At 59.7% G+C, this 57671-nt stretch carries 53 protein-coding genes and 1 tRNA gene (2 of these 54 only partly in view); 19 read left to right on the plus strand and 35 right to left on the minus strand.

Features of this window, described 5'->3' with window-relative positions; all coding sequences use genetic code 11:
* Positions 1–27, minus strand: the 5' end (the start) of a protein-coding gene (locus FMN63_RS05620) for a propionyl-CoA synthetase (protein WP_148582965.1). 1881 nt of this gene lie to the left of the window's left edge; 27 of the gene's 1908 nt are visible here — the first part of the coding sequence; it begins with the start codon at positions 25–27; the stop codon falls past the left edge of the window.
* Positions 28–211: 184 nt separating this feature from the next.
* Here FMN63_RS05620 and FMN63_RS05625 point away from each other — a divergent pair, with 184 nt between their 5' ends.
* Both FMN63_RS05625 and FMN63_RS05630 read left to right on the plus strand, forming a co-directional pair.
* Positions 212–976 carry a sulfite exporter TauE/SafE family protein gene (locus FMN63_RS05625; RefSeq protein WP_148582966.1) on the plus strand — a complete coding sequence of 255 codons (765 nt, stop codon included), beginning with the start codon at positions 212–214 and terminating at the stop codon, positions 974–976.
* Between the two features lie 195 nt (positions 977–1171).
* Positions 1172–2812 (plus strand): acyl-CoA synthetase, encoded by a 1641-nt coding sequence (locus tag FMN63_RS05630; protein ID WP_502706265.1) that lies wholly within the window; start codon positions 1172–1174, stop codon positions 2810–2812.
* A 59-nt stretch (positions 2813–2871) separates the two neighbouring features.
* Here FMN63_RS05630 and FMN63_RS05635 read toward each other — a convergent pair whose 3' ends face one another.
* On the minus strand, positions 2872–3051 hold the full coding sequence (locus tag FMN63_RS05635; RefSeq protein ID WP_148582968.1) for a YdcH family protein: 180 nt from the start codon (positions 3049–3051) through the stop codon (positions 2872–2874).
* Positions 3052–3407: 356 nt separating this feature from the next.
* On the opposite strand from FMN63_RS05635, the gene FMN63_RS05640 reads away from it, so the two are divergent.
* The 3 genes from FMN63_RS05640 to FMN63_RS05650 all read left to right on the plus strand — a co-directional run bounded on the left by FMN63_RS05640 (position 3408) and on the right by FMN63_RS05650 (position 5371).
* Positions 3408–3614 carry a YdcH family protein gene (locus FMN63_RS05640; protein WP_023003497.1) on the plus strand — a complete coding sequence of 69 codons (207 nt, stop codon included), beginning with the start codon at positions 3408–3410 and terminating at the stop codon, positions 3612–3614.
* Between the two features lie 149 nt (positions 3615–3763).
* Positions 3764–4252, plus strand: a complete 489-nt coding sequence (gene purE / locus FMN63_RS05645) for a 5-(carboxyamino)imidazole ribonucleotide mutase (RefSeq protein ID WP_055661187.1) — start codon at positions 3764–3766, stop codon at positions 4250–4252.
* Between the two features lie 27 nt (positions 4253–4279).
* Complete coding sequence (locus FMN63_RS05650; RefSeq protein WP_148582969.1) at positions 4280–5371, plus strand: 5-(carboxyamino)imidazole ribonucleotide synthase; 1092 nt, start codon at positions 4280–4282, stop codon at positions 5369–5371.
* Between the two features lie 89 nt (positions 5372–5460).
* Here the strand turns inward: FMN63_RS05650 and FMN63_RS05655 are convergent, their stop codons facing one another.
* On the minus strand, positions 5461–6858 hold the full coding sequence (locus FMN63_RS05655; RefSeq protein ID WP_162854995.1) for an MATE family efflux transporter: 1398 nt from the start codon (positions 6856–6858) through the stop codon (positions 5461–5463).
* A gap of 403 nt (positions 6859–7261) precedes the next feature.
* On the opposite strand from FMN63_RS05655, the gene rpsU reads away from it, so the two are divergent.
* Together rpsU and FMN63_RS05665 are read left to right on the plus strand one after the other, a co-directional pair.
* Positions 7262–7489, plus strand: coding sequence for a 30S ribosomal protein S21 (rpsU, locus tag FMN63_RS05660; protein WP_008188883.1), 228 nt, complete (start codon positions 7262–7264; stop codon positions 7487–7489).
* Between the two features lie 167 nt (positions 7490–7656).
* The gene (locus FMN63_RS05665) at positions 7657–8511 is read left to right on the plus strand and encodes a tetratricopeptide repeat protein (RefSeq protein WP_162854996.1); all 855 of its coding nucleotides are present in this window, start codon (positions 7657–7659) and stop codon (positions 8509–8511) included.
* 209 nt (positions 8512–8720) lie between these two features.
* Here FMN63_RS05665 and FMN63_RS05670 read toward each other — a convergent pair whose 3' ends face one another.
* The 5 genes from FMN63_RS05670 to FMN63_RS05690 all read right to left on the minus strand — a co-directional run bounded on the left by FMN63_RS05670 (position 8721) and on the right by FMN63_RS05690 (position 14355).
* On the minus strand, positions 8721–9392 hold the full coding sequence (locus tag FMN63_RS05670) for a pseudouridine synthase (protein ID WP_148582970.1): 672 nt from the start codon (positions 9390–9392) through the stop codon (positions 8721–8723).
* A 102-nt stretch (positions 9393–9494) separates the two neighbouring features.
* A complete protein-coding gene (locus tag FMN63_RS05675) occupies positions 9495–9776 on the minus strand; it encodes an aa3-type cytochrome c oxidase subunit IV (protein ID WP_148582971.1) in 282 nt (93 codons plus the stop codon).
* Positions 9777–9931: 155 nt separating this feature from the next.
* Positions 9932–11311, minus strand: coding sequence for an ABC1 kinase family protein (locus FMN63_RS05680; RefSeq protein ID WP_148582972.1), 1380 nt, complete (start codon positions 11309–11311; stop codon positions 9932–9934).
* 303 nt (positions 11312–11614) lie between these two features.
* Positions 11615–12517, minus strand: a complete 903-nt coding sequence (locus FMN63_RS05685; RefSeq protein WP_148582973.1) for a heme-dependent oxidative N-demethylase family protein — start codon at positions 12515–12517, stop codon at positions 11615–11617.
* Positions 12518–12528: 11 nt separating this feature from the next.
* Complete coding sequence (locus tag FMN63_RS05690) at positions 12529–14355, minus strand: M3 family oligoendopeptidase (RefSeq protein ID WP_148582974.1); 1827 nt, start codon at positions 14353–14355, stop codon at positions 12529–12531.
* A 191-nt stretch (positions 14356–14546) separates the two neighbouring features.
* Between FMN63_RS05690 and FMN63_RS05695 the strand changes: the two genes are divergently transcribed.
* Both FMN63_RS05695 and mepK read left to right on the plus strand, forming a co-directional pair.
* Complete coding sequence (locus tag FMN63_RS05695) at positions 14547–16121, plus strand: sigma-54-dependent transcriptional regulator (RefSeq protein WP_148582975.1); 1575 nt, start codon at positions 14547–14549, stop codon at positions 16119–16121.
* Positions 16122–16440: 319 nt separating this feature from the next.
* Positions 16441–18198: a peptidoglycan L,D-endopeptidase MepK gene (mepK, locus tag FMN63_RS05700; RefSeq protein WP_209000971.1), complete on the plus strand. Its 1758-nt coding sequence runs from the start codon at positions 16441–16443 to the stop codon at positions 18196–18198.
* An 82-nt stretch (positions 18199–18280) separates the two neighbouring features.
* Here the strand turns inward: mepK and FMN63_RS05705 are convergent, their stop codons facing one another.
* The 3 genes from FMN63_RS05705 to FMN63_RS05715 all read right to left on the minus strand — a co-directional run bounded on the left by FMN63_RS05705 (position 18281) and on the right by FMN63_RS05715 (position 19847).
* Entirely contained in the window at positions 18281–18550 is a 270-nt protein-coding gene (locus tag FMN63_RS05705) for a DUF2312 domain-containing protein (protein WP_148582977.1), read from the minus strand.
* 153 nt (positions 18551–18703) lie between these two features.
* Complete coding sequence (locus FMN63_RS05710; RefSeq protein ID WP_148582978.1) at positions 18704–19000, minus strand: DUF1244 domain-containing protein; 297 nt, start codon at positions 18998–19000, stop codon at positions 18704–18706.
* A gap of 37 nt (positions 19001–19037) precedes the next feature.
* Positions 19038–19847 carry an N-formylglutamate amidohydrolase gene (locus FMN63_RS05715; protein WP_148582979.1) on the minus strand — a complete coding sequence of 270 codons (810 nt, stop codon included), beginning with the start codon at positions 19845–19847 and terminating at the stop codon, positions 19038–19040.
* Between the two features lie 461 nt (positions 19848–20308).
* Between FMN63_RS05715 and FMN63_RS05720 the strand changes: the two genes are divergently transcribed.
* Positions 20309–20746: a DUF1036 domain-containing protein gene (locus tag FMN63_RS05720; RefSeq protein ID WP_006932202.1), complete on the plus strand. Its 438-nt coding sequence runs from the start codon at positions 20309–20311 to the stop codon at positions 20744–20746.
* Positions 20743–22179: a pyruvate kinase gene (pyk, locus tag FMN63_RS05725; protein ID WP_148582980.1), complete on the plus strand. Its 1437-nt coding sequence runs from the start codon at positions 20743–20745 to the stop codon at positions 22177–22179. The genes FMN63_RS05720 and pyk overlap by 4 nt, the downstream gene beginning before the upstream one ends.
* A gap of 56 nt (positions 22180–22235) precedes the next feature.
* Here pyk and FMN63_RS05730 read toward each other — a convergent pair whose 3' ends face one another.
* The 5 genes from FMN63_RS05730 to cpdR all read right to left on the minus strand — a co-directional run bounded on the left by FMN63_RS05730 (position 22236) and on the right by cpdR (position 25033).
* Positions 22236–23249 carry an alpha/beta fold hydrolase gene (locus tag FMN63_RS05730; RefSeq protein WP_209000954.1) on the minus strand — a complete coding sequence of 338 codons (1014 nt, stop codon included), beginning with the start codon at positions 23247–23249 and terminating at the stop codon, positions 22236–22238.
* 100 nt (positions 23250–23349) lie between these two features.
* The gene (locus tag FMN63_RS05735) at positions 23350–24012 is read right to left on the minus strand and encodes a tetratricopeptide repeat protein (RefSeq protein WP_148582982.1); all 663 of its coding nucleotides are present in this window, start codon (positions 24010–24012) and stop codon (positions 23350–23352) included.
* 162 nt (positions 24013–24174) lie between these two features.
* Positions 24175–24300, minus strand: a complete 126-nt coding sequence (ykgO, locus tag FMN63_RS05740; RefSeq protein WP_006932207.1) for a type B 50S ribosomal protein L36 — start codon at positions 24298–24300, stop codon at positions 24175–24177.
* Between the two features lie 149 nt (positions 24301–24449).
* Positions 24450–24524: transfer RNA gene (locus FMN63_RS05745), tRNA-Val, on the minus strand.
* Positions 24525–24673: 149 nt separating this feature from the next.
* A complete protein-coding gene (cpdR, locus tag FMN63_RS05750) occupies positions 24674–25033 on the minus strand; it encodes a cell cycle two-component system response regulator CpdR (protein ID WP_148582983.1) in 360 nt (119 codons plus the stop codon).
* 446 nt (positions 25034–25479) lie between these two features.
* Between cpdR and FMN63_RS05755 the strand changes: the two genes are divergently transcribed.
* Both FMN63_RS05755 and hisN read left to right on the plus strand, forming a co-directional pair.
* Positions 25480–26325, plus strand: coding sequence for an N-formylglutamate amidohydrolase (locus tag FMN63_RS05755; protein ID WP_286192550.1), 846 nt, complete (start codon positions 25480–25482; stop codon positions 26323–26325).
* Positions 26326–26593: 268 nt separating this feature from the next.
* A complete protein-coding gene (gene hisN, locus FMN63_RS05760) occupies positions 26594–27400 on the plus strand; it encodes a histidinol-phosphatase (protein WP_148582985.1) in 807 nt (268 codons plus the stop codon).
* A gap of 31 nt (positions 27401–27431) precedes the next feature.
* Here hisN and FMN63_RS05765 read toward each other — a convergent pair whose 3' ends face one another.
* Positions 27432–28505 carry an alpha/beta fold hydrolase gene (locus FMN63_RS05765; RefSeq protein WP_148582986.1) on the minus strand — a complete coding sequence of 358 codons (1074 nt, stop codon included), beginning with the start codon at positions 28503–28505 and terminating at the stop codon, positions 27432–27434.
* A 215-nt stretch (positions 28506–28720) separates the two neighbouring features.
* Positions 28721–29236 (minus strand): hypothetical protein, encoded by a 516-nt coding sequence (locus FMN63_RS05770; protein ID WP_148582987.1) that lies wholly within the window; start codon positions 29234–29236, stop codon positions 28721–28723.
* Between the two features lie 181 nt (positions 29237–29417).
* On the opposite strand from FMN63_RS05770, the gene FMN63_RS05775 reads away from it, so the two are divergent.
* The gene (locus FMN63_RS05775; protein ID WP_148582988.1) at positions 29418–29864 is read left to right on the plus strand and encodes an Hsp20 family protein; all 447 of its coding nucleotides are present in this window, start codon (positions 29418–29420) and stop codon (positions 29862–29864) included.
* Positions 29865–29966: 102 nt separating this feature from the next.
* Here the strand turns inward: FMN63_RS05775 and FMN63_RS05780 are convergent, their stop codons facing one another.
* From FMN63_RS05780 to FMN63_RS05800, 5 genes are all read right to left on the minus strand, one after another.
* Positions 29967–31025 (minus strand): threonine aldolase family protein, encoded by a 1059-nt coding sequence (locus FMN63_RS05780; RefSeq protein WP_148582989.1) that lies wholly within the window; start codon positions 31023–31025, stop codon positions 29967–29969.
* Positions 31026–31068: 43 nt separating this feature from the next.
* Positions 31069–31653, minus strand: coding sequence for a DoxX family protein (locus FMN63_RS05785; RefSeq protein WP_148582990.1), 585 nt, complete (start codon positions 31651–31653; stop codon positions 31069–31071).
* A gap of 43 nt (positions 31654–31696) precedes the next feature.
* Positions 31697–32482, minus strand: a complete 786-nt coding sequence (locus tag FMN63_RS05790) for an HvfC/BufC N-terminal domain-containing protein (RefSeq protein WP_148582991.1) — start codon at positions 32480–32482, stop codon at positions 31697–31699.
* Between the two features lies 1 nt (position 32483).
* The gene (gene bufB, locus FMN63_RS05795) at positions 32484–33380 is read right to left on the minus strand and encodes an MNIO family bufferin maturase (protein ID WP_148582992.1); all 897 of its coding nucleotides are present in this window, start codon (positions 33378–33380) and stop codon (positions 32484–32486) included.
* Between the two features lie 191 nt (positions 33381–33571).
* Positions 33572–33871, minus strand: a complete 300-nt coding sequence (locus tag FMN63_RS05800; RefSeq protein WP_148582993.1) for a BufA1 family periplasmic bufferin-type metallophore — start codon at positions 33869–33871, stop codon at positions 33572–33574.
* Positions 33872–34485: 614 nt separating this feature from the next.
* On the opposite strand from FMN63_RS05800, the gene gltB reads away from it, so the two are divergent.
* Together gltB and FMN63_RS05810 are read left to right on the plus strand one after the other, a co-directional pair.
* Positions 34486–39216 carry a glutamate synthase large subunit gene (gene gltB, locus FMN63_RS05805; protein WP_148582994.1) on the plus strand — a complete coding sequence of 1577 codons (4731 nt, stop codon included), beginning with the start codon at positions 34486–34488 and terminating at the stop codon, positions 39214–39216.
* A gap of 91 nt (positions 39217–39307) precedes the next feature.
* A complete protein-coding gene (locus FMN63_RS05810) occupies positions 39308–40738 on the plus strand; it encodes a glutamate synthase subunit beta (protein ID WP_148582995.1) in 1431 nt (476 codons plus the stop codon).
* Positions 40739–40816: 78 nt separating this feature from the next.
* Here FMN63_RS05810 and FMN63_RS05815 read toward each other — a convergent pair whose 3' ends face one another.
* From FMN63_RS05815 to FMN63_RS05825, 3 genes are all read right to left on the minus strand, one after another.
* Positions 40817–42094: an SGNH/GDSL hydrolase family protein gene (locus FMN63_RS05815; RefSeq protein ID WP_148582996.1), complete on the minus strand. Its 1278-nt coding sequence runs from the start codon at positions 42092–42094 to the stop codon at positions 40817–40819.
* A 34-nt stretch (positions 42095–42128) separates the two neighbouring features.
* Positions 42129–43400 (minus strand): lytic murein transglycosylase, encoded by a 1272-nt coding sequence (locus FMN63_RS05820; protein ID WP_209000955.1) that lies wholly within the window; start codon positions 43398–43400, stop codon positions 42129–42131.
* A gap of 76 nt (positions 43401–43476) precedes the next feature.
* Positions 43477–44940 (minus strand): outer membrane beta-barrel protein, encoded by a 1464-nt coding sequence (locus FMN63_RS05825; RefSeq protein ID WP_148582998.1) that lies wholly within the window; start codon positions 44938–44940, stop codon positions 43477–43479.
* A gap of 205 nt (positions 44941–45145) precedes the next feature.
* Here FMN63_RS05825 and FMN63_RS05830 point away from each other — a divergent pair, with 205 nt between their 5' ends.
* From FMN63_RS05830 to FMN63_RS05840, 3 genes are all read left to right on the plus strand, one after another.
* Positions 45146–46159 carry a KpsF/GutQ family sugar-phosphate isomerase gene (locus FMN63_RS05830; protein WP_148582999.1) on the plus strand — a complete coding sequence of 338 codons (1014 nt, stop codon included), beginning with the start codon at positions 45146–45148 and terminating at the stop codon, positions 46157–46159.
* 157 nt (positions 46160–46316) lie between these two features.
* Positions 46317–47084, plus strand: coding sequence for a motility protein A (locus FMN63_RS05835; RefSeq protein WP_148583000.1), 768 nt, complete (start codon positions 46317–46319; stop codon positions 47082–47084).
* Positions 47085–47211: 127 nt separating this feature from the next.
* The gene (locus FMN63_RS05840) at positions 47212–48069 is read left to right on the plus strand and encodes an OmpA/MotB family protein (protein WP_148583001.1); all 858 of its coding nucleotides are present in this window, start codon (positions 47212–47214) and stop codon (positions 48067–48069) included.
* A 49-nt stretch (positions 48070–48118) separates the two neighbouring features.
* Here FMN63_RS05840 and FMN63_RS05845 read toward each other — a convergent pair whose 3' ends face one another.
* The 9 genes from FMN63_RS05845 to FMN63_RS05885 form a co-directional block, all read right to left on the minus strand.
* Entirely contained in the window at positions 48119–48574 is a 456-nt protein-coding gene (locus tag FMN63_RS05845) for an NfeD family protein (protein ID WP_148583002.1), read from the minus strand.
* Entirely contained in the window at positions 48571–49554 is a 984-nt protein-coding gene (locus FMN63_RS05850; protein ID WP_286192551.1) for an SPFH domain-containing protein, read from the minus strand. Before FMN63_RS05850 ends, FMN63_RS05845 begins: the two co-directional genes overlap by 4 nt.
* A 229-nt stretch (positions 49555–49783) precedes the next feature.
* Positions 49784–50863, minus strand: a complete 1080-nt coding sequence (gene hemH, locus FMN63_RS05855) for a ferrochelatase (RefSeq protein ID WP_148583004.1) — start codon at positions 50861–50863, stop codon at positions 49784–49786.
* 329 nt (positions 50864–51192) lie between these two features.
* On the minus strand, positions 51193–52431 hold the full coding sequence (locus FMN63_RS05860; RefSeq protein ID WP_148583005.1) for a phenylacetate--CoA ligase family protein: 1239 nt from the start codon (positions 52429–52431) through the stop codon (positions 51193–51195).
* A 40-nt stretch (positions 52432–52471) separates the two neighbouring features.
* A complete protein-coding gene (locus FMN63_RS05865) occupies positions 52472–53326 on the minus strand; it encodes an ABC transporter ATP-binding protein (RefSeq protein ID WP_148583006.1) in 855 nt (284 codons plus the stop codon).
* Positions 53327–53387: 61 nt separating this feature from the next.
* Positions 53388–54719 (minus strand): ABC transporter substrate-binding protein, encoded by a 1332-nt coding sequence (locus tag FMN63_RS05870; protein ID WP_148583007.1) that lies wholly within the window; start codon positions 54717–54719, stop codon positions 53388–53390.
* Between the two features lie 103 nt (positions 54720–54822).
* Entirely contained in the window at positions 54823–55899 is a 1077-nt protein-coding gene (locus FMN63_RS05875; protein WP_148583008.1) for a branched-chain amino acid ABC transporter permease, read from the minus strand.
* Between the two features lie 13 nt (positions 55900–55912).
* The gene (locus FMN63_RS05880; RefSeq protein ID WP_148583009.1) at positions 55913–56866 is read right to left on the minus strand and encodes a branched-chain amino acid ABC transporter permease; all 954 of its coding nucleotides are present in this window, start codon (positions 56864–56866) and stop codon (positions 55913–55915) included.
* A 12-nt stretch (positions 56867–56878) separates the two neighbouring features.
* Positions 56879–57671, minus strand: partial view of an ABC transporter ATP-binding protein gene (locus FMN63_RS05885; RefSeq protein ID WP_148583010.1) — the 3' portion only. The gene runs 35 nt beyond the window's last position; 793 of the gene's 828 nt are visible here — the last part of the coding sequence; its start codon lies beyond the right edge, outside the window — the gene reads right to left on this strand; the stop codon is at positions 56879–56881.

The raw sequence follows: 57671 nt of genomic DNA on the forward strand, positions 1-57671 counted from the left end.
GTAGATCTCTTGATACCGGCTTGCCATGACAATGTCCTCCCAAACACAGGCCGGAAACACAGCTCCAGCTTTTGTGGTCTAGAGTGCTGTATGGGAACCTGAAATTGCAAGCCTCCGCTTATAGGCAATTCGACTGTCGGGACTTTACGTAGGCACTCTGGCATGATTGTCTGCCGGTCCTGTCTCTTCTATTCCTCGCGTTTCTCGGCACATGATTCCCATTTCAGATCCCTGGTTCTATGCGGCCGCCATTCCATCGGTCTTTCTGGTCGGTCTGTCCAAGGGCGGGTTCGGCGGGACTTTCGCCATGCTTGGCGTGCCGATCATGGCGCTGGTCATTTCCCCGCTTCAGGCGGCCGGCATCATGTTGCCGATCCTGATCGTCATGGACGTTGTCGCGCTCATCGCCTATCGCGGCCGGGCGGACTGGAAAAGCCTGACCATCCTGCTGCCCGCCGCCGCGATTGGTATCGGCATCGGCTGGGCCACCGCAGCTTATGTGAACGACGCCTTCGTCATCTTCCTGATCGGCATCATGTCGCTGGCCTTCGTCGCCGACTATCTTTTCAAGCAGCGCAAGGCCACCACTGCCAGTGGCCACAACCTGCCCAAAGGCACGTTCTGGGGTGCGATAGCCGGGTTCACCAGCTTCATCAGCCACACTGGCGGCCCACCCTTTCAGATGTATATGCTGCCTCTGCGTTTGGCGCCGCTGATGTTCGCCGGAACGGCGGTCATCTTTTTCGCCGCCGTAAACGCCATCAAGCTGGTGCCCTATTTCCTGCTGGGACAATTCGACGCCACCAACCTGTCGACCTCCGTCATGCTGTTTCCCGTGGCCCTGGTGGCAACCCTTGTCGGGGTTTGGCTGGTGCGCGTCGTCAAGGCGGAAATGTTCTACGCCGTCATCTATATCTTCATGGGCCTGATCGGTGCCAAGCTGACCTATGACGGACTGATGGGCCTGCTTGCCTGAGCAAGCGGACACAGCGGATCGTCAAAGGGGATAGCCCTGCCAATGATCGATTGCGCGGCAAACCGTTTCCGGTTTTGATACGGCGAAAATCAACTGGCTGCCGAGCCTTGCATACGCGGCGAAGGAGCGGTTGATCGGTCTCAGGACGTTTTCAGCATCCCGCGCCCCATGTGCCGGCAGGATGCTTCAGGGAGGATGGTCATGGATGCCAGCGTCAACCCCTTCACCCAGGGTCTCGACAAGAACACCGCCAATTACGCACCGCTCAGCCCGTTGAGCTTTCTGGCACGGGCGGCAGATGTCTTTCCCGATACGATTGCAATCGTCCACGGCCGTCAGCGGACCGACTACCAGACGTTTTATCGGCGTGCGCGTCAGCTTGGCTCTGCCTTGACACGGCTTGGCATCGGCAAGAACGATACGGTCAGCGTCATGCTGTCCAACGTGCCACCCATGTTGGAAGCCCACTACGGGGTACCGATGGCGGGCGCCGTGCTGCATTCCATGAACACGCGTCTGGACGCGGCAATCATCGCCTTCCAGCTCGATCATGCCGATTGCAAGGTGCTGATCACCGACCGCGAATATGCGCCGGTCGTCAAGGAAGCCCTGTCGATCGCAACGGTGACCCCGACCGTGATCGACTTTTCCGACACGCAGTTCCCGCAGGACGGCGAACGGCTCGGCAACCTCGACTACGAGGAATTTCTGCAATCAGGCGATCCGGAGTTCGACTGGTCGCTGCCCGATGACGAATGGGATGCGATCGCGCTCAACTACACCTCCGGCACAACGGGCAATCCCAAGGGCGTGGTCTATCACCACCGCGGCGCTTATCTGCTGGCCCAAGCAAATGTCATCACGGCCTCGATGGCCAAGCACCCGGTCTATCTGTGGACATTGCCGATGTTCCACTGCAACGGCTGGTGCTTTCCCTGGTCGCTGTCGCTTGTTGCCGGCACGCATGTGTGCTTGCGCTGGGTCCGGCCGCAAACCATGTGGGAACTGATCGCCGAGGAAGGCGTCACCCATCTGTGCGGCGCGCCGATCATCATGTCGACGCTCCTCAACGCGGCCCCTGAGCACAAGCGCGACCTGGACCGCGAAGTGGAATTCTTCACGGCAGCCGCCCCGCCGCCGGAAAGCGTGCTGGCCGCCATGAAAACCGCCGGCTTCAACGTCACCCATCTTTACGGCCTCACCGAAGTCTACGGCCCGGCGGTCGTCAATGACTGGAAGCGAGAGTGGAACGATCTGCCGTTGGACGAACAGGCGCAGAAAAAGGCGCGTCAGGGTGTGCGCTATGTCGCGCTGGAGGGTCTGACGGTGCTCGATCCGGAAACGCTGGCACCTGTGCCCGCCGATGGCGAAACACTTGGCGAGGTCATGTTCCGTGGCAATGTCGTCATGAAGGGGTACCTGAAAAACCCGGAAGCCACCGAAAAGGCCTTCGAGGGCGGCTGGTTCCATTCAGGAGACCTCGGCGTGCTGCATCCAGACGGCTATGTCCAGTTGAAGGACCGCTCCAAGGACATCATCATCTCCGGCGGTGAAAACATCTCGTCCATTGAAGTGGAAGAAGTGCTCTACAAGCACGGCGACGTGCAGGCAGTCGCAGTGGTCGCCAAACCGGATGAAAAATGGGGCGAGACCCCTTGCGCCTTCGTCGAGCTCAAGGACGGCGCAACCGTGAGCGAAGCCGATCTGATTGCCTTCTGCAGACAGCATCTTGCCGGTTTCAAGGCACCGAGAACCCTCGTCTTCTGTGAACTGCCCAAGACCTCGACGGGAAAGATCCAGAAATTCGCGCTGCGGGATCAGGCAAAAGCACTTTAAGGGGACGAAAACAAAAACGCCGCGCGGTGCGCGGCGTTTACATTCAGGACGACGCCCCTCTAATGGAGCGTTTCATTTTCCCGTATTCGCGTAATCTCATCCTTGATCTTGAGCTTTTGACGTTTCATGTCAGCCAATTGCAGAGAGTCTGTACTCGGACGTATCTGAGCGTCTTCAATCTTGCGTTCCATTTCCGCGTGACGGCGCTCAAGTTCTGCGAGATGCGACTGCATTGACATGGATGTCCTCCTGTCTGTTGGCTCAACATTTTCATCGTGCCACAGGAATTCCGGCGTTGTCGATTGCTGATTACGCATACCTTGAGCGTTTCGCCGTCAAATAATGCATTCTCGCAGGTATCCTTACGAAACCCTAAAGATGCCCCACCGATTAAGTCCCCGAAAACTCACGAAAATTGCCCTTGAAAGATTTGCCAATTCACAAGTTTTCAACATACGAAATCGTGACCGTCCCGCCCTGTTCGCTTTGCGAATGCACCCGATTTTTGAAAACCGGCTCCTGGCGGAGCAAAGATGATAGCTTGCCCGTGATCGGCAAAATGGATTAGGACTTATCTCCTGTTTAGGGGACATAGATGGCGCAGATGGATAGTGATGCGTTGCGTTTGCAACTGGCGCAGCTTCGCCAGGAACACAGAGATCTTGACGCGGCCGTAGAGGCACTTGCCTCAACTTCGAACCAAGATGCCTTGCAACTGCAGCGGCTGAAAAAGAAGAAACTGATGATCAAGGACCGGATCACAGCGCTGGAGGACCAGCTCTTTCCCGACATCATCGCCTGACCCTTTTCCGCCACGGGAGCTCCCACATAGGCGGCACGTTCCCTGAAAGTGAATTTCCGGCCCGGTCGTAGCGGATTCGCGCTTGCGATGCGCGGCTTGCTGCCTATACTCCGCGGCTCTTCTGAGCCTGCCGGAAACTGGAGCACTTTATGGCAAAAGCGGATGTCGCCATCATCATGGGCAGTCAATCGGACTGGCCGACTATGAAACACGCCGCCGACACGCTGGACCAACTGGGCGTCAGCTACGAGGCACGCATCGTCTCCGCGCACCGCACACCGGACAGGATGTACGACTTCGCCAAGAGCGCGAAGGCCGAAGGCTTCAAGATCATCATCGCAGGCGCAGGTGGCGCCGCCCATCTTCCGGGTATGACCGCCGCGCTCACACCGCTTCCCGTCTTTGGCGTGCCGGTTGAAAGCAAGGCGCTTTCTGGCGAGGACAGCCTGTTGTCCATCGTGCAGATGCCCGCTGGCATTCCGGTGGGCACGCTGGCCATCGGCAAGGCCGGTGCGACCAACGCTGCGCTTCTGGCTGCTGCCGTTCTGGCGCTGCACGATCCTGCAATCGATGCCGCGCTCACCGCGTTCCGCGCCGAACGCACTGCCGCCGTCGCCGAAACACCATCCAACGACTGACTTAGCCCTTCTGGCAGGATCCACATCATGAGCGCCAAAACCCGTTTGAGCCCCGGCGACACCATCGGCATTCTTGGTGGAGGCCAGCTCGGCCGGATGCTGGCGCAATCAGCTGCCAGCCTCGGTCTGAAGACACATATTTTCTGTCCGGACCCGAACAGTCCCGCCTTCGACGTCAGTGCCGCCTATACGGTTGCCGCCTATGAGGACATCGCCGCGCTAGACCTCTTCGCTTCCTCCGTCGCCGCGGTGACCTATGAATTCGAGAATGTGCCGGGGGCGACCGCGGCCCATCTGGATGCCAGGGTTCCGGTGCGCCCAGGCGTTCGCGCGCTGGAAGTATCCCAGGACCGACTGTTCGAAAAAGAATTTCTGTCCGGCACCGGTGTCGCCATTGCCGACTTTGCCGACATCGCCTCGCAGCAGGATCTAGACGAGGCCGTTGCCCGCTTCGGCGGCAAGGGCGTTCTGAAGACCCGCCGCTTCGGCTATGACGGCAAGGGCCAGCAGATGATCCGCAAGCCCGAGGATGCCGAAGGCGCCTTTGAAAAACTCGGCTCGGTGCCGATGGTGCTGGAAGCGCTGATCCCGTTCGAATGTGAAGTCTCGGTGATCGTCGCCCGCGACCTGGACGGAACCATTGCCTGTTATGACGTAGCGCGGAACCACCACGAGAATCACATCCTGAAAACCTCGACCGTTCCGGCAGGCGTTTCCGGGCAAACGATGGATGCCGCCCGCGAAATGGCCGGGCAGATCGTCGCCGGCCTAGAGTATGTCGGTGTCATGGGCGTTGAAATGTTTCTGGTCCGCGAGGGCGCTGGCGAAAGGCTGCTGGTCAACGAGATCGCACCGCGTGTGCACAACTCCGGCCACTGGACACAGGACGCCTGCCTGACGTCGCAATTCGACCAGCACATCCGCGCCGTGGCCGGCTGGCCTCTGGGCTCCGCCGAGCGGCATTCGGATGCGGTCATGGAAAACCTCATCGGCTTCGACGCCGATACCTGGCAGGATGTCCTGATCGAGCCTGCTGCCCGTCTGCATGTTTATGGCAAGGCCGAAACCCGGGAAGGCCGCAAGATGGGCCACGTCAACCGGATTTCCGGAAAGTCCTGACCTGGATCAGCCGATAGATGTTTGAAAAGCCCCGGCCTTGAGCCGGGGCTTTTTGTTGTGGCGCCGCGCCGCCGCCTAAGCGGCACGCCTCAGCCCGGCACGAGGCCCAGCTTCTCCCGCCGGGCAAAGCGCAGGTTCGCCAGCACCGCAACGGACGCAAGACCGCCAGCCAACCCGCACCAGACGCCCACTCCGCCCCACTCGGCTACAAACCCCAGTCCAAGCGACAGGCTGATGCCGACGACCCAATAACCGAACAGGGCATAGAACAGCGGGATTGTCGTGTCCCCCAGGCCGCGCAGATTGTTGACGCCGATAATCTGGCCACCGTCTGCAAGCTGGAACAGCGCCGCCACCATCAGGAACGAAACCCCATAGGTCATGACTTCCCTGGCTTCCGGATCGCTCAGGTCGAGATACGCGCCCACAAGCTGCTCCGGGATCGTCCAGAACAGGATGGCGAAGAAGCCCATGAACAGCATGGTCACGGCCAGCGCCGTCCAGCCGGCGCGGCCAACCCCCTTGTGATCGTCCCGGCCGGAGGCAAGGCTGACGCGGGTCATGGCGGCCACGGACAGCCCGACAGGCACCATGAACGTGATGGACGCGATCTGCAGCGCAATGCCGTGTCCGGCAAGCGGCAATGTGCCCAGCCAGCCGATCATCACCGATGAGGCGGTGAAAAGAGATCCTTCGGCAATGATGGTCAGCGCAATCGGTGTGCCCAGCCGGACGATCTGGAAAAAGACCGGCCAGTCCGACCGCCATATCCGGCCAAGTATGTTGTAGCGCCGCAGTTTGGGATGCAGCATGGCGTAAGCCAGCAGGAACAGGAATGTCGTGGCCGAGCTCAAGACGGACGCAATCCCCGCTCCCACCAGCTCCAGACGCGGAAAGCCCCACTCGCCGAAGATCAGCACATAATCCAGAAAAGCGTTTGCAACAGCGCCTGCAATGGTCGCCCAGAGCACGACCTGCGTGCGTTCCATAACCGTCAGAAAGCCGCGGACGGCCATGATCAGCAACGCCGGCAGCATCGTCCATTGCAGGAAGGCCATATAGATACCGGCAAGCCTGGCAAGCTCCGGCTCCTGCCCGAGCAGCAGAAGTATCGGCTCGATAAACAGAAGAACGCCCCAGACAGGGATGCAGAACAGGACCGAAATCCAGAACCCCATGCGTACGGCACGGCGCAGGTCACGCGGTTTGCGCTGACCACGGGCACGGGCGGCAAGCGGGATCACAGCCTGCAGCAAGCCCATGCCGAAGAACCAGACCAGCATGTAGAAATTGAACGCCAGCACGGAGGCAGCAAGTTCCTGCGCGCCAAGCCGTCCGATCATCAGCACGTCGGTGGTGTTGATGGCCATCTGGGCCAACTGGGCGCCTGCCAACGGCAAACCCAATGTAAGAGTCGGCTGAATGTCGCTCCGCCAAAGGGACTGGCTCTTGTCCGAATCGGGAGCCCTTGACGCGTGCTGCGCCATAGTTTCCTCCAACTATGAGGGCAAGGTCATGCCTTCTTGTACGAGGCTCGATTGACCAGGGTGAGACATCCACCTCTAGTCGTGATACACTACCGTGTCCACACCTGTTCTGAGGGGTGCGGACACTCTCCGGCCTAGCCGCCGGAATCCGATTTTGGCGGGTTTCTTTGCGAAAGCCTGTGGACACGTAGGGTTTGCTCTGGTATTAACCCCGCCAAAGTGAGCGACGCGTCAGCGGCGATAAGGTCTCTGTACACAAGTGGATGCTTGATTGATCGGTACGCCGATGGGCATACGCATGTGTTGTTGAAACCACCGTAAGGTTCGTTGGCGAAGCCTCGCTTCCATCATTGTTCTTCTTGCTGCGGATCCTCTGCAGCGCATCGAAAACGGGAAAAAACGCGTGCAGGTTCTGGTTCGCGACAATAATGTCGATCAAGCGCTTAAGGCGCTCAAGAAAAAGATGCAGCGCGAAGGCATCTTCCGTGAAATGAAACTTCGCGGTCATTTTGAAAAACCGTCTGAAAAGAAGGCGCGTGAAAAGGCTGAAGCAATTCGCCGTGCACGCAAGCTGGCTCGCAAGCGGGCACAGCGTGAAGGCCTGCTTCCGGGCAAGTCCGCTCGCCGCTAAGTTCGGCTTGAGCGTTTCTGGCGGGTTTGGCCGCCAATCTTCTCAAAATTGCCCTAAGGCCGACCGACGTTCCGGTCGGCTTTTGGCGTTTGCGGAGAATGCATCAGGCTCCTCCCAAAGAGTTCCGTGCAGCCATACTCACGCCCTATTGGAGGCAGATGAACGGCATGTCTAATCGTATGACCCTTAGAGATCGTCTGTGCCGCATGCGCAAATTCCTGCCTCATGCAACGTTGATCGGACTGGCCTCCATGCTGGCGGCCTGTAACACGTCGGGTGTCTACAACGACGTGCCGACCAATGCCTCCGCCGGCTCTTCGACCAACATCGCCTCACTGTCAGCGGTGATCGATGCCAATCCGAACGATGCCAGTGCCTACAGCACCCGCGGCATCGCCTACGGCCAGGCCGGCAAACTGGACAGGGCCGTCGAGGATTTCAACAAGGCATTGCAACTGAACCCGCAGTCCTATCAGACCTATGCAAACCGCGGTCTCGTCTATCGCCGCATGGGCCAGGACCAGCAGGCGATTGCCGATTACACCAGCGCCATCAACATCAAGCCGGACTATGACGTGGCTTATGTCGGACGTGGCAACATCTATCGTCAGCAGGGCAACTACAACGCCGCCCTCGCCGACTTCAATTCCGTCATCACCCGTGACAGCAGCGATGCCCGCGCATTCTACAATCGCGGCCTGATCTACCAGGCCCAGAACCAGAATCAGCGCGCGATCGAGGACTTTGCGACCGCCATCGGCCTCAACCCGAAGGCCAGCGCGCCCTATATCGCCCGCGGTATCTCCTACATCGCTGTGAACGACCCGAAAGCCGCCTTCTCGGACCTGTCGATGGCCGTCAATCTCGACCGGGATTCCGCCATTGCCTGGGCAAACCGGGGCCTCGCCCAGGAAATGCTCGACCAGCCGAAAGACGCCCGCCGGAGCTTCACCCGCGCGATCACGCTGGACAATTCCAACAAGATCGCCCGTGAAGGTCTTCGCCGCGTCGGCAACGGCTGATCCGGGCCAGGTACGCCCGAGACTTACACCCGGCTGACGCTCGCAGCTTGATGCGAGCGCATGGTGCGGCAGCACGCACTTCAACGTAAGCGCTTGTTCGTTTCGGTGCTTTCGAGCCGATTCGTTGCTAATCCTCCGTTCCCGACGAAGAAAAGCCAGCTTCGGCCAATGATTTCCAGTCCCCTTCCGGGACCCTTGGCGAGAAACGCTTAGAACGGCACGTCGGAACGGAAACAGACCCGGTCACCATTCGCCGGATGATGCAGTTCCAGAGTTTCTGCATGAAGGGCGAGCCTCGCGGAAGCAGCCAGCGCTGCGCCTTCGGCATAGAACCTGTCCCCGGCAATCGGATGGCCTAGAGCCAGCATGTGGACACGCAACTGATGCGAACGTCCGGTATGCGGGAACAGACGGACCCGTGTCGTCGTCTCATTCCGTTCCAGCACCTGCCACCGCGTCAGCGCGGGCTTGCCGAGTTCCAGACTGACCATCTGCTTGGGCCGGTTCGGCCAGTCACAGATCAGCGGTAAATCGATCTCGCCCTCATTCTCGATCGGGCTTCCCCAGATATCGGCAATGTAGGTTTTGAGCGTCTTGCGCCGTTCGAACTGAAGCCCCAGATGCCGATGCGCCGCCGGGTTTCTCGCCAGAACCATGACACCTGAGGTATCCATGTCGAGCCTGTGCACGATCCGCGCATCCGCGTAGCGTTCCTGCGCGCGGCTTTCGATGCAGTCACTATGCTCGGCCGCCTTGCCGGGCACGCTCAAAAGACCGCTCGGCTTGTCGAGTACGAGAAGATCGTCATCTGCGTGCAGCACCGTCAGAAACGGCTCCAGCGGTGGGGCATAGACAAAGGAGGCTGGCGCGGCTTGGTTCATCGCACTTGAGGTCCAATGACAAAAGGCGCGGATCTGACCGCGCCTTTCCAAAAACAGTTGTGTTCGACAGTGCTTTGCGAACCATTCAGGTCCGGCAATAGCTCAGACGGTCAGGATCGCCAGAATGCCGCTCAGAACGAACACGCCTGCAGGCGGGATCCAGCCGGAGGAGCCCAGCGCCATGCCGACAGCGGTGGCAACAAGGGTTGCAATCAGCATCAACCAGCCGAACACAGCAGCAGCGGTGCCGCCGAACGCGAACATGATGAGGCAGACAACAATGGTCAGGACTGCGATCGTGCCGATCTTGGAGAAGTTGATGAACCCCTCGTAAGTCTGCTCGTGAGCGTCATAGTCCATTGCAGGCGCAGTATCGTCAGACATGAAGTCCCCCAGGAAAATTCTATAGTCGGCAGTCTACATACAATAAAGCTTCCCGGTTCGGCAATGATGGGAAGTGCACAATTCGTCACACAGGTCGCGACTTTTTGACAAGCTTGCTACCGGTGCCCCTGCCGGCAGGACAAACGGGCGGACAATCATGCGGCGTGCGAGGCCCCCGCAAGGCCCGCAGCAGTCAGCACATCGTCCTGCCGCTTGCGCACGGTTGCCGCATCAAAGCCGTCGATCTGTTCGTTGAAGAGCTGGAAGAAATTGAGTTCCGCCCGCAGATGGAGGAAGACACCCCCAAGTCCGATCGCGGCCCTGTCCATGAAGACGAATTCCTGCGGCACCGTGAGCGGGCCCAGTTGCTTCAAGGCGGAATGCACACGGAACGCCTCCTTGCGTCCGTATTCGGCCGCCGAAACGCCATCAGCAATTGACCGGACACGGTCACTGAGCAGCGGCCCATAGATAAACCTCGCCCAGATATTCAGAACCTCGATGACTTCCTTCTTCAGATCCTTGAACCCCCAGCGCTCATAGGCCGCCACAACCCTGTCGTTGTCCTCTTCCAAGAGGCCCCGATAGAGTTCGACAACACCCTCGACGAAGGCTTCGGGGAAAATCCTGATACAGCCGTAATCGAGCAGATTGATTCCCGCCGGAACGCCCTCCTGCTCGAAAACGGTGTAATTGCCCAGGTGTGGATCACCGTGAATAACGCCGAAATGGCTGAACGGGTGCCACCAGGCGTGGAACATGGTTCTGGCAAGCAGATTGCGCTCTTCCTGGCTATGGTCCTTGTAGTCGAGCAGGGGTTTCCCGGTGAGCCACCCCATGGTCAGCAGCCGTTTTGTCGACAGATCCTTGACCACTTCAGGCACGCGGATGCGGTCGAAATCTCCCAGAATTCCCTGGTAGACAGCGATATTCGCCGCTTCCCTGGCATAGTCGAGTTCCTCACGGACCCGGGCGCTGATTTCCTTGGTGATTTCCCGTGTATCGATGGCCGGGCTCATGCGCCGGTGCAGTGAAAACAGCATCTGCAACTGGCTGAGGTCTGCCTCGACCGCCGAGGCCATGTCCGGATACTGCAGCTTGCAGGCCAGAACCCTACCGTCGTGACCGGTGGCCCGGTGCACCTGTCCAAGGGAAGCCGCCGCCGACGGTTCCTTGCCAAATTCGGCAAACCGGTCCTGCCAGTTCGCGCCAAGTTCGGCACGCATCCGGCGTTTGACGAAGGCCCAGCCCATCGGCGGCGCGCTTGCCTGCAACTTGGCAAGCTCGGTGGTGTATTCCGGCGGCAAGGCATCGGGAATTGTCGACAGAAGCTGCGCCACTTTCATCAACGGCCCCTTCAGCCCTCCAAGGGCCGCCGCAAGTTCAGACGCATTCTTGGCATTGTCGAGTTCCATGCCGAACAACCGGGCACCGGCCACCTTGGCGGCAATCCCGCCCATGTTTGTGCCCACTTTGGCATAGCGCCCCATCCGGGCGCTGAGGCGATTGCTTTCGCGGTCTTTGCTTTCGGCCATGCGGTGGCGAACTCCTTTGTGACATCGGGCGCTCCATGAAACGCCCGACGCGCCAAATCGTTGGGAGGCAGTCTCCAGAAACTAAATATGACCTACCGCAGCAATATCCAGTTCCGCCAGCCGCTATTCCGACGCAGGCCGTTCTCCAGCCCCCAACGCCGGGTTATCTTCGGAGATAGCCGCTCTGTTCGATAACCGCCAGCAAACCGGAAGAGGAGCCGGCTTCCTCCGAAGGCAGCGAACGTCAGGTGAGAGCCAGTCTGCGGCCGAATGCCTCGGCAATTGCGGGGACCAGAATAACCGCTAGCTCTGGCTGATTTTTTCAAGCGCCCGGGTCAGATCGTCCCGCGTTGCCACAAGCCCCTTGTAGGCAAGCTGGTCCGCATCAAGGGCAAGAAGCTGTGTCCGCAAACCATCTGCCAGATCCGCGCGTCCTTCCTGCGCTTCCAGTGCCGCCAGAGGGTCATGATGGATCTTGATCGTGAACAGGATATCGCCGGAGCCCGGCAAGCGTCGCAGGGTCTGCCGTTCGACCCGGAGGAAAAGCTGTCCCAGCGCACCGTCATCAATCTTGACGCGGATCTGTTTGGGCAACGGGTGGTGAAGATCGCCGTCCGGATAGATCGACCAGTTGAAGCGCTCCAGAAACTGTCCGGCTTTCAGATTGTCGAATATCCGGGCCACCATCGTACCCATGCGGCTTCCGTTGAAGCCGGGGACATTGTCGTGAATACCCGTCATGGACTGCCCGAATTTCTCCGCCAGAGACCAGGACGAGGGAAAACACAGCGCGGCGGCCGCGAGCCTGTAGCCATCCGGACCGGGCCGCATCAAAACGAGATCTTCCTGCACGAGACGCGCCGCGGTCATCAGCGGATGTGAGCCGGCAAGCAGTACCCGCTCGCCGGTGGCAACAATCTCGACCGCGTCGCCCGCCACCCTGTGGGTCTCTTGATGAAACCTTGCAAGGTTCTCCGTAACGAGGTCCAACACCTCCTGCTGCGCGGAAGCAGTATCGTCCTCTGCCCGAAACACCGTTTCAAGGTGGTCCGAAAACAACCGGTTCTTCTCGGCCAGGTGTTTCGCCAGAAAGGGATCGGGCTCAAGCCAGGCCTCCTCACCAATCGGCTTCAGGCCGACGGTGAAGGGCTGGCTGGTGCCGTCATAGGGCGTGTGATGGAAGGGGGGCGACGGTTGCCGTGTCATTGAATACCGCGTCAGGCCTCTTCCAGCGCTTCCAGTTCGTCGATGATCCGCTCGATCACCGAAAGACCTTTCTTCCAGAAATCCGGATCGACCGCACTCAGTCCGAAAGGTGCCAGCAGTTCGGAATGATGCTTGGTACCGCCGGCCTTCAGAAGGTCGAAATACTTCTCCTGGAAGCCGGTCTCCGCTTCCTCGTAAACCGCATAGAGCGAGTTCACCAGGCAATCGCCGAACGCATAGGCATAAACGTAGAACGGCGAATGGATGAAGTGCGGAATGTAGGTCCAGAAGGTTTCATAGCCTTCGCTCAACTTGATCGCGGGACCAAGGCTTTCGCCCTGCACGGACAGCCACAGTTCGCCGATCTTTTCCGACGTCAGCTCACCGTTGCGACGCTCCGTATGGACCTTGCGCTCGAATGTGTAGAAGGCGATCTGGCGCACCACGGTGTTGATCATGTCCTCCGCCTTGGAGGCCAGCATCAGCTTGCGGGTTTGCGGATTGTCCGCCTTGGCAAGCAGTGACTTGAAGGTCAGCATCTCGCCGAAGACGCTTGCCGTTTCGGCCAGGGTCAGCGGCGTCGGCGCCATCAGCGGCCCGTTGGGCGCTGCCAGCACCTGGTGAACGCCGTGGCCAAGCTCATGCGCCAACGTCATCACGTCGCGGATCTTGCCCTGGTAGTTGACCAGCACATAGGGGTGCGCGCTCGGCACGGTTGGATGGGCAAAGGCTCCGGGCGCCTTGCCGGACCGGGCCGGCGCATCGATCCAGCGCCGGTCGAAGAACCGGCCCGCGATTTCCGCCATGTCAGGAGAAAACGCGCTGTATGCGGACAGCACCGTGTCTTTCGCTTCGTCCCAGGGGATCACGCGCGTGTCGGCGTTGGGCAGGGGCGCGTTGCGGTCCCAGGTGTTGAGCTGGTCCATCCCCAGCCACTTTGCCTTCAGCTTGTAGTAGCGGTGCGACAGACGCGGATAGGCATCACGCACGGCGGCCACAAGCGCGTCGACCACCTCCCGCTCGACCCGGTTGGACAGGTGGCGGCTGTCGGCAATGTCGGTGAAGTTCCGCCAGCGGTCGGAGATTTCCTTGTCCTTGGCCAGCGTGTTGGTGATCAGCGTGAAGGTGCGCAGGTTTTCCTTGAAGGTTTTCGTCAAGGCTTCCGACGCCTTCCGCCGGGTGTCAGACGAAGGATCCACCAGCAGATTGAGCGTCGGTTCGATGGAAAGCTCCTGGCCATCGACATCGAAGGTCAGCGAGGCCATCGTCTCGTCGAAAAGCCTGTTCCAGGCCCCTGCTCCGGTGACGGACTTCTCGTGGAACAGCTGCTCCACCCTGTCTTCAAGTTGATAGGGCTTGCCCTTGCGCAGATCCTCGATCCAGGGCCGGTAATGCGCGAACTGGCCGTCCTCAAGCGCGGTCTCCATCACCGCGTCGTCGATCTTGTTCATTTCCAGCGTGAAGAACAGAAGATGCGAACTGGCCGTCGTGATCTGCTCCTGAACGTCGCCGTAGAATTTCTGCGACGCCGGTTTGATGGTGTTTTCCGAATAGACGAGACCGGCGAAGGAAATCAGCCGGCCCATTAGGTCTTCCAGATCCTCATAGGCGCGGATCGCCGTCACCAGCGCGGAAACGTTGGTCTGCGCCATTTCGGCCAGCCTGCCCTTGTAGGACGTCTCGAAGGTCTTTGACCGATCCAGGACCTCCTTCAGATCGGCAGCAACCTCCGGCGCGTCGACAGCAGGGTAAAGATCCGTGAGGTCCCATTCGGGAAGAGACCCGAGATTTGCGGAAGCGGCAGCCTGCGGGGCAAAGACGGGATGTGGAAGGGGCAAATTATCTTCTCCGGTGCGCCACCGGACGAACGAGGTCCGGCAATCATGTGTTGCTAGAATTAGTAGGCCGGGAAAAGGCCCGCCCGCAATCTGGGTATGTAAACTTTTTTGCCCGTCCTTGGACGATTTGTTTACCCAATTGCGACCAGAATGGTTCGAAACGAGACAATTTGGGACGAGCGAAACCGCCAATGCAAGCACTCAGCGGCAAAATTCTCATTGTTGACGACGACCCCATCCAGCGCAGGCTGCTGCAGGAAGCCGTGAAGAAATTCGGCTACCGGTCGAAGACCGCCGAGAACGGCGCTGAAGCGGTGCGCATCATGTCGAGCGCAGAAGCAAGCGAGATCGATCTGATCATCCTCGACATGGTGATGCCCGAGCTCGATGGCCTGGGCGTTCTGGAGCGGCTGCGGTCCGACAAGAACGCAACGCCGGTGATCGTCCAGACTGCGCACGGCGGCATCGATACCGTTGTCAACGTCATGAACGCGGGCGCACAGGATTTCGTGGTCAAACCGGTGGCACCGGAGCGGCTGAATGTTTCGATCCGCAACCTGCTGAAAACATCCGCGCTGGAAGGCGAGATCACCCGGATCCGCAAGCAGGCGTCCGGCACACTGACCTTTGCCGACATCATCACCCACTCTCCGGCAATGGAGCGGGTGATCAATCTGGGCAAACGGGCCGCGGCATCAAACATCCCGATCCTGATCGAGGGGGAAAGCGGCGTCGGCAAGGAAATGATCGCCAGCGCCATCCAGGGCTCCAGCGACCGCAAATCCAAACCACTGGTCACCGTCAATTGCGGCGCCATCCCTGACAATCTGGTCGAATCGATTCTGTTCGGACACGAAAAAGGTGCCTTTACCGGCGCGGTCGACAAACACGTCGGCAAATTTCAGGAAGCCCATGGCGGTACCCTGTTCCTGGATGAAGTCGGCGAGCTGCCACAGGATGTTCAGGTCAAGCTGCTGCGTGCGTTGCAGGAAAGCGAGATCGACCCGATAGGTGCCCGCCGTCCGGTGAAGGTGGACTTCCGGCTGATTTCGGCGACAAACCGGCGACTGATCGATCAGGTGAAGGAAGGCGTCTTCCGCGAGGACCTTTACTACCGTCTGAACGTGTTTCCGATCTGGATCCCCCCGCTGCGCGACCGCCGCGAGGATATTCCCGCGCTGACCCGCCATTTCCTGGCCCGGTTTGCGGCCGAGGAAGGCAAGCCCCAGGTGGCGGGCGTCACCGCCGATACGCTCGCCATGCTGCAGGACTATCACTGGCCGGGGAACATCAGGCAGCTTGAAAATGCGGTTTTCCGGGCAGTTGTCCTGTGCGACGGCCCGCAACTGACAATCAACGATTTTCCGCAGGTCGCGGCCGCTACGGAGCAGACCGCTGCGCCGGGCGCAACACACCAGCCGCAGACACCAGTGGCCCACCCGGACCGGATGCCGGGCGGTGATCTTGCCGCAGCTCCAGTTCGCCCAAGCGAACCCACGGCAACGCCGCATCCTGCACCTTCAGCCCACGCACCTCAGTCAGGTTTCGAACAATCGGCACCGTTCGGCTTCATGCGCAATCTCGACCAGGATGGCCATGTGCGCAAGCTGACCGACATCGAGGAGGAACTGATTCGAGCAGCGATCAATCATTACTCCGGCCGCATGACGGAAGTTGCCAAACGGCTTGGAATCGGCAGATCCACACTCTATCGCAAGCTCAAGGAATACGGACTCGACGAAAGCGGTACCGACGCGGCAGCCTGAATTGAGGCAAATCATAGCGCCAACCATCGATTTCGACGATATTTTGACGCATTCTCCGGGTAACCACCACTACCTGAGCGTTTTTACACTATGCGCTTGCGCCGTTGCAGTTAGGCAACGATTATCAGCAAAGCGAAATTAGGGTAAAAACTTCTTAACCTGCGGCGGCTAGGATGTAAGTCCTGCTGGGGAGCACGGGATGGGTGAAAGCCCACTGAAAACGGCGAGATAGAGATTGCGTACACGGTTAGTTGATTTCGACGCCGTCGGTTGGCTGAAGCGTGCCGCGAAAGCGGCCGGCGCGTTTGCTGTTGTGTCTATGTGTCTGGTCACCTTTGCCCAGGCCGAGACGCGTACCCTGAAGCTGTACAACGCGCACACCAAAGAGCGTGTCTCCATTACCTTCAAGAAAAACGGTCGGTATCTGCCCGACGGTCTGCGCGAAGCCAACCGCTTCCTGCGCGACTGGCGCCGCAACGAGATGACCAAGATCGATCCGGAACTTCTGGATCTCGTCTGGGAAGTGTACCAGAAGGTGGGCGCCCGCCAGCCGATCCACGTGGTTTCCAGCTACCGGTCCCCCGCGACCAACAACATGCTGCGCAAGCGGTCCTCGGGCGTTGCCAAGAACAGCCAGCACACGCTCGGCAAGGCCATGGACTTCTTCATTCCCGGCGTAAAGCTTGCGACCTTGCGCGCCACCGGGCTGCGCAAGCAAGTGGGCGGCGTGGGTTACTATCCAAGATCCGGCTCGCCGTTCGTTCACATGGACACCGGCAGCGTCCGTCACTGGCCGCGCATGACCCGCTCCCAGCTGGCCCGCGTGTTTCCCGATGGCAAGACGCTTCACATTCCTTCAGACGGCAAACCGCTGAGCGGCTACAAGCTTGCGCTCGCCGAAAGCAAATCCGGCCGCTCGCGCAGTTCCAAACCGACGATTGTTGCCTCCAACACACGCTCGAGCTCTTCCAAGGGCCTGAGCACCCGTAATCAGAACCTGACGAGTCCAGGCAAGCCTATCCCGGTGACCGCGAAGAATGACAACGATTCTTCCGGTGGCGGCAACCTGTTCGCCAGCCTGTTTGGCGGCGGCAATAACCGCGACGATAACGCAGCGAAGCGCCCGGGAGCGGTCGGCAACACACGATCCGCGCCGGTTACGGCCGCGGCTCCTGCCGTCGTGATCGAAAATCCGCCGGTTCCCGGCCGGAAAATCCTTGGCACCGAACCGGAAGCTCCAGCAGCAGCTCCGGCAGCGGCACCGATTGTCGTGGCCAGCAGCGCACCGATCGTCAAACCGCCTGCGGATATTCCCTCCGTTGCCGCAAGCAAGACGCCTCCGCCTGCACCCAACACACTTGATGCACAGCGGTTCGCCATCGAGACCGGCCAGCCAACGGCGGCCAGCCCGGCTACTGGCTCCGTTCCCGAGAAAACGATTGATTCGCGGTTCCAGGTTGCCACGCGCCTACCGGTGCATAAACCGAGCAAGGGCCTCAGCGATGCAGCCAGGGTCGCTGCAGCAAATCTTGGCCTGAGCGGCGATGTCCCGGTTCCGGGCTCTGCGCCGACCGACGATCCGGTCGCTGCAATCGCAGCAGCCACGGGCACTTCCGTGCCCTCACCGGTTCCTGCACCTCGCTCGGAAACCACACTCGCCTACGCATCCGCCTCGGCGACACCGCCCGCCTTGAGCCGCTCGCTGCGGCCGTCGGTCAACGAGCCGGCACGGGCACAGGCCAAACGGCCAGCCCCCAGCGCAACCGCCAAGGCTGCCCCGGCCCGTCAGCCGTCCGTCTCTGGCCGGATCCCCCGCGACCAGATTGTCGACCCGCTGGCCGGATTCGCGAGCTTGCCTGACAAGTCCGCCCCGACGCTCTTGTCGGGCGCAGGCACCACACGGCACCGCGCATTCGCATGGCTCAGCCACCCGAACCAGCGCCAGTTGAAGAACGTGATGATGCCCGGCAACCGCTTCGTTTCCGCCAGCTTTGAAAGCAATGCCTACAATGGCCTGCGGACAGACCGTTTCGACGGTCCGGCCGTCGTCATCCTTCCGGTCCGCTTCGCCCGCTAAGCGGTCAGACGGAAAATCCAGATAAAAAAAGAGCGGCATTTCTGCCGCTCTTTTCATGTCAGGGTGCGGTTCTTTCCGCTGATCAGCCTTCAGCGCCACCGGCACTGCCGGCCATGCCGAGTGCGTGCAGGTAGAGATCGAGAACCGCCTCTTCTTCTTCACGCTCATGAGGCTGCTTCTTGCGCAGGGAAACCACCTTCCGCAGGATCTTGACGTCGAAGCCGTTGCCCTTGGCTTCCGCGTAGACGTCCTTGATGTCATCGGAGATGACTTTCTTTTCTTCTTCCAGACGCTCGATACGCTCTACGAATGCACGCAGCTGGTCGCCTGCCACTCCACCGGGATCGGACATGTTTTCTGTTTCTCCTTCTCGTTCTTCCGTGTCGCGCTATGCGCGGTCTTAATGGCTGCGGCTGATCTTCAGCCGCCGTCAATCACCTGGCCGTGCGTTGCCAGACTGCGCACCGGCCGTCAAGCAGCCATGCGCGTTCTGGCCAGTGCAGGCTCAATGTTGGGGTTTGTTCTTTTCGAAAGCCGCCTGCTGATCCGCTGTCGCCTCGGACTGGTATTTGGCTTTCCAGTCGTCATAAGGCATGCCGTAGACGATTTCCCGGGCCTCGGCTTTTTCCAGTGAAACACCCTTTTCCTTCGCAGCGTCCTGATACCAGTTGGACAGGCAGTTGCGGCAGAAGCCGGCCAGATTCATCATGTCGATGTTCTGCACGTCAGTTCGACCGCGCAGATGGTCAACAAGGCGCCTGAAAACGGCAGCTTCCAGTTCGAGTTTCGTTTGATCGTCCATCTCGAAGGTCTCCCTCAACCGGACCGGTGAACCGGCCTTAAGCGGCGTCGCTGCGCGACTTGAAATGATGGATGCGCCGGCAGTCGGACATGCCGGCAATTTTTCTGATGACCGGCTCGAGGCGGTCCGCCCATTCAAGCGCTCCGGCGTCGTCTGCAATCAGGTCCTGCCGCAGTTCCAGAAGCGCATGTGCCAGTCCACGGCGCGTTGCGTGCCGGTACATTGTGTCGTTTTTGAGAGCCCCGTCGTAAGGTTCATTGTCGCCCACAATGATATCGTCCTGCGCCCTCAAACCCTCCAGCAAGGGCTGAACGGCCCGCGGGTCGCTGTCCCACAGCACAGTGACATGCCAGGGCCGCGGCACACCGCGCCAGACCGGTGTGAAGCTGTGAATGGAAAAGATCACCGGCGGATCGCTCCCCTCGACCATGGCGTCCAGCGTCTGGTCTATGAGATCGTGATAGGGTTTGTGGAACCGCTCTATCCTGTTCGCCCGTTCGTTCATGTCGACCTTGGCATTGCCCGGCACCACGGCGCCATCCGACAGACGCATGATCAGCGTCGGGTCGTCATCGCCCCGGTTGGGATCGATCAGCAGGCGCGAAAAGGTGGTCAGGCAAGCCGGCGCATTCAGCCGCTTCGCCAATTCGAGCGTCACCGCGCGCGCACCAATATCGTAACCGATATGCCGTTCGAACTGATCTGCCGGAACACCGAGATCGCCATAGGGCTCCGGAACGGTGTTGCGGGCATGATCGCACAGGAGCAGCACGCCGGAAGTTAAATCGCCTTTTACATATTCGGTCGGCTGAAAGGCCCGGCCGGTTTCGGCAGCTGGTTCTATCATGTCTCGCTTCACGGAAACTTCTGTGGCTCGCTATCGTGCAGGCGGTCAGGTTTACGGCAAAGCAGCGGCGGAACCAAGCCCGAAAACACCGCTTTCAGACAGCGTTTGAGCAGACCATCCACACCTTCCGTACGCCTGTGCTCTATCTATCGCCCGTTGATTTTGCCAACGTGTTAACAACGCGGTATACGCTTTATGGGCATCTAACATCGATATGAGGCGGTGCGGTCATGTTCCCGCCCCATTTCTGACGGCATAGGGGGTGAGACTGTTCAATCGGATAAAAAATCCGGACGGTTCGGGAAACAAGTCTGGGCGAAAGACTCCGTATCCCGTTAACGACGTTGACAAGGCCCCCTTGTCGACGCAAAAAGCGAATGTCTGTAAAGCAGCAAAGCGAATGACTGCATATGTTTAAGGTTGGGGAACGGAACCAGGGCGGGTCTCGGGCATGTGTCAGCGTGCCTGTGAAATTTGCCTTTGCTGCTTTCCTTGCCGTGCTGTTTTTCTCCGCATCCAGTGACGAAGCCAGAGCCGATCTGCGCCTTTGCAACAAGACCGACAGTCAGGTTGGTGTAGCCATCGGCTACAAGGACAAGACCGACTGGGTTACCGAAGGCTGGTGGAACCTTGCGTCCAACTCCTGCGAGACCCTGGTACCCGGGGCGCTGGTGTCACGATACTATTACATCTACGCAGTTGATTATGACCAATTCGGCGAATGGGGTGGCCGGGCGTTCATGTGCACCCGGGAAAAGGAATTCACCATTCGCGGTATTGAGGACTGTGTGGCTCGCGGATTCGAGCGGACGGGCTTTTTTGAAATCGACACGGGCGAACAGAGCAGCTGGACGGTCCAGCTGACCGAACCCGTGCAACAGGGGACAGGTGGGCGATGAGGCGTAACCGGCGAGTCAAAATTCTTGCAACTCTCGGACCCTCTTCCTCAGAACAAGACATCATCGAAAAATTGTATCGCTCCGGTGCGGACGTCTTCCGCATCAATATGAGCCATACCGATCATGATCGTCTGAAGATGCTTGTCGAACGCATCCGTTCTGTTGAGGAGAAGGTTGGACGGCCAATCGGCATTCTGGCCGATCTACAGGGGCCCAAGCTGCGCGTGGGAACTTTTGCCGAGGGTCCAGTAATGCTGGAAAACGGCGCAACGTTCACACTGGACGCCGACAAGTCCGGCGGTAGCGTGGACCGGGTGCATCTGCCGCATCCCGAAATTCTTCAGGCACTCGAGCCGGGCCACCGCCTGCTGCTCGACGACGGCAAGATCCAGCTCAAGGTTCTGGAAGCCGACCGCACCAGAGCGGTGACGGAAGTCATCGTCGGCGGCAAGCTGTCCGACCGCAAGGGCGTCAGCGTTCCCGATTCGGAAATCGCGACCAGCGCCATGACCGAGAAGGACCACAAGGACCTGATCGCGGCTCTCGACCAGAATGTCGACTGGGTCGCCCTGTCCTTCGTGCAGCGTCCGGATGACATCGCCGAAGTGCGCAAGATCACCCGTGGCCGCGCCGGCGTTCTGGCCAAGATCGAAAAGCCGCAGGCTATCGGCCGGCTGGACGAGATCATCGAGCTGTCCGACGCCATCATGGTTGCCCGTGGCGACCTGGGCGTGGAACTGCCGCTGGAACAGGTTCCCGGCCTGCAAAAGCGCATCACCCGTGCCTGCCGCCGCGCCGGCAAGCCGGTTGTGATCGCCACGCAGATGCTGGAATCCATGATCACCGCACCGGTACCGACCCGCGCCGAGGTGTCCGACGTCGCCACTGCCGTGTTTGAAGGTGCCGATGCGGTCATGCTGTCGGCCGAATCTGCCGCCGGTGATTTCCCCATCGAGGCGGTGTCCACCATGGACAAGATCGCCCAGCAGGTGGAACAGGACCCCAACTACCGCAACATCATCTATGCACAGCGGACCGAACCGGAAGCCACTGGCGCCGACGCAATTTCGGCAGCTGCCCGGCAGATTGCCGAAACGCTGAACCTGGCTGCTGTCGTCTGCTACACGACCTCCGGCGCAACAGGCCTGCGTGCCTCGCGTGAGCGTCCGTCCAGCCCGGTCATCGTTCTGTCGCCGGTGCTTGCGACGGCACGCCGCCTGTCGCTTGGCTGGGGCCTGCACTGCGTGGTCAGTGAAGATGCCTCCACTGAAGAAGACATGATCGACCGCGCTTGCCGAATCTCCTTCTCCGAGGAGTTCGCAAAACCGGGCCAGCGCATCATCGTGACCGCGGGCGTACCGTTCGGAACGCCGGGTTCCACGAACATGCTGCGGATTGCCTTTGTCGGAAACGACGGCCAGGGCGGCATTTGACGATCTAATCGGTTAAACGATCCGAATACGAAAAGGCGGCCTCCAGGCCGCCTTTTTCATGCCGTGGGAACTGGTTCTGGCTCGGCCCCTGTTCCAACTGCCTTCGCCTTGCCGCCCGACGCCACGACGCGAGCCACCAGCCTGTCGATACCGGAGACGATCTCATCCGTATGCGTATGCTGCGGCATGTGCCCCGCTGCGCCCAGCATCAGCAACTCCGCATCCGGCACATCCTGTAACAGGCCCTCACAATGGATCGACGGCCAGACCACCGCGTCTTTTGTTCCGGTGATGATCAGCGTCGGTTGGTCAAGGTGCCCGTAATGCGCCGACTGCTGCCGGACAGCCTGCCTCAGGCTGCATATGTCCGCCGCGTTCGAGCGAAAGCTTTCAGGCCGGAAGAGCAGCGGCACACGGACCGCATCGGCATAGCCTTCAACCGGTGGATCGGGATGAAAAACATGCCTCAGCATCTGCTGCACCAGCCGCTCGCCAACCGGGATCGTCAGTGTTCTGGAAAACAGCCAGCCGATGACGGGCAGTGCCGCAACCGTGTAGTACCAGTTGACCCCGCCCGGCCACACGTGGCTGACGGGTGCCAGGAAGACAAGCCCTTTCACCCTCTCCGGCACGGCGAGGCCCACCGCTGCCGTGACGGCTCCTCCAAGCGAATGCCCCACCACAATGGCGGACTCGATGCCAAGCTTTTCAAGTAGGCCGGTGATCAGCCTTGCCTGGCTCTCCGGGGTGTTCTGCCCTGTTCTTGAGCGCTGTGAGAACCCAAGTCCGGGGCGATCGATGAAGAGCAGCGGGTAACGCCCCCCAAAAGCGCCCTCAAACGCAAGTTTCATGTCATAGGCATTGCCGCTGGCGCCATGCAGGAACACCAGCACAGGCTGCTCGCTGGCCGCTTCAGATGCGGGAACGAAGTGATAGTGCATCTGCGCACCATCCACCTCGGCAAGATGACCGTCGGGTTCATAGGTACGCGAAATCTGCCCTGCCCTGAAAAGAGAATAGGCGAAAAACAATCCGGCGGCGGCGAGAAGAACAATCAGGAACGTGATCATACTGCGGACATAGCACCGCCCACACGACAATCAAGTCTGGCAACATTCAAGTCTGGCAGCAATCAGCTCCGCCGGCACCGGAGAAAACGCTGAGCCGCCCTCAGGTGGCTTCGCCCTCGGCTTCTTCTTCCAGATCCTTCACGGCCTTGGAGGCATTTTCCAGGCTCGGATTGATTTCAAGCGCCCGCTTGAACGTCGTCAGCGCCTCGCTTTCAAACCCCAGACGCCGCTGAATAATTGCAAGGCCCGACAAGGCTCCCCAATGACGTGGCTCCAGCGCCAGTGTGCGCTCGATATCCACCAGAGACTTGCCGAAATCCTCTTGCATGTAATGGACTGTCGCACGCCTGTTCCAGCCTTCCGCATAGGCCGGCTTCAGGATGACGACCGTGTCCAGCAGGTCAAGCGCCAAGGCATGATCATCAGCCTGGATGGCCTTGCCGGCCCGGGACATCAGCACGTCTACCGTATCGCTACCCGATTCCATCCAGAGCATCTGGATTTCCCGGCCGATACGCGAGGCTTCCTTTGGATTGTCCGATTTGGCGAGGTTGGCAAAAAGCTCATCCAGACGAGACTTCTCGTCGTCCGGATCTGTCTCCTCGACCACCACCTGCCCACCTTCTTCCGGAAGATCGTCAGGAAGCGCGTTGAAGTCTTCGGCGGACGGAGGCTCTACCTCCGGACCGAGATCGGGAACAGGCTGTGCGCCAGCGAGACCGGCACCAGCAAGAAACAGAAAGCCAAACACAAAAATCCGCATCCGACGATTATGGGTCGTTGGATGCGGCGGTCAATCCTGGAATTTGACACATCTTCGTGCACCAGCGTGGCAATGGCCCGATTCACTCCTCGAACAACAAGACAAGGCCTTGCTCAGGAAGAGGTTTCCGGGTCTTTCGCCACGCTATGCGCAGCAACAAGATCAGCCCTGGCGTGCTTTGAAACGCGGGTTTTTCTTGTTGATGATGTAGACACGGCCTTTACGGCGAACCATGCGGTTGTCGCGGTGGCGGGTCATGAGCGCTTTGAGCGAATTTTTGATCTTCATGTCACTGTCCCCACAAGGGTCCTGCTTCTATAAACCAAATGAGCGCCAAAGGCGCTCACGTTTAACTGGATTGGCCTTGAAGCAGCGGCAGAACTTGCGCCTGTCTTCAGATCAACCCGCGCCTCTCGAAACCTTGATCAGCGCAATAATGGTGGGCGTGACAGGGATTGAACCTGTGACCCCTTCGATGTCAACGAAGTGCTCTCCCGCTGAGCTACACGCCCGAATTTCTCGGTAGTCCGGCGCCCCAGCGCCGTGGTGGAGTGCGATATAACGGGGATCGGCAAACTGTGCAACCCCCCTTTTTCACCGAACCGTCAAAATTTCCCCAGCCCGGTTGTCAGCCCCAGTTTTCCGCAGCGTCACCACCTTGTCAGGCGGCCAGCATGCGTTCCACTTCCTGCACCAGGTCCTTCAGATGGAACGGCTTTGAAAGGACTTTCGCGTCCTTGGGCGCATCCGATTCCGGATTGAGCGCAACAGCTGCAAAACCCGTTATGAACATCACCTTGAGATCCGGATCGAGTTCCGTCGCCCGGCGGGCCAACTCGATCCCGTCCATTTCAGGCATCACGATATCGGTCAGAAGCAATGAAAACGGTTCTTCGCGCAGGCGCTCGTAGGCGCTTTTGCCGTTGTCGAACGAAACGACGTCGTGACCGGCATTTTCCAGCGCCTTCGCCAGAAAGCGGCGCATATCATTATCATCTTCGGCAAGCAGGATACGCGGCATCGTAATTGACCAGGTCCTTTGTTCGTGTGGGCTCTCTGTTCCCTTTCTGCCGGTTATAGCTCGAATTCCACAGAATGATAGGGTGAATTGGCTCACACACCCATGGTGTGGATAGCCAGTTGTTGAGAACAACCCTTCCATGGGGCCTCCCATACGGGAAGCCCTCTTAACGCAGGGGAAATCATCCAGCCACCTCCCCTTGCAACGCGCTGAGCCTCTGCCAGGCCCGCGCAAACCGACTGTCAGCGCCCTCTTTCGCAGCGGCATTGCCCACAAGTGCGCAGGCTTTTGATCCTCTCGAGGTGGACGGCGCGACGATTCCTTGGCACCATAGGAAATGGCCTGCACCGGGCGGCAACCAGGACACAGCATTGACGGACGACAAGCAGCCTTCCTCCCCAGCCTCTTTCGAGGCGGATTTTAACGGCTTTCCCGCATTCGAAGTTCTGTGCCCGGCAGACCAGAGGGTGCCGTTCGTTTTCAATTCGCCTCATTCCGGACGGCAATATTCCAAAGGTTTTCTTGCTTCCTCCCGTCTGAACGAAACCGCGATCCGGCGGTCGGAAGACGCTTTTGTCGACGATCTGTTCACCCATGTCGTACCGCTGGGTGCACCGCTTCTGCGTGCGCACTTTCCCAGAGCCTATCTCGATGTGAATCGCGAACCCTACGAACTCGATCCGAAAATGTTCGAGGGACGCCTGCCGACTTATGCAAACAGCCGCTCGATACGCGTGGCAGGCGGTCTTGGCACGGTGGCCCGCATCGTCAGCGAGAACCACGAGATCTATCGGCACAAGCTGCCGGTTGCCGAGGCACTCAGCCGCGTGGAGGAAATCTACAAGCCGTATCACACGACATTGCGCCGGCTTTTGGCCCAGACCCACGTGACCTTCGGCTTTGCTGTTCTGATCGATTGCCACTCCATGCCGTCCAGCGTGAAATGCCAGACGACCGACACGCGCCCGGACTTCATCCTTGGTGACCGCTACGGCACAAGCTGCACCAGTGAACTCACGGACTTCGCCTGCTCGGTTCTGAAGGAAATGGGCTATAGCGTTTCCCGCAACAAGCCTTACGCAGGCGGCTTCATCACCGAGCACTACGGCCGCCCCACAAGCGGCCTTCACGCCCTACAGATCGAAATCAATCGCGGGCTCTATATGGACGAGGAAACGCACCAGCCAACTCCTGGCTTTGGTGACCTCTTTCATAATCTGCGCCAGTTTGCCCGCGAGTTGACATCCATGCCGGACGCAGCCCTGCCGGCAGATTCCATCGCAGCGGAATAAAACCATCAGGACAAAAAAAAGGCCGCTCTCGAAAGAGGCGGCCCGAGTCTAGGGAGGAAACGCCCAAGGAGGGCGGTACGACACAACGTATCGCACCGCAATAAAATCGCATTGCACCGCACAAAGGTCAAGCCCGACACCCCCTTTGAACTGATCAAAGTATGAGCAGTGGTTCATGTTTTGCAGATTCATTTTTTTGCAGAACCGGTTATACAAGCGGCAATTCACTTTGATTTCGGTTTTGTGCGGTTTCCGCAACCAGGAGGTAATGATGTCGGCAGGGCCTGTTTCCAGTTCAAATATGTTCGCCCCGTTCCTGGACAGGCTGGCGGAAGCCGCCAGTGGTGCGATCATGCCGCATTTCCGTCAGGGTTTCGAGGTCGACAACAAGTGGGAAACGGGGTTTGACCCTGTCACCATCGCCGACAAGAACGGTGAAACCGCAATGCGTGCGCTGATCAACGAAACCTATCCAGACCACGGAATCCTTGGCGAAGAACACGGTCCGGAGAATCTCGAAGCGGAAAATGTGTGGGTGCTCGACCCGATTGACGGCACACGCGCCTTCATCACCGGCCTGCCAACCTGGGGAACACTGATCGGCCTGAGAACCGGCGGCATTCCGAGCCTTGGCATGATGGTTCAGCCCTATATCGGCGAGCGTTTTGGCGGTGATGGCAAGACGGCCTGGTACGATGGCTCCTTGGGGAACAGGCAACTTCGGACACGTCCCTGCGCCCGTCTGGAAGATGCCACTATTTTCACCACCACTCCGGCACTTTTTACTGAAAATGAGCGCCCGGCCTTCGACCGGATCGAAACCGCCGTGCAGTTATCCCGCTATGGCACCGACTGCTATGCCTATTGCATGGTGGCTGCCGGCCATGGTGACGCGGTGATCGAATCCGGCCTGCAAGCCTATGATATCGTTGCACTTGTTCCGATCATTGAAGGGGCTGGTGGCGTTGTCACCACATGGACCGGCGGGTCACCCGCCGATGGTGGCCAGATCGTCGCCTCAGGCGACCCGCGCCTCCACGAAATCCTGCTGCGGGATTTGGCAAAAGCGGGCTGACGGCGCTCATGGCCCAATCAAGGGACCTGGATCAGCTTCTGGCGCGTTCCAGCGCCTGTTCAGCCTCCAGACCCGGAATGAAGGCGTCGAACGCTGCCCAGAACTGATCACGGAAGGCATCGCGCTCCATCATCAGTTCGTGTTCGGCCCCCGCGATTTCCACATAGGCCGTCGCCTTCGCCCGTGCGACAAAGTCCTCGATCATGGGCGTGGAGACGATCCGGTCTTTCCCCGCCGCCAGCATCAGGCAGGGCAATTTGATGTTCGGCCCGGCCTCCCGCCGGCGGAGCGCCAGCATGGTCCGGCCGGTCGTGGCCAGCCAACCGAGCGTTGGCGAGCCGACGCCCAGTTCCGGTGCCTTTTCCAGAACCTTGTTGAAGCGTTCGAACCGTACCCTGTCTGTCGTTTGCCGGTTGACCTCATAGGCCACCGAAATCTCGGCATTGCCCCCGGGAACAAACAGCCTGCCGAAACCGAACAATGACAACAGGCGGGCGGCGGGAATGGCAACCTTTTCGATCAGCGAGGACGTCTTGGGGGATGTTGCCTTCAGGCCCGGTCGTCCGAACAGGCCAAGGGTAAGTATGCGCAGGGCCTTCCGGTAGCCGGAGACCAGACCAGGCGACCATGTTCCGGCCGGCAGGCCCAGAAGCGGCGCGGTCAGCACCGCCCGGTCCAGCATGGTCCGCAAGCGGTCGGTGTCGGACAGAACCACAAGCCCACCGGTGGAATGAGCCAGCGCGAAATGTGGTCCGGGGTAGGTCGCCAGCGACACTTCCTTGAGCACCGTGCGCAGATCCAGCTTGTACTTGTTGAAGTTCGAGACATGACCGCGCCTGGGATTGCGGGTCAGCCGTTGAGAACCGCCCTGCCCACGCCAATCGAAGGCGATGACGGCAAAGCCTCGTTTGCGAAGATCTTCGATCACCTCGAAGTATTTTTCGATAAACTCTGCCCGCCCCTGAAGCAGGGTCACCGTGCCCTTGCGACGGGCGCCCGCGGCCGGCCAGTGCGCATACCGGATCTTCTTGCCATCCGGCGTCGTAACGAACCCGGATCGCGCCCCGTCTGGCACCGGATTGTCGGGATGATCGATCAGGGTCATGCGCTGCGAATCACTCGGCTTCGTTGAGAGCTTGTTTCTCAAACAGATAAAGGTTTTTCGTCAAGAACACATCACCCCTGCCGGCACTGCTGGCCCGGATATGCGCGCACTTGCGCCCCTATGTGATACCCGCATCCCGCATGCCCCTCAACAGGGTTCAGGCCGGCTCCCTGGGAAGCCGGCCCTGAAAATCTCAGATCGCGAGGAACCGCGTATCAGTACCAACGGCGCTGCCACTGATGACCACGATGACCGATCGGATGGCTGCGAACGATATTGGCGTTCCGGCTATCAACGACCATCCGGACCCGCATGCCGCGCCAGCCCTTTGCCTTGACGATATACATCGGGCCACGACGGTCGAGGATGCGGATGTGATGAAAACCACGGTGACGCAGGCTACGGCGGATTTCACGCGGCCCCATTTCGAAGTGACGGCCACCATGACGGCCATTCCAGTTGCCACCGCGCCCGTTACCACGGCGATGATCGACCTTGACCACCAGTTCGGCTTTCGCCGGGTCGATCTGGGTCTTGCCGGCCAGCGGCGCCGCGGATGCGGTGCTGATGAAACCGGCGGACACCAGCAGAATGGCACCGGCGATCGGGGCGGACAATTTCGAAATATTGGCAAACATCTTCAAATCTCCTGTCTGTTCCGCCAGCGCCGTGCTGACGTTGGACTGAAGATGCACCGGACCACTTGAACGCAACCGGAAGGCATCGTTCATCTGGCGTTCATGTTTCGGCGACGCCCTTCTCGCCTGCCCTCTTGAAATGAAAATCCGAATTACCAAATCTCGGTAAGCAAGCGCCAACACGGGTTTGCACCGCAGCCTGTCCCGCCAATTCGGGGGACGAAGGACTGCTCAACATCAGTGAAGTATCAGTTGCTCAAGAGAGGACAGACACATGCGTCACTTGGACTTTTCTCCGCTTTACCGCTCCACCGTCGGTTTTGACCGGCTTTTCTCGATGCTTGATGCCGCCGGCAACGAAGCACCGAGCTATCCGCCCTATAACATCGAGCGCACAGGCGAAAATGCCTACCGCATCACGATGGCCGTGGCTGGTTTTTCCGGCGACGAACTGAGCGTCGAAGCCAAGGAACACACGCTCACCATCAAGGGTGAAAAAGCTGAAGAAGATGCCAACCGGGAAATTCTCTACCGCGGCATCGCCTCGCGCACCTTTGAGCGCCGCTTCCAGATTGCCGAACATGTTCGCGTGGAAGGGGCAAGCCTCGAAAACGGCTTGCTGCACGTTGACCTTGTCCGGGAAATTCCGGAAGCCATGAAGCCGCGCAAGATTGAAATCACCAGCGGTGAAACCAAGCAAATCGAAACCACGGCGCACTAATCGCCTGGTTCAACTTGCTGAAATCGCATCTTTGGGGCGCCTGGGAAACCAGGCGCCTTTTTTGGTGCTTGTGCGGAGAAGATCGCGAGTTGGGAACGGGTCTCAAACAGTCCCGGCAAGCACCTTCAGAAACGCGTCGACGTCTTCATCCGTCGTTGCGAAACTGGTGACCATACGCACGCAGACCTCGTCTGCAGCTGGCGCATGACCTTCGGCAAGACCTTTGGCGGGCCATTCGTAAAGCATGGCACCCGCCGCCTGCAGCGCCTCCATCTGGCTGCGCTTGAGGATTGGAAACAGCTCGTTGGCCTCCACCGCCCAGGCCGTCCGCCCGCCGGCGTCCCGGATGCCCTCGGCAAGACGCGTGGCCATTCCGTTGGCGTGGCTTGCGTTCGCCAGCCAGGTATCATCCTGGAAATAGCCTTCGAACTGGGCAGCCACAAACCGGCTCTTGGAAAACAGGTGGCCGCCGCGCTTGCGGAAATACTCGAACTGTTTCGCTGCTTCCAGGTCGAAAAACACCACCGCTTCGGCGCACCAGCAGCCGTTTTTGGTAGCTCCGAACGACAGCACGTCCACCCCGGCCTTCCAGGTCATGTCGGCAGCCGAACAGCCAAGTGTCACAAGCGCATTGGCAAACCGTGCGCCGTCCATGTGAAGCGGCACGGAGCGCGACCGGCAGACGTCCTTGATCGCCCTGATTTCATCCAGCGTGTAAACGGTTCCGCATTCGGTCGCCTGGCTGATGGAAACGGAGGCGACCTGACCGTGATGAACCACGCCGTCGGGAACCTGCGCCATCTTTTCACGAAGCGCTTCGGCGGAGAAGCGGCCATCTGTCCCCTCGACGCCCAGCAGCTTGTTGCCACCGGTCATGAACTCGGGGCAGTTGCACTCGTCAACCTGGATGTGTGCACTGGAATGGCAGAAGATCGCCCCACCTGGTTTCGCGCAGGCGGCCAGAGCCAGCGAATTCGCCGCCGAACCGGTCGCCACGAAAAAGACGGCAACGTCCCGTTCGAAGATCTCGCTAAAGGTGGCGGAGACGGCGTCGGTCAAAGGGTCGGTGCCATAGGCAGGCGAGAACCCTTCGTTATGGCGGGTCAACGCCGACATCACCGCCGGAGCTGCACCCGCCCAATTGTCGCTAGCAAAATTCATGTGCCGGTTTAATCACTTGGCAGAACAACCGGCAACTGATTTTTCAGTAGTACATCTCGCGTTTGCGGTAGGACCGGCCAAGCAGCCAATCCAGCGAAACGACACCCGGGCCCTTGAGCAACGGCACCAGCAGCAGGAAGATCCAGAGCAACCGGTCATCGGCGATGATCGCATAAGGCTGACCGTCAAACAGAGCCCCGATGGTCTTGGCATCGGCCCCATGACCGTAGACATCGACATAGGTCATCACGCAGATGAAAACGATCATGCCGAGGCTGGCAAAACGAGTGAAGAGACCGACAACCACCATCACCGGCAGAATGAATTCGCCCCAGGTGCCCAGAAGAACCATGAGACCATAGGGAAAGAACGCAATCTGGCTGGTGTCGTAACTGACCTGCTCCATCATCTTCGGCAGCATCTGCGCATAAGCACCCGCTGTCGGCGTGAAGATGTTCATGATGCTGCCGCCGATTTTCGTCATCGCCGAGTTCAGGAAGAACTGCAGCAGGATCGCGGCAAAAATGAACCGGGCGGCAAGCCCGATGAACCAGCCATCCGTCAGCCGTTCCAGAGCTCCGAACACCATCGTGTAGAGCCTGACAAAAAATCCAATCAGCACACCCATTTAATCCCCCTTGATCAAGCAGCATCCCTATGCCGCGTGTTTGTTACTCGTCCAGCAGCAGACCGGAAAAGGCACCGGCGGCAAGACAGTCCGACAGGCAATCGGACAAGGAAAACGATTCGTCCTCTTCCTGTGCCCGGCCCGCCGCATCTGCAAGCGTATGCCCTTGCAGGAGGTCCAACGTAAACCCGGCACCGCCCGCACGCAGCAGAAAGACATTCACATCCATGTCTGGCCGGGTGATCAACACCGACTGCGGCTCTGAAAGATCGGCGGCCCCGACCTCATCAGGCTCAAACCTGTTGGCCCGTGCGATTGTCCACACCGGCCAGCGGGAAGTCACCACATGGACCGCAGGATGCGGCGTAAAACGAACATCCCCCAGCCGCTGCGGATCAATGTCCCCAAGCCTCGCCGGATCGAGAGCCGCCTCATCCGCCGCATGATAGGCTTGCAGCCAGGCCCATTCCAGCCGGGCAACGTCGCCAAGATAGGGATAGGACTGAAGCGGCGGGAAGGCGCTCAGAAAATCTGCGAATTCGGCACCATACCAGATCAGGACCGGCGATGCCGGCGGATGGGCCGTCACGAAGGCCCTTGCAAGCGCCTTGAAATAGTCGTCACCCAGCAACGTCTTCACGGCGGGAAACGTTTCACCCAGCGCTTCGCTCAGGCTGACGATCACATTGTTGCGGTAGACATTGAACCGCTTGGGTGCCGTCTGCCCGTCCGGTCCGGTCAGTCCGTCGGGCGTGGCCGATTGCGGATCGAACAGCGCGCGTCCGAAAGAAGCGGCATCAACCTGCGGAGGGGACAGAGGGCTTCGCATTTCAGACCGCATGCTTTCGTCTGGCCCCTGCGGGCTGCGCCAGTATCCGGTCTGCGGCCTGTGCCTCGGCAAGCAGAACCGGCCAGGCAGGAACATTGTTGTCCCATTCGATCAAGGTCGGCAGCGGGCCGTTTGCGCCAATAACGTCTTCATAGAGCTGCCAGACCGCCGTATCGACCTCACGATCATGAGCGTCGATCAGAAGCGGCCGGCCGGCATCGTCCTGGTCCGGGGCATGCCCCCCAAGGTGTATCTCGCCCACGGCGGCCATCGGAAAGGCCGCCAGATAGTCCGAGGCAGATCTTTCATGGTTCGTGCAGGACACATGAACGTTGTTGATGTCGAGCAGCAAACCGCAGCCGGTCCGACGCACGATCTCGCTCAGGAAATCCAGTTCGCTCATCGTGCTCTGCGCGAAGGCGACATAGGTCGACGGATTTTCCAGAAGCATCCGGCGCCCAACGGTTTCCTGCACTTCGTCGATATGGTCGCACACCCGGTTCAGCGTGGCCTCGTCATAGGGCACCGGCAAGAGATCGTTGAAATAGGTGGTGTCGTGGGACGACCAGGCCAGATGTTCTGAAAACAGTCCCGGCTCGTATCGCCGGTTCAGATTCGACAAGCGCTGCAGGTGCTCCTTGTCGAGTGGCTGTTCACCGCCAATCGAGAGACCAACACCATGAAGGGACAAGGGATACCGCGAGCGGATGGCTTCCAGTTGCCGGTGCGGCGGTCCGCCTGCACCCATGTAGTTTTCGGCATGAACTTCAAAAAAACCGATATCGGCACCTGTTTCCAGGATATCCGCCACATGGTCCGCCTTCAGGCCGGCCCCGGCGCGTGCCGGAACAACGGCTCCGCTACGCAGTGCCGGTTCTGATCGGGTGTCGGAAACCATGGTACTCTCCAGATGGAAAACAGAGTGTCAGGCAGGCGCACTGGCTGAGGATAACTTCAGACCGCTTCGGCTGAAGCACCATGGCTGATGGAATTGAACTAAATGTGTGCCCTATCCACCCTGTGGGCAAATGCGGGCTTTCCAATCGCCTGCCTGAACAAGTTGCCGCGGATGCGGCCGATCAAGCCTTATCAGGCTTCGGGAAGGTCGCGCTTGAGTTCCGTAAGGGAGCCGTGACGGCCACCGGGAACATCCATCGTCGTGCACGTGCCTTTCGGGACCAGTGTCCAGGCGTTACCCTGATAGTCGATCGTCGAAGTGCCTGCGCAGGTCGTGCCAGGGCCGGCCTTGCAGTCGTTTTGCCCCTTCAGGGACACGCCATAGCATTTTTCCTTGGCCTGGGCATTGGCAGGCACAGTTGACGACAGACCCGCAACGGCGGTCGCAACCGCACCGGCAACAAAAGCTGCAGACATGGCCTTATGCTTCATCTTGATCTCCTCGGTTCCGTTTCAAATTCTTCACGTTCCGGCGTTCTTGCCGGACCGACAGTCACCAAGTGTAGATGACCCTATTGAGGGTAAATAGGAAATCAAACGCATGTGACTGTTTTGCGAGCATAACCGCACAAAGTTTAACAAACGCAAGATTCTTACTTATTTTCCATTGGTTTTGAGCTTTCCGGATGATTGGCACTTTTTGCGCGAAACAATTATAATGCGGCGACGCAGAAACACTCTTGCTCACGACGGCGAAATCTGTCATGTTCGCGCCGCTTGGAATAGGACAGGTATGCTGTCCCAATTATCACCATGCTCAAAACGGCCCGGATAGGGCGCACGACAAAGCGGCATGGACGATGACAGGCTGACCACTCGGCGGATCCAGGGAGGATCCGTAAGGAAGCGAGACGGAATGTTTCGGCAGCGGGGAACCGCTGCGTCAATGCGGCGGTTTGCTTTGATAAACTGCTGAGGTTAATACAACAACAGAGCCGGGGCGGGAAAGCCAGGGTTCGCCGGACCGCATTCTTGATGGGATGCGACCCGAACGGAACCGGACGCTCCCAACGACGGCGGCACTGGGGTTAACAGTGAGGGCGCACATGACGAAGATAGAGCTGACGACCAGCACAGCCATGCAAGAGGGGAACGTGGACATGAAGACCACAGCAACCACCACACTTGCGGAACGACTGAGCACGGCCGCCGACAAAGGGCTCTATAATCCGTCGCGCGAACACGATGCGTGTGGTGTCGGCTTTGTCGCCCACATGAAAGGCGAGAAATCTCACAAGATTGTTGCCGATGGCTTGCAGGTTCTGGAAAACCTCACCCACCGCGGCGCGGTTGGTGCCGACCCGCTGATGGGCGACGGCGCCGGCATGCTGGTGCAAATCCCGCACCCCTTCTTTGCAGAGGAACTGGCGAAGGCCGGAACCACGCTTCCCGATGCCGGTGAATATGGCGTCGGCTTCATCTTCTTTCCGCAGGACGACGAGCTGCGCGCCAAGTGCGAAGCCATCATCGAGCGCGTCATTGAAGACGAAGGCAAGGAGCTGATCGGCTGGCGCGACGTGCCTGTCGACAACTCCTCCCTGTCCAAGGCACCCGACATCGCCGCCACCGAGCCGGTTTCCCGTCAGGTCTTCATCCGCAAGACCGGCGGTGAAGCCGATGACTTCGAACGTCGCCTTTATGTGCTGCGCAAGGTTATCTCGAACCGCGTGCGTGCCGAAACCGATGCGGTTTCGAAGGGCTTCTATATCGTTTCCATGTCCAGCCGGACCATCGTCTACAAAGGCATGTTCCTGGCCTATCAGCTCGGCGCCTATTACGCCGACCTGAAGGACGAGCGTTTTTCGTCTGCCCTGGCCCTTGTCCACCAGCGTTTTTCCACCAACACGTTCCCGTCCTGGGATCTGTCGCACCCCTACCGGATGGTCGCGCATAATGGTGAGATCAACACGCTGCGCGGCAACGTCAACTGGATGGCGGCGCGTCAGGCGTCGGTGTCGTCCGCGTTGCTTGGCGATGACATCTCCAAGCTCTGGCCGATTTCCTATGAAGGCCAGTCCGATACGGCCTGCTTCGACAATGCGCTCGAATTCCTGGTCATGGGCGGTTATTCGCTCGCACATGCGGCGATGATGCTGATCCCGGAAGCCTGGGCCGGCAACCCGTTGATGGACGACAACCGCCGGGCTTTCTACGAATATCACGCAGCCCTGATGGAACCGTGGGACGGTCCGGCAGCCGTTGCCTTTACCGATGGCCGCCAGATTGGCGCAACGCTGGACCGGAACGGCCTGCGTCCGGCCCGCTACATCGTCACCGACGACGATTTTGTCATCATGTCCTCCGAAGTTGGCGTTTTGCCGGTTGAAGAAGAGCGCATCGTCCAGAAATGGCGTCTGCAGCCGGGCAAGATGCTGCTGATCGACCTGGACGAAGGCCGGATCGTTTCCGACGACGAAATCAAGCGGCAGCTTTCCACCGCCAACCCGTACAAGGACTGGCTGCACCGGTCCCAGATCGTTCTGGAAGACCTTCCGGGCGTGCGCCAGCGCGCGCCGGTTGCCGGTGAAAGCCTGCTCGACCGTCAGCAGGCCTTCGGCTACACGGAAGAAGACATCAAGCTTCTGATGACGCCGATGGCGACCGTCGGCCAGGAAGCCATCGGCTCCATGGGCACGGACACGCCGATTTCCGCGCTCTCCGACAAGTCGAAGCTGCTTTACACCTATTTCAAGCAGAACTTCGCCCAGGTCACCAACCCGCCGATCGACCCGATCCGCGAGGAACTGGTGATGAGCCTTGTGTCCTTCATCGGTCCGCGTCCGAACATCTTCGACCTGGAAGGCATGTCGACCTCCAAGCGTCTGGAAGTGCGCCAGCCGATCCTCACCAACGAGGACCTGGAGAAGATCCGCGCCATCGGCGACATTGCCGACAACCAGTTCTCCGCCAAGACGCTGGACATCACCTACAATTCCGAAAAAGGCGCCGTCGGCATGGAAGGCGCGCTGGACGAATTGTGCGAGCGTGCCGAAAAAGCGGTTCTGGACGGATACAACATCATCATCCTGTCCGACCGTCTGATCAGCCGGTCGCGCATTGCGATCCCTGCCCTTCTGGCAACGGCGGCCGTGCACCATCACCTCATCCGCAAGGGTCTGAGAACCTCTGTCGGCCTCGTGGTGGAAACCGGTGAAGCGCGCGAAGTGCACCACTTCTGTGTTCTGGCCGGCTATGGCGCGGAAGCGATCAACCCCTATCTGGCGTTCGAAACGCTGCTTTCCATGCACATGGAAATGGATTTCCCCGAGGAAGTCGATCAGGACGAAGTCGTCTACCGCTACATCAAGTCCATCGACAAGGGCATCCTGAAGGTCATGTCCAAGATGGGCATTTCGACCTACCAGTCCTATTGCGGCGCGCAGATCTTCGACGCGGTCGGCCTCGGTTCGGAGTTCGTGAAGAAGTACTTCTTCGGCACCGCAACCATGATCGAAGGCATCGACCTTGCCGAAGTCGCCAATGAAACCGTCTTGCGCCACGAGCAGGCCTTTGGCGATGTCGCCATCCTGCGCCGGTCGCTGGAAGTTGGCGGTGAATACGCTTACCGGACACGCGGCGAAAGCCACATGTGGACGCCGGACTCCGTCGCCCTGTTGCAGCATGCGGTGCGTGCGAAACTTCCCGAGACCTATCGCGCTTTCGCACAGGAAGTGAACGAGAAGAGCGGACGCTACGCCATCCGCGGCCTCTTCCGGATCAAGTCCGCGGACGAAATCGGCCGTTCGCCGATCTCGCTCGACGAGGTGGAACCGGCCGAAGCCATCGTCAAGCGCTTCGTCACAGGCGCCATGTCGTTCGGCTCGATCTCCCGCGAAGCTCACACGACGCTGGCCATCGCGATGAACCAGATCGGCGGCAAGTCGAATACGGGTGAAGGCGGCGAGGAACCGGAACGTTTCAATCCGCTTCCGGACGGCTCGTCCAATCCGCAGCGCTCTGCCATCAAGCAGGTTGCTTCCGGCCGTTTCGGCGTGACCACGGAATATCTGGTCAACTCCGACATGATCCAGATTAAGGTTGCCCAGGGTGCCAAGCCCGGCGAAGGCGGCCAGTTGCCGGGTCACAAGGTGGATGCGGTCATCGCGAAAGTGCGTCACTCGACACCGGGTGTCGGCCTGATTTCGCCGCCCCCGCACCATGACATCTATTCCATCGAGGATCTGGCGCAGCTCATCTACGATCTGAAGAACGTCAATCCGGAAGCCGACATCTCGGTCAAGCTGGTGTCGGAAGTGGGCGTAGGCACGGTCGCGGCGGGCGTTGCCAAGGCACGTGCCGACCACATCACGATTTCCGGTTACGACGGCGGCACCGGCGCTTCGCCGCTGACCTCGATCAAACACGCGGGCTCTCCGTGGGAAATCGGCCTTGCCGAAACCCAGCAGACCCTGGTGCTGAACGGGCTGCGCTCGCGCATCGCCCTTCAGGTCGACGGCGGCATCCGCACCGGCCGCGACGTCATCATCGGCGCCCTGCTCGGCGCTGACGAATTCGGCTTCTCGACCGCACCGTTGATCGCCGCAGGCTGCCTGATGATGCGCAAATGCCATCTCAACACCTGCCCGGTCGGCATTGCCACCCAGGATCCGGTCCTGCGCAAGCGCTTCAAGGGCACGCCGGAACATGTCATCAACTACTTCTTCTTCGTCGCCGAGGAAGTTCGCGAACTGATGGCAAATCTCGGCTTCAAAACGCTGGAAGAGATGATCGGCCGGTCCGACTTCCTCGACAAGGAAGCCGCGCTCGATCACTGGAAGGCAAAGGGTCTCGATTTCTCCCGTATTTTCTTCCAGCCGGAAGCAAAACCGGAAGAAACCCGCTGGACCGCCCGTCAGGATCACCCGATCCACGACATTCTGGACCGTCGCCTGATTGCAGCCGCCAAGCCTGCTCTCGACAACAAGGAACCCACGATTGTCGACGAGACGATCTGTTCCGTCGACCGCTCGGTAGGCGCCATGCTCTCCGGCGAAATTGCCAAGCGCTATGGCAACAAGGGCCTGAAGCAACCTGACACGCTCAAGATCAATCTGAAGGGCACCGCCGGCCAGGCATTCGGCGCCTTCGTCGCCCGCGGCGTCACCATTGATCTTGTCGGCGACGCCAACGACTACGTCGGCAAGGGTCTTGCCGGTGGCAAGCTGATTGTCCGTCCGCCAGAAAATACCCGGATCGTGCCGGAAAACTCCATCATCGTCGGAAACACGGTGCTGTATGGTGCCACCGAGGGTGAATGCTACTTCCGCGGCGTTGCCGGGGAACGGTTCGCGGTTCGCAACTCCGGCGCCCTTGCGGTTGTCGAAGGCGTGGGCGACCACGGCTGCGAATACATGACCGGCGGCGTCGTCGTCGTGATCGGCCAGACCGGACGCAACTTCGCGGCCGGCATGTCCGGCGGCATTGCCTATGTGCTCGACGAAGACGGCACGTTCGGCTCTCGCTGTAACCTGGCCATGGTCGAACTGGAACCGGTGACCGAAGAAGACGATCTTCTGGAGAAGCTGCATCACCATGGCGGCGACATCGAGCACAAGGGCCGTGTGGACCTGTCCTGTGACATGACACGCCATGACGACGAGCGCCTGCGCCAGATGCTGACGAAACATCTGGAACTGACCGGCTCGACAAAGGCCAGGGAAATCCTCGACAACTGGGCACAGTACCGGCCCAAGTTCGTCAAGGTCATGCCGGCCGAATACCGCCGGGCCCTGCGCGAAATGGAAGAACAACGGCTCGGCATGGTCGCCGCAGAATAATCCGGCCAAACACACGAACAGGCTCTCGGCCGCTTGAGGCGGCCGATTGCAGCCACTCTGGACAGACGCATGACATTTTGAGGAGGTCGCCTTGGGCAAGGTAACCGGTTTTATGGAAATCGATCGGCAGGAACAGAAGTATCAGCCTGCCTCTGACCGTATTCGCCATTTCCGCGAGTTCACCATTCCGCTGAACGACCAGGACGTCATGAATCAGGCGGCCCGCTGCATGGATTGCGGCATTCCGTTCTGCCATGGTCCAACGGGCTGTCCGGTCAACAACCAGATCCCGGACTGGAACGATCTGGTCTATCAGGGCGACTGGGACTTCGCGCTCAAGAACCTGCATTCCACCAACAACTTCCCCGAGTTCACCGGACGCATCTGTCCGGCCCCATGCGAGGAAGCCTGCACGCTGAACCTGGAAGACATTCCGGTCAACATCAAGAGCGTCGAACAGGCGATTGCCGACAAGGGCTGGGAAGAGGGCTGGATCGTCCCGGAACTTTCCGCCACCAAGACCGGCAAGGCGGTTGCCATCATCGGCTCCGGCCCTGCTGGCATGGCAGCAGCCCAGCAGCTCGCCCGTGCGGGCCACACGGTGCATGTCTACGAGCGCGAACCGAAGGCCGGTGGCCTGATGCGCTACGGCATTCCCGACTTCAAGATGGAAAAGCACTACATCGACCGCCGCGTTAAGCAGATGGAAGCGGAAGGCGTGACCTTCCATTACGGCGTCAATGTCGGCGTAACGGTTGCCCTTGAGGAACTGGCCGAGCGTCATGACGCGGTCATCCTGTGTGCAGGCGCCGAACGCCCGCGTGACCCGGGTGTCTCCGGCATGGAGCTGGAAGGCTGCCATTGGGCAATGCCATATCTCGTCCAGCAGAACCGCCGCGTCGGCGGCGAGCCGGAAGGCGACGAAGCTCCGATCTGGGCTGGCGGCAAGCATGTGGTCGTCATTGGCGGCGGCGACACCGCATCCGACTGTGTCGGCACGGCATTCCGTCAGGGGGCTCTGTCGGTTACTCAGCTCGACATCCGTCCGATCCCGCCGCTGAAGGAAGACAAACTGGCCATCTGGCCCTATTGGCCAACCAAGTTCCGCACGTCCTCCTCGCAGGCCGAAGGCGCCGAGCGTGAGTTCTCCGCTGCGACCCTGGCCCTCGTCGGCGAAGACGGCAAGATCATCGGTGTCAAATGCGCGCGCGTCGATGAAAAGCGCCGCCCGATCGAAGGCACCGAGTTCATCCTGCGCGCCGACCTTGTTCTGGCCGCCATCGGCTTTTCCGGCCCGTTGCTGGAAACCTACATCGCCGAAGCCGGCGAGAAGCTGGAACTGGACGGCCGCACCAACGTCAAGGCCAACACCGAGGACTACAAGACCAGCATGGACAAGGTGTTCGCCGCCGGTGACGTCCGCAAGGGCCAGTCTCTCGTTGTCTGGGCCATTCGCGAAGGCCGCCAGGCCGCACGCGCCGTCGATGAATTCCTGACCGGTTCCACCGACCTGCCGCGGTAAGCTCTTTCCGGACAAAAACAAAACCCCCGCAGGCAATTGTCTGCGGGGGTTTTTGCTTTTTCAGGTCCTGATCGTGTCTCAGGGCATCCCGGGTCGCACGGTCACCGAGACCCGGCCTTGTGCATCCTGACTGGCAGCACCGCTCAAAGGTCCCCTCAGGGCGGCCCCTGCCGGGAAAGTTACATCCTCGTCCGCGGCCACGGGTTCAGATTTCACCACCACAGGCATGCGCGGATCATCCACACGCCCCTGCATCGGCGGCAAAGGCTCACCCTTCACGAAAAAACGATAGGTTCTGGTCGCCGGGTCGATTTCCTCATCGTCCTCCCCCCCCAGAAGCAATGCCTCCGGGGAGGTGGTGCGTCCGGTCAGAACGATGAAGTTGGGGTCATCTTCCACACCCTCGAAGGCAAGTCCGCCATAGCCACCCAGCAGACGCGAGAGTTCCCGTTCAACGAAGAATGCGACTTTCCGATAACCGGCCCAGGTGAAACCGATCTTGTTGTTGGTGCGCAGTCGTGTGTTCTTGCCGTCGACATCCGGCCCATATGACGAATAGCTACCGTCCTCGGCCAGGAAGATATCCCAGATATCAACATAGCGAACGCGCCTGTCTTCCGACGCACTCTGGAAGATCGAGTTGAGCTGGGTGAAATCGGCATTCACCAATTCATCGCTTGTTGGCGGCAGGCCGGCCCAGACAAGCGGTTTCTTTTCCTGGCGCACCACGCGCACCAGCGCATCGACCTTCTTGCGGTAGCTGTCCAGCCATTCGGCGGTCATGAATTCGACGGGCGGGTCGCCGGGAAAGGCTTTGCCAAGATCCTGCCGGCCGATCATCACCACGACGGCCTGAACATCCGCCCCCCGAATTCTGGAGACCACCTGCGTTGCCCAGTCGGGCGATCCCTCGCCCACAAAACCTTCCTTGTCCTCGGTAATGGCCTCGACACGGATCTGCGGTTTTTGCGCGAGCGTGTATTTCAGCCCGTCGGCCACACCGCGTGCCATCCGGTCTCCAACCACAAGGATCAGACCGGCGTCTGCGTCTTTTTCGAGAACGTCGAATTTGGGCGGAGCCCCGGCGGGCCGGGAAACCCTCTGTTTTCTCGGGGTTTTTTGTGGCTTCTTGACGCGTTTTTCCGCACCGCCACCAAACAGACGCTGAAGAGGAGCGAACGGATTGAAGCCCCGGAAGGGCCCGTTCTGCGCAACCACGATCTCACCGCGCGGCACATCCTGTGCGGCGGAAATACCGGCAGAACAGAAAACCAGCACAAGACCGAGAGCAACGGCAAACCGGAGCGAGGCGGGGAGCCCGCCCTTGCCTTCCTCTTGCCGTGTCCGAATTCTCACGCTGCGCTCCTGCTGCGGCTGAACTCCACTCAGTTTAGCTGTCCAGCTTCAACCGTGCCAGCAAAACAATGGATGCATAACCGTCGGGAACCATCCCCCGGGAGCGCTGATAGGCCCGGATACCCTTGCGGGTAGCCGGTCCGATCCGGCCATCCGCCGTGCCCACGGAAAATCCACGCTGGTTCAAAAGCGCTTGCAGCTCCGCAGTTTCCGAGCGATTGAGCGGAAGGTGCTCGCGCGACCAGTCCCCCTCGATCGGACCGCCGCCGATGATCCGGTCGGCAAGATGTCCGACGGCAAGCGCATAGGCGGTTGCGTTGTTGTAACGCTTGATCACGTAGAAGTTCTTCAGCATCAGGAAGGCAGGACCGCTTGCACCGGCCGGCAGAACCAGAATGGCGTTATCGGAAGGACGCGGAAACCCCCGACCGTTCGTCCGTTGGACGCCGTATTTGCTCCATTCGCGAAGGGTCAGCGTCTTGTCGCCATCGGCCAGATGATAGTCGAACCCGCGAGGCAGGTTCACCTCGTACCCCCAGGTCTTGCCAGTTTGCCAGCCATGCTTTTGCAGATAGGCGGCGGTAGAGGCAAGCGCATCGGGAATAGACGTCCAGATGTCCCTGCGGCCGTCGCCGTCGTAGTCGGCAGCATAGGCCTTCCAGCTCGACGGCATGAATTGTGTGTGCCCCATGGCGCCTGCCCAGGACCCTTCCATGTCCTGGAAGCGTACGTGGCCGGCCTGGACGATCCCCAGTGCGGTAACGAGTTCCTTTTCCCAAAAGCTCTTCCGGCGCGGCGCGGCATAGGCCAGCGTTGCCAGCGCCTGAATGACATTGTGGCGCCCCATGAAGCCGCCGTAGTTCGTTTCCATGCCCCAGATCGCCAGCACGGCTTCACGGTCGACGCCATAGCGGTTTTCGATGACCGCAAGCACCTGACTGTATTCCTTCAGCATCTCGCGGCCCTTCTCGACCCGCGCGTCTGAAACGGCACTGTCGAGATATTCCCAGATCGGCTTCACGAACTCGGACTGCTTGTTCATGAGGCGCAAGGTGTCATCGTCCGGCTGCATGCCGGTAAACACCGCATTATAGGTCTGGGATGAAATGCCTGCAGCCCTGGCCGTTGGCCAGAAACCGGAAACGAACCGGCTGAAACCCTGATCGGCCTGTGCCGGCAGAGAAATGGCCAGTAAAGTGCCTGTCGCAGCGGCTGCGACAAGCAGCCGGCGCCCAAGGGTCCTCAGTCTTCCAGAGAGGGGCAGTAAAGTTTTCACGTTCGCAGTCAGCCGCGCAAGGTTCAGCATCAGGGCCTCCTCGATGCCCAGGTCCGTAAGTTTCTGCCCCCGCCCCATGAATGATGTGAATTTGGTTACCGTGACGTTAATGCCGGAATCTTAAGCCGGCTTCAACAGCGTTTTCGGTATAGTCGTTTCCCTGCTGCGAACTGTCGAAGCGCCGGTGGGTGTAATTCCCTGTCACCGCAATGTTTTTGGTAACAGCGAATGTCAGCCCGCCAAACCCTGTCATGGTCCGCTCCTCGATCGAAACACCTTCATAGGTCCGGTAACTGTATCCGACACCGGTTTCCCCGACCAGCCGATCGCTGAAGGCGTGGGCAAGGCGCAGGTCGCCGGAATAGATGATCGACCCGCTGGAGCCATCAATGTCGGTCGCCTCAAAGGAAGTTCCAAGACCAGCCGTGACGGTCGTCAGGCGGCTTGGCGACCAGACCAGGGACGCATCGACAATCAGGCCCGACAGGTTGTCCAGCCGGTCGTCCTCAATGTCTTCGATGCGCCACCCCGCCCCCAACTCGCCAGTGAGCTTGGGACCGGAGGCGATCGTAACACCGCCCACGACCTGATACCCGTTGGCGTTTCGTTTTTCACACAGGGCATCGCTGCAGGTGTCGTCATACCGCCTCAAGAGCAAAGCCCCCTCCACGAAGGGAGAAATCACACTGCTGGTATTGCCGTCCAACCGAAGGCTGGTGGAATAGAGCGTGTTGTTGCGTCCTGATTCCGAACCGCTTTCCGATGTATAAAAGTTCCGGTCCACGCCAACCGCAGCTGTGGCCGCGACGATGCCGACCGCGCGCGTCCCGCTGAGACGGCCCGACAGTTCGTGATCGTAGTCGGTGCCGGAGACGGATTCCGCACTGCCATCGTCTTCCTGGGTAAGCGAGTAGGATATCGTGGTGGTGACCTGCGTCGCTTCGCTGATATCAAGTCTCAGGTTCGTGGCGGCAAAGACGTTCGCTTCATTGTCGTCGCTCTCTCCGGGATACCCGGTAAAGGACCCTCGCAGCGACGCATCCAGTTGGTGGCGGGACCAGTTAGAGGTCAGGGAAACATCGGGAGAAATCTGGTAAAATGTGCCAGAGGTGCCATCTGCTGTCTGAGATCTGTTGTCGGTCCAGCCCGACGACACGGTCAATTGAGGGGTCAGGGTAAAGGCTCCAAGCCGAATGCCCTGCGGAGCATCAAAAGTCGTATCGCCTCCAAAGACGCTGTCGTCGATACCGCTGCTGGTCAGGGGAACCGCCCTGTCGACCGCTGTTATCCTGTCGGCGAACGGCCTGACCGGCGCTGCTCTTCCGTTGGTCCCAAGACCGCTTGATCCGCTTTCCGCCGTGGCGGAGTTCAGCGTTGAACGCAGGGAAAAAACATTGGTCTGCGTCGGATTACGGTCCGCTGCCTGTGCTGCCTGATCGGAAGGGTCGACTGATTCTTGCGCTCCATCCGGATCGTCCGATCCTCGCAAATCGTCAAGCGTCGTTTGTGCAGCCGCGGAAACGGCCTGCAAAACGGCAAGAAAGATGATCAGGGGCAGAAAGCTGCGCATGAAATTCGGGACCAGTCGACGTGGTATGTCAGGTCCAACCTGAAGAAGGATGGTTAATCCTTCGTTTCTTTTTCGCAAATTGAAAGGTTACACTAGGATACATAAAGTCACCTGATCGAGTGCAATTAGTAGATCACCGGTTCTTGATCCCCGTCAGCGACTGGCATAGAGGTAAGGCTGCCTTCAATGAAAAAGAAAAATGTTCATGACCACTGTGTTGCGTGACCCGATTTCCGAAGAAAATTCAGACATGACCTCCCTGTGCCTCGTCTCCGCAGAGCGGACGCTGGAAACGGAAATTGCCGGCCTCAGCGCCGTCCGCGCAGCGCTGAAGAACGGACTTGCCGTCCCGTTCCAGAAGACCTTCGAACTCATTCAGAAAAGCAAGGGCCGCGTTGTCATCACCGGCATCGGCAAGAGCGGTCATATCGGCACCAAGATCGCCGCCAGCCTCGCGTCCACGGGAACACCGTCCTTCTTCGTTCACGCCAGTGAAGCCAGCCACGGCGACCTTGGTATGATCACGGAAGGCGATGTCGTGATCGCACTCTCCTGGTCGGGCGAAACGCAGGAACTTGCAGGCATCGTCAGCTACACCCGCCGCTTCAAGGTGCCCCTGGTCGCGATCACGTCGCGCAAGGACAGCACACTCGGCCGCGCTGCTGATATCGTCATGAACCTGCCGGCAGTCACCGAGGCTTGCCCGCATGGTCTGGCCCCGACGACATCCGCTCTCATTCAGCTCGCGGTCGGCGACGCACTCGCTGTGGCACTTCTGGAAGGGCGTGGCTTCACCGCTCAGGACTTCCGCGTATTCCACCCGGGCGGCCGCCTGGGCGCCAGCCTGAAAACGGCCAAGGACATCATGCACACGGGCGAACGCATGCCGCTGGTGTCCGCAGACACTTCGATGAGCGAAGGCATCGTCCTCATGACCCAGCGCGGGTTCGGTGTTCTGGGTGTTGTCGATGAACTGAAACAACTGATCGGCATCATTACCGACGGTGACTTGCGCCGCCATGTTTCGTCAAATCTCCTGGCAAAATCCGCCGGAGAGATCATGACACGCGCTCCGAAGACGGTAACGACGGACACGCTGTCCGCATCGATCCTCGAACTGGCCAACAGCCTGTCGATCACGTCCGTTTTCGTGATCGAGGACGGCCGCCCGGTCGGCATCGTTCACCTGCACGATCTTCTTCGGATCGGCGCAGCCTGACCTGCATCCGAATCGGCCAATATTTCTTCAGGAAGTCGAAAAAGACTCTTTTCCGGCCCGCAACTGGCGCGCTATTAGGATTTGATTAGCCATACGCCACTTACACTGCCCCAAAGTTTCATCGGCTTGACGCCGCAGACCTTGGTGTGTGTACAGAATGGATCTGGCGACATTAATCGGCATTGTGGGTGCCTTCGGCATCGTTACGACCGCTATTTTTCTCGGCGGCAGCTTCGGCCAGTTCATTGACGTGCCGTCGGTCCTCATCGTGGTCGGAGGCGGTCTCGCCGCCACGCTGATCCGTTTCCAGATCTCAGACATCGCAGCTGCATTCGTCACAGGCTTCAAGGTTGCCCTTGCGGGCAAGAACGCCAGTCCGCGTGACCTCATTACTGAAATCAGCAACCTGGGTGAAATCGTCCGCAAGTCTGGTCCGCTCGGGCTGGAGAATGTTGACGTTTCGGACCCGGTGCTGGCCAAGGGCGTACAATACATTGCAGATGGCTACGAGCTGGAATTCATCAGGGAATCGATGGAGCGCGAGCGAGATCTGCAGCTTTCCCGCTTGTCGGAAGGCAAACGCGTTTTCAAGGCTCTTGGCGATTCCGCACCGGCATTCGGCATGATCGGGACGCTGGTCGGTCTGGTGCAGATGCTTGCCAACATGGACGACCCGGCCGCAATCGGCCCCTCCATGGCCGTCGCCCTGTTGACGACCCTTTATGGCGCATTGATCTCCAACATCCTCTGTCTGCCCCTGGTGGACAAACTGGATGCCAAATTCGACGTCGACGACCTCAACCAGACACTGATCATCGACGGCGTTTGCCAGATCCGCGAATCCAAGAGCCCGGCCCTGATCAAGGAAATGCTGATCGCATATCTGCCGGACAAATTGCGCGGCGACCTGGCGGATGCTGCCTAGAGCGAATTGCGATCCGATGACCCCGGGCAGAGCATTCGATGACCTGGAAATGCGAATGGATGCGGTTCAGTTGAAATCGATGGAACCGACGCTGATCCGGACCTGACAAAAGAGCGACACCTGCGCGATGGCAAAGAAAAAGAAACCTGAAGGCGGCGGCGGTGCACCCGACTGGCTGGTGACCTTTGCCGATCTGATGTCCCTGCTCGTCTGCTTCTTCGTTCTGATCATTTCCTTTTCCATTCAGGACAAGGAAAAGCTTCAGGTTGTCGCCGGGTCCATGCGCGAAGCCTTCGGCGTGAAAGATACCTCCCGCAAGACCGGCATCATCGAGGTCGAGGGCATTCCGATCCGCGACTACATGAAGGATATCAGTCAGGTCGAACAGGAAATGGACTCCGATTTCTCCCAGGTGCGCCATGAACAGCGGCGCAAACAGGGGCCGGAAGCCAATACGCACGACACGCTGGAAGCTGATATCGAAAAGCCGCGCCAATTCGCGACGGCCGCCGCCTCGCTGCGTCAGGCCTGGCAGGAAATGCCGGAAATCACCGAGATTTCCAGCAACATCATTCTGGAAGAATCCGAGGACGGCCTGAACATCATGCTGGTCGATCAGGACGGTCGCTCGATGTTCCGGGAAGGTTCGAAATATCCTTACGAGACCACTCGCCGCCTGCTCGCCAAGATGGCGCCGGTGCTGTCACAAATGCCCAATCGCATCGAAATCACCGGCCATACAACGGCCGGACGCCAGTCCATCGACCCAAGTTATACCGGTTGGGAACTCTCCAGCGAACGCGCCAACATCGCCCGGCAGATCCTGTCCGAATACGGCGTGCCGGACAATCAGTTCTACTCTGTGGTCGGCAAGGCCGACACGGAACCGCTGTTCCCCAACGACCCCTATCTGGCAGCGAACCGCCGGATTGGCATTCTGCTGAAGGCAGAAGAACCGCCGCTGCCTGCAGGGCACAAGCTCTGAGAAAGCACCGGCTCAGCAAACGCGTCGGCAGCCGGTATGCGGATCCGCTCTAGCTGACCTGCGAAACCACAAGCCGCGCACCATCGATTGAATCGACACGCACCTTTGTGCCAGCAGGCAGGTCCGGTCCGGTGATGCGCCAGATAGTGTCATCAATGGAAAGATTTCCGGCGCCCTCTTTCAGCGGGGCGGCAAGTGTGAATTCCCGGCCGACATAACGGCTTCCACGCTGGTTGAGCCCCGGGTCGCCCTTCTCCGATGCAAGTTTCTGCATCAGCCTTCGCCCGATCAGCAGGCTGACGAGAGAGAGCACCAGAAACAGTCCAACATTCACCTGCCAGGCGAAGTCGAACAGCAGCGCCACACACCCAACGATCAGCGCCGAGAGGCCAAACCAAAGGAAGATCGTGCCGGGCGCCAGTATTTCGAGTCCCAGCAGCAAGAGCCCCAGAACGAACCAGCTCCAGGGCCCCAGGGCCGCGATTGTGCTTTCAATCAGGCTCACCGGTTCTCCTCTCCCTCGTCACTGCGGGTATTGGGAATGCGGGAAGACGACCGCTTGGAAGATCCGTTCTCGCCGAACGCTTCCTTGGCAATGGCGCCGATGCCGCTCAAGGAGCCCAGCAGCGATGTCGCTTCCATCGGCAGGATAAGCGTCTTCTGGTTGTTCGAGGTTGCCAGTTCCTTGAAAGCTTCAACATATTTGTTGGCAACGAAATAGTTGATGGCCTGGACATCTCCGGAGGCGATGGCCGCACTTACAAGCTGCGTTGCCTTGGCTTCTGCTTCAGCCTCGCGCTCGCGGGCTTCTGCATCCCGGAAAGCGGATTCGCGGCGGCCTTCGGCTTCGAGGATAAGTGACTGCTTCTCCCCTTCCGCTTTCAGGATTTCCGACTGACGCTTGCCTTCGGCCTCGAGAATGTAGGCGCGCTTCTCGCGTTCCGCCTTCATCTGGCGGGCCATGGCATCCACCAGGTCGCGCGGCGGGTTGATGTCCTTGATTTCGATACGGGTGATCTTGATGCCCCAGGGTTCTGCCGCCGCATCGACAACCCGCAGGATCTGGGCGTTGATTTCGTCGCGGTTGGACAGAAGGTTATCGAGGTCCATCGACCCCATGACCGAGCGGATGTTGGTCATGGTGAGGTTGAGAATGGCATTCTGCAGGCCGAGCACTTCATAGGCTGCCCGGGCAGCATCGAGCACCTGATAGAAGGTCACGCCATCCGCGCTCACCGTCGCATTGTCGCGGGTGATCACTTCCTGGGTTGGCACGTCCAGCACCTGCTCCATCATGTTGAGCTTGTGGCCGATCCTGTCGATGAACGGGATGATGAAGTTCAGGCCCGGCGTCAGCGTCTTCCGGTACTTTCCAAACCGCTCGATCGTATAATTGTAGCCTTGCGGCACCGTCTTTACGCCGGCGAAAAACACCAGAATGACCAGCACGACAAGGCCGATCAGAAAAATGTCGAATCCCGCGATTGGCATATACGTCTCCCGTAATTTTTAAAAAAGTGCTGTCACTATGCGACGAACTCCAAGGCGTTTCCAGCGTATTCGCGGCCTTGAGTTCGTGCGGACGCACGTACGCAGCCCGCCCCGCGAACACCTGTGGCGTTCGTCGGACGGGCACATGACTTATGGGCAGCCTGTCGGAATTTTACGAGTGTTTTCCACCGGCAAGGTTAAACGCCTGTGGATGGGCAGCTGATCAGATCCAGCCGCCGAGTTCGCGCCGAACGATGTGGGTCAGCACGTCCATACCAAGATCGCTGTCATTCAGGCAGGGGATGTGGCTGAAATGCTCGCCGCCGCTTTCCTCGAAGATTTCCCCTGCCTCACCGGCAATTTCTTCCAGCGTTTCAAGGCAATCGGCGACAAAGCCCGGGTTCATCACCGCGACGTTCTTCACTCCGTCCTTGGCCAGTTGCTCAACGGTCTTGTCCGTATAGGGCTGCAGCCACTCTTCCGGCCCGAACCGGGACTGGAACGTCACCCGCAGTTTTTCTGCGTCCCAGCCGAGAACCTCGCGCATCAACCGCGTCGTTTTCATGCAATGGCAGTGATAGGGGTCCCCCCGCCTGAAATAGGACTGCGGAATGCCATGATAGGACGTCAACACCACATCCGGCTTGAAATCCAGACTTTCCACGTGACGCTCCACCGACTTTGCCAGGGCCGTCACATAGACCGGGTCATCATGATAGGGCGGCACGGTCCGGATTGCGGGCTGCCAGCGCATCTTCAAGAGCGTCTTGCAGACAACGTCATTGACCGTCGCCGTCGTGGTTGCCGAATATTGCGGGTAGAGGGGGAAGACCAGGATCCGGTCGCAGCCTTCATCCTTCAGGGCTTTCAGCCGGTCCGGAATGGACGGCTGGCCGTAGCGCATCGCCCAATCGATCTTCAGCTTTCCATCCGCATCCCCCAGCACCTCGGACAATTTTTCCGACTGGCTGCGCGTGATCGTGCGCAGGGGCGACTCGTCCTTTTCCTTGTTCCATATTTCCTCGTAAGCCTTGCCGGATTTGCCCGGCCGGGTCATCAGAACGATGCCATAGAGGATCGGATACCAGATCGCCCGCGGCCATTCGATAACACGCTTGTCCGAAAGGAACTCGCGCAGATACCGGCGCATGGGCCAATAGTCCGTGGCATCCGGTGTGCCCAGATTGACCAGAAGCACCCCCACCTTGCCACTCTTGACCGAAGGGTGATCTTTCGGCAAGTCGAGTTTTCTGAATGCGGCTTCCTGATCGGCTGCGATCGGCGCGGTCGGTTGAACGGTCATCTGCGGGGTAAGTCCTAAAACGGTCTGTCTGCGTTAAAACGGTCTGTCTGATGCCATACATAGGCCAAGCAAGAGCCTTGGCCAATGCGGCATTTGTCATACGCAGATACCCGGTTGCAGATCACCGGAAACTCAGATGGAAAAGCAACGACCCAGGACCTCATCCTGTGGCAGACCGTCAGGTCCGTCTCGAAGCCAATCTCAAAAGAAAAGGATGGGCAACTTGCTCCAGAGTATGCAGCCCACCTTTCGAGACGGCGCTTGCGCGCTTTCTCAGGACGAGGCTGAAATTTGCATTAAGACCGAGGCACGTCTACACGCCGCCAGCCTCAGCCATACTCCCGCTCATCCGCAATCACCTTGCCGTCATTCGGCAGCGCACCCGGGGCAACGGTCAGGACGTCCCCCTTGAGATGGGTAACCTCGCGCAGTGTTTCCGCGACCCGCTCCGGCAGACCATTGCCGCCGGCCTCGGTTTCCACCGTCAATGTCATGGCGTCGGCTTCACCAACACGGCTGACGGCAAGACGGGCCTTGCTGATTTCCGGGTGGGCCGCGACGATTTGCGCAATCTGGGCGGGGTCGACGAACATGCCCTTGACCTTTGTGCGCTGATCCGCGCGCCCCATCCAGCCGGCAAGCCGCATGTTGGTGCGCCCGCAGGGTGATTGGCCCGGGATGATCTTGGACAGGTCGCCCGTGGCGAAACGGATCAGCGGATAAAGGCTGTTGAAGTTGGTGACAACCAACTCTCCGACCTCGCCCTCTGCCACAGGCTCACCGGTGCCAGGCCGCACAATCTCGACGATGTAATCCTCGTTGACGATCATGCCCTGCCTGGCGTCCGTCTCATAGGCGATGACGCCAAGGTCCGCGGTCGCGTAACACTGGCCAACCTGGATCCCGGCAGCCTCATATTCTTCGCGCAACGACGGAAACAACGCACCTCCCGAGACCAGGGCCTTTTTGATGGAGGAGACATCCCGGCCCTGGTCCCGGCCGCGATCGAGGAGGATCTTCAGATAATCCGGCGTGCCGACGAAACCGGACGGTTTGAGCACCTCGATCGCTTCGACCTGACTGTCGGTATTGCCGACCCCGGCGGGAAACACCGTACATCCGAGCGCAATCGCGCCCTGGTCCAGAATGAAACCGCCAGGCGTCAGGTGATAGGAAAAGGCATTGAGAACGACATCGCCCTTGCGAAAGCCGGCCGCAAACAGGCTGCGCGCCCCGTTCCAGGGATCGAGCCCGGGCGCCTGCGGTTCCCAGATCGGGCCGGGCGACATGAAGACCCGGGCCGCGCCCGACAGGTCACCTGCCAGAAATCCGCCAAAGGGCGGTTGCGCGCGCTGCTTTTCCAGAAGGTCGGACTTGCGCAGAACCGGCAGACCGGCCAGTGCGGCCCGGTCGGTAACCGCCGCAAGATCGCATCCCTCCAGATGCGTGGCCCACCCGGTGGCATTACCGGTGGCATGGGCCAGAAGGTCCGGCAATCGGGCAAAAAGATCCCGTTCGCGCAGAGCGGGGTCTTGCCGCTCGCGCGCGTCAAACTGAATGTCGCTCATGGTCGTCTCCGCCTGTTTCGGCCCTGTGTCTGAAACCCCGTCAGGCCAGCCAGCGCTTCCTTCGCTTGTAATGTTTGACATTCCGGAACGAGCGACGGCCCTCGCCGCCAACGCCCAGATAGAATTCCTTGACGTCCTCGTTCTCCCGCAATGCCTTGGCATCGCCATCGAGCACGATACGGCCGGATTCCAGGATGTAGCCGTAGGTCGCGTATTTCAGCGCCACATTGGTGTTCTGTTCGGCAAGCAGGAAGGACACACCCTCATTGCTGTTGAGCTGGCGGACGATCTCGAAGATTTCCTCCACGAGCTGAGGCGCCAACCCCATGCTCGGCTCATCCAGCAGGATCATCTTCGGCCGGCTCATCAAGGCGCGGCCAATGGCGCACATCTGCTGTTCGCCGCCGGAGGTGTACCCCGCCTGGCTGCCGCGCCGTTCTCGCAGGCGCGGAAAGTAATTGTAGACCATCTCAAGGTCCGCCTTCACGGCACTGTGCCCGTCTTTGCGGGTGTAGGCGCCTGTCAGCAAATTCTCTTCGATGGACAGGTGACCGAAACAATGCCGTCCTTCCATTACCTGGATGCAACCCCGGCGAACCAGATCGTTGGGCGACAGGGCCTGAACTTCTTCGCCCTCGAACACGATCTTGCCCTTGGTCACTTCGCCGCGTTCGGCACCAAGCAGGTTCGAAATCGCTTTCAGCGTGGTCGTCTTGCCTGCGCCGTTTGCGCCGAGCAGCGCCACGATCCCGCCCTTGGGAATCGTCAGCGACACGCCCTTCAGCACAAGGATCACGTGGTCGTAAATGACCTCGATATTGTTGACCGACAGGATCGTCTCGGCAGCTTCACGCGCCCCCTGCGAACCGGGCTGTTCTACATCCAGCAATGCCATTCCCTCTTCTCCCTGGAAGCTCCGCCGCACGTTGATGCGGCGCGGCGGAGCGGACTGCCTATCAGTTCGGGCAGGGTTCGGTGCGCGCCGGCCACGGCGCGTTCTTTTCTGCATATTCCGCAGCGGCTTGTTCCAGCAGCGGACGGACCACATCGGTCATCGGCTCGATCCAGTCCGAAGCCTGACGCCACTTCTTGCCGTCCCACTCCTGGATGAACACCGGATTGCTGCCGGCATGGTCTTCGCAGGTCACTTTCATCGGATGGGCAAAGCCCTTCAGACCGAGTTCAGCCAGCCGCGCCTCGTCCAGATTGAGTGCCTCAAGCCCAAGACGCATGTCTTCGCCCGTGATGACCTTCTTGCCGGTCAGTTCCTGCGCGGTGCGAATGCCTTCCGCGATGATGACCGAGTTCAGGACGCCGCGATTGTAGAGCGTGCTGCCGATGGAACTCGCATCGGTGGAGGACTTGCCCGCGTCGACAACAAGCTTCTTGATGTCGTCGAGAGCCGGGAAATCGGGACCGACACCGGAGAAGTTCAGCGCCTTGTAGCCTTTGGCTCCTTCCCCGCCGGCTGCGGCATCGTCATCCCCTGCGGACCACCACACACCGATGAACTTGTCCATCGGGAAGCGGATCTTGACGGCTTCCTTGACAGCCGTCGGGTTCATCGCACCCCAGCCCCACATGACCATGTAGTCCGGACGATCCCGGCGAACATTGAGCCACTGCGAGGACTGGTTCTGCATTTCTGCACCCGGAACCGGATACTGCAGCAGCTCGAAGCCGTATTTCTCGGCAAGCTGTTCCAGCAGCGGCAAGGGCTCACGGCCATAACCGGCGTCAAGGAAGATGTAGCCGATCTTCTTGCCCTTCAGGTTTTCAAGACCGCCTTCCTGCTCACCGATGTACTTGATGACCACGGAAGCGCCGTCCCAATAGGTGTCAGGCACGTTGAAGATCCAGGGGAACGTGGAGCCGACAGCGGCAGCCGAAAGGCCGTAGCCCATCGACAGCACCGGGATCTTGTCGACACCGGCTTTCGGGATCAGCTGCAGCGTGATGCCGGTGGAATACGGGTTATAGACCAGTGCGCCCTTGCCCTTGGTGGCTTCGTAGCACTCGACGCCCTTCTGGGCGTTGTAACCGGTTTCACACTCTTCAATCGCCAGCTTGACGCCACCGATACCGCCATCGCGCTCGTTCAGCATCTGCAGATAGTCATGCATACCGTTGGCGATGTGGATGCCGGAACCGGCATAAGGCCCTGTCCGGTACGTCAGGAGCGGCACGTAGTTGCTATCTTCTGCCTGGACCGCGGTCGTCATGGCGCCGGAGAGACCGACCCCGAGCGCAACAGCGGTTCCCAGCGCAAATTGCTTTATGTTTTTCATATTCTCCTCCCACGCGGCATCGAAAGGACTACCGCCGGACCGGTTACGCCATTCCTCACCGGATCGGTCCATGTCCGGATGGCGGGTGAAAAGGCTGGCGCTCCTAGTAAGGGAACGGCCAGACCCTGAGCTTCTGCTTCGCGATCTGCCAGAGCCGCGCAAAGCCGTGCGGTTCGACGATCAGGAAGAAAATGATGAGCGCGCCAATGATCATGAAGGTCGCGTGCTCCACCGTTTCCGCGGCCAGATCAAAGCCGAGGAGACCCGGAACGAATTTCAGTACCACCGGCAGGATCCAGATGAAGGCGGCCCCCATGAAGGCCCCACCAAGACTGCCGAGACCGCCCAGGATGACCATGAACAGAACCTGGAAGGACAGCCGGATGGAATAGGACGACGGCTCGGCCGCATTCAGCCAGAAGAACACCATCATCGCTCCGGCGACGCCGCAGATGTAGGACGATACGGCAAAGGCCATCAGCTTGGTCTGAAGCGGACGGATGCCCATCAGTTCGGCTGCAATATCCATGTCGCGGATCATCATCCACGACCGGCCAATGCGACCACGCAGGACGTTCGCCATCAGGAAGGTAATCAGAACGGTGATCCCGAGAACGATGAAGTAGCGCGCCAGCGGCGTTGCCTCGGCTCCTGTGGCGACAATGCCGAAGACTTCGCGGTGCGGCACCTCGATTGCCCCCGAGGCGTTGTAATTGTAGAGCCACGGGATGCGAATGAAGCACCATTCCAGAAAGAACTGGGCTGCAAGCGTCGTAACTGCCAGGTAAAGTCCCTTGATGCGCAGGCTCGGCAGACCGAAGATCGCGCCGATGGCAGCCGAGAACACGCCGGACAGGAGCACCATCACGATGACATTGGCATCGGGAAAGATCGACGTCAGCTTGTAGGCGGCATAGGCGCCAACACCCATGAATGCCCCGGTTCCGAGTGACAGCTGCCCGCAGAAACCGGTCAGGATGTTCAGCCCGATCGCCGCCAGCGAGAACACCAGAAACGGGATCATGATGGAGGTCAGGAAGAAGTCGTTGGCAAGGGCCGGTATGACGGCAAATGCGGTGATGAGGATGACGGCCAGACCGACGCGGTCCTGGAGGATCGGGAACAATGCCTGATCCGCCTTGTAACTCGTCTTGAATTGGCCAGCTTCGCGATAAAACATGGGTCAGAAATCCCTAGATCCGCTCGATGATACGTTCGCCGAAGAGGCCCTGTGGCCGGAACAGAAGGAAGATCAGGGCGATGATGTAGGCGAGCCAGGATTCGACCCCGCCGCCGACAAGACCACCCCAGTAGAGTTCGCCGATCTTCTCGCCGAAGCCGATGATCAGACCGCCGACGATGGCGCCCGGGATCGACGTGAAGCCGCCGAGGATCAGCACCGGCAATGCCTTGAACGCGACGATTTCCAGCGCGAAGGACACATCGGAACGCGCGCCCCACATGATGCCGGTCGCCAGTGCCACGAGGCCGGCTGCGAACCAGACGATGGCCCAGATCTGGTTGAGCGAGATCCCGACGGAAAGAGCGGCCTGGTGGTCGTCTGCCACGGCGCGCAGGGCGCGGCCGATCCGCGTCTTGTTGAAGAAGATGGCGAGCGCCGTCACCATCAGCACCGCAATCACGGCTGCAGCAATATCGATATGCTGCAGGATGACCAGACCCCGGTCGCCAATTTCGAAGGCGGTCGAACCGGTGGGCAGCCCCAGTTGCTCGGTGATCATCTGCTTGGGTTCACCACCGAAGACGAATTCACCGAAACCGACGAGGAAATACGTCAGGCCAATGGTGGCCATCAGCAGGATGATTTCCGGCTGGTTGACCAGGGGCCGCATGACCACCCGTTCAACACCATAGGCCAGAACCCCCATCACGCCGATGGTCAGGATCAGCGCCAGATAGGCAGGCACCCCGTTTTCGTTGAGCCCCACCAGCGTCAGGCCGGCGAACACCACCATGATGCCCTGGGCGAAGTTGAACACACCGGACGCCTTGAAGATCAGCACGAAGCCGAGCGCGATCAGTGCGTAGAGAATACCGGCGACAAAACCTTCCCACAGGACCTGCAGGAAGAAATCCGGCATCTGGTACATCTGTACGAAGGGATCGATGAAAATATCGTAGAGCATGGTTCGTCCCTCCTAGTGGCTCACACCGAGATAAGCGTCGATAACGGCCTGGCTGGCCTGCACTTCCTCCGGTGGCCCATCGGCGATCTTCTTGCCGTAATCGAGCACGACCACCCGGTCGGAGAGATCCATGACGACACCCATATCGTGTTCGATGAGGGCAATCGTCGTGCCGAATTCCTGATTTACGTCGATGATGAACCGGCTCATGTCTTCTTTTTCTTCCAGGTTCATACCGGCCATCGGCTCGTCGAGCAGCAACAGGTCCGGTTCCATCGCCAGCGCGCGGCCGAGTTCGACCCGCTTTTGCAGGCCGTAGGGCAGACGCCCGACCGGTGTCTTGCGGATCGCCTGGATTTCCAGGAAGTCGATGATGTCCTCGACCTTGCGCCGATGTTCGATTTCCTCGCGTTCCGCGGGCCCGCGCCACAGCAGTTGCCAGAAAAAGTTCCTGTGCATCCTCAAGGATCTGCCGGACATGATGTTGTCCAGCGTGGTCATGCCCTTGAACAAGGCCACGTTCTGGAAGGTCCGGGCGATGCCCTGGCTGGCAGCTTCGTAAGGCTTCATCTTGCGGCGCACCTGCCCCTGCCAGGTGATCGTGCCTTCCTGGGGGTGATAGAAACCGTTGATGACGTTCAGCATCGACGTTTTGCCGGCCCCGTTCGGACCGATGATCGCGCGGATCTCGCCCTTCTGGATGTCGAACGAAATGTCGGTGATCGCCTTAACCCCGCCGAAGGACAGCGAGACGTTGTCGACCCGTAACAGCAGCTCTCGCTCCGTCCCCTCGTTGGCGTCCGAC

This window comes from Stappia sp. BW2 (assembly GCF_008107695.1).
In the GTDB taxonomy this organism is placed as follows: domain Bacteria; phylum Pseudomonadota; class Alphaproteobacteria; order Rhizobiales; family Stappiaceae; genus Roseibium.

Bases quoted from the DNA above. Each gene is read 5' to 3' on its own strand.
- FMN63_RS05625 (WP_148582966.1), top strand. From the start codon at position 212: ATGATTCCCATTTCAGATCCCTGGTTCTATGCGGCCGCCATTCCATCG.
- FMN63_RS05630 (WP_502706265.1), top strand. From the start codon at position 1,172: ATGGTCATGGATGCCAGCGTCAACCCCTTCACCCAGGGTCTCGACAAG.
- FMN63_RS05635 (WP_148582968.1), bottom strand. From the start codon at position 3,051: ATGTCAATGCAGTCGCATCTCGCAGAACTTGAGCGCCGTCACGCGGAA.
- FMN63_RS05640 (WP_023003497.1), top strand. From the start codon at position 3,408: ATGGCGCAGATGGATAGTGATGCGTTGCGTTTGCAACTGGCGCAGCTT.
- purE (WP_055661187.1), top strand. From the start codon at position 3,764: ATGGCAAAAGCGGATGTCGCCATCATCATGGGCAGTCAATCGGACTGG.
- FMN63_RS05650 (WP_148582969.1), top strand. From the start codon at position 4,280: ATGAGCGCCAAAACCCGTTTGAGCCCCGGCGACACCATCGGCATTCTT.
- FMN63_RS05655 (WP_162854995.1), bottom strand. From the start codon at position 6,858: ATGGCGCAGCACGCGTCAAGGGCTCCCGATTCGGACAAGAGCCAGTCC.
- FMN63_RS05665 (WP_162854996.1), top strand. From the start codon at position 7,657: ATGTCTAATCGTATGACCCTTAGAGATCGTCTGTGCCGCATGCGCAAA.
- FMN63_RS05670 (WP_148582970.1), bottom strand. From the start codon at position 9,392: ATGAACCAAGCCGCGCCAGCCTCCTTTGTCTATGCCCCACCGCTGGAG.
- FMN63_RS05675 (WP_148582971.1), bottom strand. From the start codon at position 9,776: ATGTCTGACGATACTGCGCCTGCAATGGACTATGACGCTCACGAGCAG.
- FMN63_RS05680 (WP_148582972.1), bottom strand. From the start codon at position 11,311: ATGGCCGAAAGCAAAGACCGCGAAAGCAATCGCCTCAGCGCCCGGATG.
- FMN63_RS05685 (WP_148582973.1), bottom strand. From the start codon at position 12,517: ATGACACGGCAACCGTCGCCCCCCTTCCATCACACGCCCTATGACGGC.
- FMN63_RS05695 (WP_148582975.1), top strand. From the start codon at position 14,547: ATGCAAGCACTCAGCGGCAAAATTCTCATTGTTGACGACGACCCCATC.
- mepK (WP_209000971.1), top strand. From the start codon at position 16,441: ATGTGTCTGGTCACCTTTGCCCAGGCCGAGACGCGTACCCTGAAGCTG.
- FMN63_RS05705 (WP_148582977.1), bottom strand. From the start codon at position 18,550: ATGTCCGATCCCGGTGGAGTGGCAGGCGACCAGCTGCGTGCATTCGTA.
- FMN63_RS05710 (WP_148582978.1), bottom strand. From the start codon at position 19,000: ATGGACGATCAAACGAAACTCGAACTGGAAGCTGCCGTTTTCAGGCGC.
- FMN63_RS05715 (WP_148582979.1), bottom strand. From the start codon at position 19,847: ATGATAGAACCAGCTGCCGAAACCGGCCGGGCCTTTCAGCCGACCGAA.
- pyk (WP_148582980.1), top strand. From the start codon at position 20,743: ATGAGGCGTAACCGGCGAGTCAAAATTCTTGCAACTCTCGGACCCTCT.
- FMN63_RS05730 (WP_209000954.1), bottom strand. From the start codon at position 23,249: ATGATCACGTTCCTGATTGTTCTTCTCGCCGCCGCCGGATTGTTTTTC.
- FMN63_RS05735 (WP_148582982.1), bottom strand. From the start codon at position 24,012: ATGCGGATTTTTGTGTTTGGCTTTCTGTTTCTTGCTGGTGCCGGTCTC.
- ykgO (WP_006932207.1), bottom strand. From the start codon at position 24,300: ATGAAGATCAAAAATTCGCTCAAAGCGCTCATGACCCGCCACCGCGAC.
- cpdR (WP_148582983.1), bottom strand. From the start codon at position 25,033: ATGCCGCGTATCCTGCTTGCCGAAGATGATAATGATATGCGCCGCTTT.
- hisN (WP_148582985.1), top strand. From the start codon at position 26,594: ATGATGTCGGCAGGGCCTGTTTCCAGTTCAAATATGTTCGCCCCGTTC.
- FMN63_RS05765 (WP_148582986.1), bottom strand. From the start codon at position 28,505: ATGACCCTGATCGATCATCCCGACAATCCGGTGCCAGACGGGGCGCGA.
- FMN63_RS05770 (WP_148582987.1), bottom strand. From the start codon at position 29,236: ATGAACGATGCCTTCCGGTTGCGTTCAAGTGGTCCGGTGCATCTTCAG.
- FMN63_RS05775 (WP_148582988.1), top strand. From the start codon at position 29,418: ATGCGTCACTTGGACTTTTCTCCGCTTTACCGCTCCACCGTCGGTTTT.
- FMN63_RS05780 (WP_148582989.1), bottom strand. From the start codon at position 31,025: ATGAATTTTGCTAGCGACAATTGGGCGGGTGCAGCTCCGGCGGTGATG.
- FMN63_RS05785 (WP_148582990.1), bottom strand. From the start codon at position 31,653: ATGGGTGTGCTGATTGGATTTTTTGTCAGGCTCTACACGATGGTGTTC.
- FMN63_RS05790 (WP_148582991.1), bottom strand. From the start codon at position 32,482: ATGCGAAGCCCTCTGTCCCCTCCGCAGGTTGATGCCGCTTCTTTCGGA.
- bufB (WP_148582992.1), bottom strand. From the start codon at position 33,380: ATGGTTTCCGACACCCGATCAGAACCGGCACTGCGTAGCGGAGCCGTT.
- FMN63_RS05800 (WP_148582993.1), bottom strand. From the start codon at position 33,871: ATGAAGCATAAGGCCATGTCTGCAGCTTTTGTTGCCGGTGCGGTTGCG.
- gltB (WP_148582994.1), top strand. From the start codon at position 34,486: ATGACGAAGATAGAGCTGACGACCAGCACAGCCATGCAAGAGGGGAAC.
- FMN63_RS05820 (WP_209000955.1), bottom strand. From the start codon at position 43,400: ATGCTGAACCTTGCGCGGCTGACTGCGAACGTGAAAACTTTACTGCCC.
- FMN63_RS05825 (WP_148582998.1), bottom strand. From the start codon at position 44,940: ATGCGCAGCTTTCTGCCCCTGATCATCTTTCTTGCCGTTTTGCAGGCC.
- FMN63_RS05830 (WP_148582999.1), top strand. From the start codon at position 45,146: ATGACCACTGTGTTGCGTGACCCGATTTCCGAAGAAAATTCAGACATG.
- FMN63_RS05835 (WP_148583000.1), top strand. From the start codon at position 46,317: ATGGATCTGGCGACATTAATCGGCATTGTGGGTGCCTTCGGCATCGTT.
- FMN63_RS05840 (WP_148583001.1), top strand. From the start codon at position 47,212: ATGGCAAAGAAAAAGAAACCTGAAGGCGGCGGCGGTGCACCCGACTGG.
- hemH (WP_148583004.1), bottom strand. From the start codon at position 50,863: ATGACCGTTCAACCGACCGCGCCGATCGCAGCCGATCAGGAAGCCGCA.
- FMN63_RS05860 (WP_148583005.1), bottom strand. From the start codon at position 52,431: ATGAGCGACATTCAGTTTGACGCGCGCGAGCGGCAAGACCCCGCTCTG.
- FMN63_RS05865 (WP_148583006.1), bottom strand. From the start codon at position 53,326: ATGGCATTGCTGGATGTAGAACAGCCCGGTTCGCAGGGGGCGCGTGAA.
- FMN63_RS05870 (WP_148583007.1), bottom strand. From the start codon at position 54,719: ATGAAAAACATAAAGCAATTTGCGCTGGGAACCGCTGTTGCGCTCGGG.
- FMN63_RS05875 (WP_148583008.1), bottom strand. From the start codon at position 55,899: ATGTTTTATCGCGAAGCTGGCCAATTCAAGACGAGTTACAAGGCGGAT.
- FMN63_RS05880 (WP_148583009.1), bottom strand. From the start codon at position 56,866: ATGCTCTACGATATTTTCATCGATCCCTTCGTACAGATGTACCAGATG.